General features: G+C 54.8%; 42 protein-coding genes and 1 pseudogene. 12 read left to right on the forward strand and 31 right to left on the reverse strand.

Going from position 1 to position 56,096, the window contains the following annotated elements:
• On the reverse strand, positions 1 to 1,392 hold a 1,392-nt coding region (locus JSS75_14000; protein ID MBS1904815.1), incomplete at its 3' end, for a hypothetical protein.
• Positions 1,393 to 1,990: 598 nt separating this feature from the next.
• Between JSS75_14000 and JSS75_14005 the strand changes: the two are divergent.
• From JSS75_14005 to JSS75_14015, 3 genes and pseudogenes are all read left to right on the forward strand, one after another.
• Positions 1,991 to 2,833: pseudogene (locus tag JSS75_14005) on the forward strand (TerC/Alx family metal homeostasis membrane protein).
• The gene (locus tag JSS75_14010; protein ID MBS1904816.1) at positions 2,830 to 3,300 is read left to right on the forward strand and encodes a hemerythrin domain-containing protein; all 471 of its coding nucleotides are present in this window, start codon (positions 2,830 to 2,832) and stop codon (positions 3,298 to 3,300) included. The pseudogene JSS75_14005 and the gene JSS75_14010 overlap by 4 nt, the downstream one beginning before the upstream one ends.
• Before the next feature lie 94 nt (positions 3,301 to 3,394).
• On the forward strand, positions 3,395 to 3,796 hold the full coding sequence (locus JSS75_14015; GenBank protein ID MBS1904817.1) for an RNA-binding protein: 402 nt from the start codon (positions 3,395 to 3,397) through the stop codon (positions 3,794 to 3,796).
• Positions 3,797 to 3,994: 198 nt separating this feature from the next.
• On the opposite strand, the gene JSS75_14020 is transcribed toward JSS75_14015, so the two are convergent.
• The 10 genes from JSS75_14020 to JSS75_14065 form a co-directional block, all read right to left on the reverse strand.
• Positions 3,995 to 6,928: a choice-of-anchor D domain-containing protein gene (locus tag JSS75_14020; GenBank protein ID MBS1904818.1), complete on the reverse strand. Its 2,934-nt coding sequence runs from the start codon at positions 6,926 to 6,928 to the stop codon at positions 3,995 to 3,997.
• A gap of 443 nt (positions 6,929 to 7,371) precedes the next feature.
• The gene (locus tag JSS75_14025; protein MBS1904819.1) at positions 7,372 to 10,341 is read right to left on the reverse strand and encodes a choice-of-anchor D domain-containing protein; all 2,970 of its coding nucleotides are present in this window, start codon (positions 10,339 to 10,341) and stop codon (positions 7,372 to 7,374) included.
• Positions 10,342 to 10,446: 105 nt separating this feature from the next.
• Complete coding sequence (locus tag JSS75_14030) at positions 10,447 to 12,612, reverse strand: bi-domain-containing oxidoreductase (protein ID MBS1904820.1); 2,166 nt, start codon at positions 12,610 to 12,612, stop codon at positions 10,447 to 10,449.
• Positions 12,609 to 12,962, reverse strand: coding sequence for a type II toxin-antitoxin system PemK/MazF family toxin (locus JSS75_14035; GenBank protein MBS1904821.1), 354 nt, complete (start codon positions 12,960 to 12,962; stop codon positions 12,609 to 12,611). The genes JSS75_14030 and JSS75_14035 overlap by 4 nt, the downstream gene beginning before the upstream one ends.
• Positions 12,962 to 13,204, reverse strand: a complete 243-nt coding sequence (locus JSS75_14040) for an AbrB/MazE/SpoVT family DNA-binding domain-containing protein (protein MBS1904822.1) — start codon at positions 13,202 to 13,204, stop codon at positions 12,962 to 12,964. The genes JSS75_14035 and JSS75_14040 overlap by 1 nt, the downstream gene beginning before the upstream one ends.
• A gap of 78 nt (positions 13,205 to 13,282) precedes the next feature.
• Entirely contained in the window at positions 13,283 to 14,221 is a 939-nt protein-coding gene (locus JSS75_14045) for an SDR family oxidoreductase (GenBank protein ID MBS1904823.1), read from the reverse strand.
• Between the two features lie 7 nt (positions 14,222 to 14,228).
• Entirely contained in the window at positions 14,229 to 15,911 is a 1,683-nt protein-coding gene (locus JSS75_14050; GenBank protein MBS1904824.1) for an ATP-binding protein, read from the reverse strand.
• Positions 15,892 to 16,986 (reverse strand): DNA cytosine methyltransferase, encoded by a 1,095-nt coding sequence (locus tag JSS75_14055; protein ID MBS1904825.1) that lies wholly within the window; start codon positions 16,984 to 16,986, stop codon positions 15,892 to 15,894. The genes JSS75_14050 and JSS75_14055 overlap by 20 nt, the downstream gene beginning before the upstream one ends.
• Positions 16,983 to 17,366 (reverse strand): DNA mismatch endonuclease Vsr, encoded by a 384-nt coding sequence (gene vsr, locus JSS75_14060; GenBank protein MBS1904826.1) that lies wholly within the window; start codon positions 17,364 to 17,366, stop codon positions 16,983 to 16,985. Before vsr ends, JSS75_14055 begins: the two co-directional genes overlap by 4 nt.
• 48 nt (positions 17,367 to 17,414) lie before the next feature.
• Positions 17,415 to 18,722, reverse strand: a complete 1,308-nt coding sequence (locus JSS75_14065; protein ID MBS1904827.1) for a UDP-glucose/GDP-mannose dehydrogenase family protein — start codon at positions 18,720 to 18,722, stop codon at positions 17,415 to 17,417.
• Positions 18,723 to 19,334: 612 nt separating this feature from the next.
• Between JSS75_14065 and JSS75_14070 the strand changes: the two genes are divergently transcribed.
• Positions 19,335 to 19,742, forward strand: a complete 408-nt coding sequence (locus JSS75_14070) for a BrxA/BrxB family bacilliredoxin (GenBank protein MBS1904828.1) — start codon at positions 19,335 to 19,337, stop codon at positions 19,740 to 19,742.
• A gap of 121 nt (positions 19,743 to 19,863) precedes the next feature.
• Positions 19,864 to 21,411 carry an RNA polymerase factor sigma-54 gene (gene rpoN / locus JSS75_14075; GenBank protein MBS1904829.1) on the forward strand — a complete coding sequence of 516 codons (1,548 nt, stop codon included), beginning with the start codon at positions 19,864 to 19,866 and terminating at the stop codon, positions 21,409 to 21,411.
• 111 nt (positions 21,412 to 21,522) lie between these two features.
• On the opposite strand, the gene JSS75_14080 is transcribed toward rpoN, so the two are convergent.
• A complete protein-coding gene (locus tag JSS75_14080) occupies positions 21,523 to 22,194 on the reverse strand; it encodes a peptidase E (GenBank protein ID MBS1904830.1) in 672 nt (223 codons plus the stop codon).
• A gap of 59 nt (positions 22,195 to 22,253) precedes the next feature.
• On the opposite strand from JSS75_14080, the gene JSS75_14085 reads away from it, so the two are divergent.
• From JSS75_14085 to JSS75_14100, 4 genes are all read left to right on the forward strand, one after another.
• On the forward strand, positions 22,254 to 23,516 hold the full coding sequence (locus JSS75_14085; protein ID MBS1904831.1) for a DUF1343 domain-containing protein: 1,263 nt from the start codon (positions 22,254 to 22,256) through the stop codon (positions 23,514 to 23,516).
• Entirely contained in the window at positions 23,513 to 23,899 is a 387-nt protein-coding gene (locus JSS75_14090; GenBank protein MBS1904832.1) for a hypothetical protein, read from the forward strand. Before JSS75_14085 ends, JSS75_14090 begins: the two co-directional genes overlap by 4 nt.
• A gap of 281 nt (positions 23,900 to 24,180) precedes the next feature.
• A complete protein-coding gene (locus JSS75_14095; protein ID MBS1904833.1) occupies positions 24,181 to 25,776 on the forward strand; it encodes a hypothetical protein in 1,596 nt (531 codons plus the stop codon).
• 18 nt (positions 25,777 to 25,794) lie between these two features.
• Positions 25,795 to 26,106, forward strand: a complete 312-nt coding sequence (locus tag JSS75_14100; protein ID MBS1904834.1) for a hypothetical protein — start codon at positions 25,795 to 25,797, stop codon at positions 26,104 to 26,106.
• Between the two features lies 1 nt (position 26,107).
• On the opposite strand, the gene JSS75_14105 is transcribed toward JSS75_14100, so the two are convergent.
• The 13 genes from JSS75_14105 to JSS75_14165 form a co-directional block, all read right to left on the reverse strand.
• Positions 26,108 to 26,320: a hypothetical protein gene (locus tag JSS75_14105; protein MBS1904835.1), complete on the reverse strand. Its 213-nt coding sequence runs from the start codon at positions 26,318 to 26,320 to the stop codon at positions 26,108 to 26,110.
• Between the two features lie 2 nt (positions 26,321 to 26,322).
• Positions 26,323 to 27,765 carry a deoxyribodipyrimidine photo-lyase gene (locus JSS75_14110; GenBank protein MBS1904836.1) on the reverse strand — a complete coding sequence of 481 codons (1,443 nt, stop codon included), beginning with the start codon at positions 27,763 to 27,765 and terminating at the stop codon, positions 26,323 to 26,325.
• A 65-nt stretch (positions 27,766 to 27,830) separates the two neighbouring features.
• The gene (locus JSS75_14115) at positions 27,831 to 28,094 is read right to left on the reverse strand and encodes a T9SS type A sorting domain-containing protein (protein MBS1904837.1); all 264 of its coding nucleotides are present in this window, start codon (positions 28,092 to 28,094) and stop codon (positions 27,831 to 27,833) included.
• A 604-nt stretch (positions 28,095 to 28,698) separates the two neighbouring features.
• A complete protein-coding gene (locus tag JSS75_14120; protein MBS1904838.1) occupies positions 28,699 to 29,202 on the reverse strand; it encodes an HIT domain-containing protein in 504 nt (167 codons plus the stop codon).
• A 7-nt stretch (positions 29,203 to 29,209) separates the two neighbouring features.
• Positions 29,210 to 30,187, reverse strand: a complete 978-nt coding sequence (locus JSS75_14125) for a branched-chain amino acid ABC transporter permease (protein MBS1904839.1) — start codon at positions 30,185 to 30,187, stop codon at positions 29,210 to 29,212.
• Positions 30,188 to 30,191: 4 nt separating this feature from the next.
• Positions 30,192 to 31,097 (reverse strand): branched-chain amino acid ABC transporter permease, encoded by a 906-nt coding sequence (locus JSS75_14130; GenBank protein ID MBS1904840.1) that lies wholly within the window; start codon positions 31,095 to 31,097, stop codon positions 30,192 to 30,194.
• A gap of 95 nt (positions 31,098 to 31,192) precedes the next feature.
• Positions 31,193 to 32,095: a T9SS type A sorting domain-containing protein gene (locus JSS75_14135; GenBank protein ID MBS1904841.1), complete on the reverse strand. Its 903-nt coding sequence runs from the start codon at positions 32,093 to 32,095 to the stop codon at positions 31,193 to 31,195.
• Positions 32,096 to 32,201: 106 nt separating this feature from the next.
• Positions 32,202 to 32,624 carry an IS200/IS605 family transposase gene (gene tnpA, locus JSS75_14140; protein ID MBS1904842.1) on the reverse strand — a complete coding sequence of 141 codons (423 nt, stop codon included), beginning with the start codon at positions 32,622 to 32,624 and terminating at the stop codon, positions 32,202 to 32,204.
• A 344-nt stretch (positions 32,625 to 32,968) separates the two neighbouring features.
• On the reverse strand, positions 32,969 to 34,204 hold the full coding sequence (locus JSS75_14145; protein MBS1904843.1) for an ABC transporter substrate-binding protein: 1,236 nt from the start codon (positions 34,202 to 34,204) through the stop codon (positions 32,969 to 32,971).
• An 88-nt stretch (positions 34,205 to 34,292) separates the two neighbouring features.
• Positions 34,293 to 34,499, reverse strand: coding sequence for a DUF2283 domain-containing protein (locus JSS75_14150; GenBank protein MBS1904844.1), 207 nt, complete (start codon positions 34,497 to 34,499; stop codon positions 34,293 to 34,295).
• A gap of 253 nt (positions 34,500 to 34,752) precedes the next feature.
• A complete protein-coding gene (locus JSS75_14155; protein MBS1904845.1) occupies positions 34,753 to 35,415 on the reverse strand; it encodes a tetratricopeptide repeat protein in 663 nt (220 codons plus the stop codon).
• A gap of 16 nt (positions 35,416 to 35,431) precedes the next feature.
• A complete protein-coding gene (locus JSS75_14160; GenBank protein ID MBS1904846.1) occupies positions 35,432 to 36,238 on the reverse strand; it encodes a hypothetical protein in 807 nt (268 codons plus the stop codon).
• A 21-nt stretch (positions 36,239 to 36,259) separates the two neighbouring features.
• Entirely contained in the window at positions 36,260 to 37,096 is an 837-nt protein-coding gene (locus JSS75_14165) for a tetratricopeptide repeat protein (GenBank protein MBS1904847.1), read from the reverse strand.
• Positions 37,097 to 37,281: 185 nt separating this feature from the next.
• On the opposite strand from JSS75_14165, the gene JSS75_14170 reads away from it, so the two are divergent.
• From JSS75_14170 to lpxA, 3 genes are all read left to right on the forward strand, one after another.
• Positions 37,282 to 38,922 carry a T9SS type A sorting domain-containing protein gene (locus tag JSS75_14170; GenBank protein MBS1904848.1) on the forward strand — a complete coding sequence of 547 codons (1,641 nt, stop codon included), beginning with the start codon at positions 37,282 to 37,284 and terminating at the stop codon, positions 38,920 to 38,922.
• Between the two features lie 71 nt (positions 38,923 to 38,993).
• Entirely contained in the window at positions 38,994 to 40,403 is a 1,410-nt protein-coding gene (locus JSS75_14175; GenBank protein MBS1904849.1) for a bifunctional UDP-3-O-[3-hydroxymyristoyl] N-acetylglucosamine deacetylase/3-hydroxyacyl-ACP dehydratase, read from the forward strand.
• Positions 40,404 to 40,405: 2 nt separating this feature from the next.
• On the forward strand, positions 40,406 to 41,218 hold the full coding sequence (gene lpxA / locus JSS75_14180; protein MBS1904850.1) for an acyl-ACP--UDP-N-acetylglucosamine O-acyltransferase: 813 nt from the start codon (positions 40,406 to 40,408) through the stop codon (positions 41,216 to 41,218).
• A gap of 1 nt (position 41,219) precedes the next feature.
• Here the strand turns inward: lpxA and JSS75_14185 are convergent, their stop codons facing one another.
• The 6 genes from JSS75_14185 to JSS75_14210 form a co-directional block, all read right to left on the reverse strand.
• Positions 41,220 to 42,302 carry a DUF2911 domain-containing protein gene (locus tag JSS75_14185; protein MBS1904851.1) on the reverse strand — a complete coding sequence of 361 codons (1,083 nt, stop codon included), beginning with the start codon at positions 42,300 to 42,302 and terminating at the stop codon, positions 41,220 to 41,222.
• A 137-nt stretch (positions 42,303 to 42,439) separates the two neighbouring features.
• On the reverse strand, positions 42,440 to 46,255 hold the full coding sequence (locus tag JSS75_14190; GenBank protein ID MBS1904852.1) for a T9SS type A sorting domain-containing protein: 3,816 nt from the start codon (positions 46,253 to 46,255) through the stop codon (positions 42,440 to 42,442).
• 354 nt (positions 46,256 to 46,609) lie between these two features.
• Complete coding sequence (locus JSS75_14195) at positions 46,610 to 50,419, reverse strand: T9SS type A sorting domain-containing protein (protein MBS1904853.1); 3,810 nt, start codon at positions 50,417 to 50,419, stop codon at positions 46,610 to 46,612.
• Positions 50,420 to 50,586: 167 nt separating this feature from the next.
• Entirely contained in the window at positions 50,587 to 51,714 is a 1,128-nt protein-coding gene (gene dprA / locus JSS75_14200; GenBank protein ID MBS1904854.1) for a DNA-protecting protein DprA, read from the reverse strand.
• Between the two features lie 384 nt (positions 51,715 to 52,098).
• Entirely contained in the window at positions 52,099 to 53,232 is a 1,134-nt protein-coding gene (locus JSS75_14205) for a T9SS type A sorting domain-containing protein (GenBank protein MBS1904855.1), read from the reverse strand.
• 79 nt (positions 53,233 to 53,311) lie between these two features.
• Positions 53,312 to 56,096 (reverse strand): T9SS type A sorting domain-containing protein (locus JSS75_14210; GenBank protein ID MBS1904856.1); only part of this gene is annotated, 2,785 nt, incomplete at its 5' end.

The following is a 56,096-nucleotide window of genomic DNA, read 5'->3' on the forward strand; positions in this document are numbered from 1 at the left end:
CGTGCCGGTCACGTTGTTCGTTGCGCCGGTGACGGTGTTCGTGCTCGTGCCTGCATTACCGATCGTGTTGACCGAACCGGAGTTCGTGGTACCGACATTGTTGGTCGGAGCCTGAATATTGTTGCTTGCGCCTGTGCCGCTTGCAGTAATGTTGTTGCTATTACCGCTCGCAGTACCGCTTGCAGAGATCGAGTTCGTCGCTGCCGTAGCGCCTGTCGACTGCGCCGTGACATTGTTCGTCAAACCGAGAACAGAGTTCGCCGGCTGCGAAGCGACATTACCGATGGTGTTCGTCGTGTTGGTCGGGCCTGCGCCGATGAAGGTGTTACCCTGGATCGTCGTGGAGCCGGTTGCACGGAAATCACCGTTGAGCTGAAGCTCGTAGGTAGCACCGTTGACAGCGGCTGCCGGTTCCGGCGTGCCGGTGATCACAACCGGACCATTGAACTGGGCCGTCGTGGTGACGATGATACCGATCGGGCTTGCGCTGAAGGTCTGTGTGCCCGTCCAGGTGTTCGGGTTCGCGAGGTTGATACCGATCGCGTGGTTGCCCGGCGGGTTGATGTAGGTCAACGTCGAGTTGATACCGATATTGAGATCACCGAGCGCATCCTGGTAGAGACCGAGCTGCGGGATATTCTGATCGAGGTTACGACCGAGAACCGCACCCGTGCCGATCATACCCGGCGTAATGCCGTTGTTCGCGATCTGGACCGTGTGCTGCGTACCGATCGGGTTGATCACGTCGATACCGGGGCCCGGGTAGATCGTGTCTACGATACCGCCGGTTGTCGCCATACCGATCGTGATCTTGTTCGTAATGGCATCACTGAGAACCGTGATACCGTTAACGCCAAGGATCTGGACATTGCCAAGCGAATCACCGGTAAGACCGTTCACGCTGACAAGCGACGTTGACTGCGGCAATACTGACGTCGGGATCTTTCCGTTCTGGTCGAGCGGAAGGAGCATACCCGGAGCCGGGGTGGTGGAGACGCCGATACCGCCGACCGTCTGTGCATTGAGTGCATACGGCGCAGCAGTGAACGGGGTATGAGGTAGGATTTCCGGGGTGCCGTCAACTTCCACACCGAGGAAGTACTGCTCGTCGAACTTCAAGTTCTCCAGTGCTTTACTCGCGCCGATGTTGACGTTGAATACTCCGTTGTTGACCTGCACCTGGTTGTAGGACTCTGTATAGAGCAACGTGCCAGCTGCATTGTAGATGTTGATCTTCAGGTTAGCCTGCGCATTGACCGGCTGACCATTCTTTATCAACAGTCCCTGGTAGGAGATACTACGCGGGACTTGGGCATTAGCAGTGCCGAGTGCTGCTATGCTCAGGAAAGCCCCAAGCACTACACCCAGCAGATTTGAACGACGTGAAGTCATACCTTCGTCTCCTATTGGTTTTTATTAAATTGAACGAAACGTTTCTATAAAAAACTTTTATCGTTATCACGCCGAACCAGTTATAAAACAATCGGTTCGGACTGTCTTGCCATTGAATGGCGAAGACCCCGCGCGAAGGCAGGGATGTAAATATACGAAGAAAATGTGCAGCATGCAAGAATTCCGAAAAGTGGAAAAAGCACTTATGCACAAATCCTTCTAACGGCTCACTACAAAGATACGCAATTCTTTGTGTGAGTGTGAAATACCTGCTGCTCACAGTCGGTAGCGGAGAGGGGGTCGAAGGTCCGCATTCATTACTTTCACTGTGATCGCGAGTGAGGGCTACTCGGCTAAACAGCTTATATTTCAATAAGCAAATATACGGACATATTTGTCCGCTCCGAATAAACTTCGCGTTTTTTCTTCTGTTACACCCGCAAGTCTATATTTTTTGGGAAATTTCCCCACGCGATTTTGGGCCCGGTCTCTTCTCCCCTGTCAACCCTTGTTATTTTGAAGGCGTCAATTACTACGGTAGGGATTCTTCAATAAACAGGGCTGTTCACAACAGTCTATAATATTCTGAAGAGAAAACTCAATGTCATTTCAGCGGGCGCTCTTGTGGAGCATATTCTGGATCGGGCTTTCGCTCGTGACTGCATTGGTGATCTGGGAGTTCAATACGCAGGACCACGCGCTGGCCTTCCTGGCTGGATACACGATCGAAAAAGCATTGTCGGTCGACAACCTGTTTGTCTTCCTGATGCTCTTTACGCATTTCAAAGTCCCGCCGAAACTGCAGCGGCGAGTCCTCAATTGGGGTATTATCGGCGTCCTCCTGTTGCGCGGGGTGATGATCTTTGCCGGAATCGGCCTCGTCAACCAGTTCGAATGGCTCATGTTCGTCTTCGGAGCGCTCGTTATCTATACGGGCTTCATGATGGCCTTTGGGAAGGAATCCGAGTTCGACCCCTCGAAGAACAAGATCATTCGCATGGCGCGCAAGCTCTTCGTCGTTACCGACGACTTTCATGAGGATAAATTCTTCGTTCGCTCCCGAGGCCGACGCGCCGTGACCCCTTTATTCGTCGTGCTGTTGGTCGTCGAGCTGACCGATGTGCTCTTCGCGTTCGACTCGATCCCCGCGATTTTTGCCGTCAGCCGGGATCCGCTGATCGTCTACTCGTCGAATGTCCTGGCCGTATTCGGGTTGCGCTCGCTGTATTTTCTGCTCGAGCGGATGCAGCAGGCCTTCCGGTTCGTGAAGAAGGGGGTAGGGGTAATCTTATGGTTCGTCGGGTTCAAGATGCTGGCCCCGCTATTTTGGGAGGGCTTCCACCCGAACATCATGGTCTCTTTGCTGATCATCGTCGGCATTCTGCTTGCGAGTGTGTTGCTGTCGCTGGTGTTACCGGAGCGGAAGGAAAGGCTCTCATGAGGCACCCTGCGCTCGTCCCGCTTTCGCATGACCATCACGAAGCCCTGTTAGTGGCGCTTCGGCTGAAGAAAGGCGGCCCCTCCTCACCGCGTGATACATTGTGGCCAATCTCACCATTGGATCAGGCTGCAGCACTGCTCCGCTTTGCCGAACACGAGCTTCTGGTCCATTTCGAGATCGAGGAGACCCTCCTGTTCCCGCTTGTCAGTAGCGATGAGGGGAAGGCCACCGTCAATCGACTTCTTGCGGAGCACGACCACATGCGCAACGCGCTGGGCAGGCTTGATACCATTACGGATGAAGGAGCCGTTATGGCGGCGCTGGCTGATTTCGGGGCGGTGCTCGAGGCGCATGTGCGGACCGAGGAGCGGATCCTCTTCCCGATGATCGAGCAAGCCATCGAGGCAGGGGAGATGTCGGTCGATGCCGATGGCATTTTGGGGCGCCGAAGCAGCTACCGGGGGTAGCTCAGGGGGACGAACTACTTCCCAGCCCAATTCGTTAGCGGTGGTCTAACGATTTAACAACCACCAAAACACCAATCAAAAAAGGATACTATTCATGGCAGAAGCTATCGCCACCAAAGAGTCACGTGTTGCTGTCGGAAAGAAATTGTATGTAGGCTCGTTGCCCTACACCTGGACGGTCGAGCAGTTGGAATCGCTCTTCGCGCCGTTCGGCCGCGTCTCAAGCACCGCGATCGTCAGCGATATGGTCACCAAGAAGTCGAAGGGTTTCGGCTTCGTCGAGATGGATAACGAGGACGCCGCGCAGAAGGCGATGGGCGAACTCAACGGCAAGGAGATCGAGGGGCGTCCGCTCACGGTCCGCGAAGCAAAGCCGAACATGGAGAAGCGCTCGCGCGGTGAGGATTCGATGAACAACCGCCGCTACGAATACAACGACCCGACCGGCACCGATACCTCGGGCCGCAGCTACGGCAACCGCAATGGGTGGTGGTAAGACCTGATCACAACTGATCTGATACAAAAGGGAGCCCACGGCTCCCTTTTTGTTTGCTATGCCTCTATTTCATCCCGCCTGTAGAGACGCGCACATGCGCGTCTCCTCCGTCGGTCATGCCCCTGCTTCGGGAAGATTCGCACCTCCGAAACATGAGACGCGCATGTGCGCGTCTCTACAGCGTGGAGATAGTATTGCCTACCGCTCAATCGCAACGCTGCCGCCAACCGTGTTGCCGCCCGACCTGACGCGGACATAGTACACACCGTTCGCCAGCGACTCGGTCGGGAGTTCGATCTCGTTCGCACCGGCGCGGAGCATCTGCGTGCCCGACTTCACCACAGCGCCAAGGGCATTGACAAGCTCGATCTCAGCCGCGTCGCTCGTCACGGCTTGCACCGAGAGCGTCACCGCACCCGACGACGGATTCGGACGGATGCTCGTGATCCGCACCACTCCCGTTCGCATGTACTGTTGCAATTCGCGGTTGCCACAGCGATAGAGATACTCGAACGCTGTGTCGCGCGTACTTGCACTCGCCACGCACGCTTCGAATTTCGGATCGGCGTTGTTCAAGTGGAAGTTCGTTGCCGTGAGATTCGTGGCGGAGTCTGTCGTCAGATAGACTTGATACTCGAACTGCGCAATACTGCCGTCGCTTGTGATCTGGATGTTTGGGTTACCCGTGATCGTGATGTGGTTTCCAACAACCTTCACCGTGTTCGGCCCCGAGGTGTTCGTCAGTTCAAGCAGGTCGGTGTTGAGAGTGAGATCGTAGTCGATCATCTGCACGCCTGCGAGCTGTGCTTGGTCGCTGACGAGCGCAAAACGGACGAAGTCGCCCGACGTCCCGCTCGGCACACCCGTGCTTATCATGTGGAAGCTGTATCGTTTCGGCAAGGAGTAACTCCGCGACAGATACACCGGAGGGATAGTGTTATCGGCGTTGCTGATGAAAGAGAGGGTATCGTAGTTCGTGAACATTCCTCCGGTTGTATCGAGGAACGTCGTCACCGGTATGTTCACGCTCTGGCCCGGAAGGATACGCACCGAGTCAGGCGCTCCGACACTAAATCCAACACCCTGTACCCGATACCCTACCACCAGCAACGTATCACATCCCGAGTTATACAACGTCACGACGGAGTCTCTCTCGTCGCAGAGTGTCGTCGTTCCGAAGTCGATCAACTGTCTTGAGGACGAGAGAATGCGAGTACCGTCGGTGACGGTCTCGGCAAGTTGTACTGTCGTGTCTCGCCATGTGGTACCATCGAAGAACTCAAGTGCTAATGTCGACAGATGACGCCCCTTGCTCGTCGGGTGGTTTACTAATCGCACCTGCGTTATTCCGCCCGGGCCTACTGTTGTTGTCGGCAAAACGTCTACAAGTTCGAATTCAGTATCTGGTACGGACCCGGTGCGGACACGAACGGAATCACATCCGCTCGGATTCGAAATCAGCAATGCAAGAGTGTCGCTCGTGGCGCCGGTACACAGCGGGACACTTCCAAAATCGACTACGGTGGGTGCAAGCGCCGGAGTGGCAAAGCGCGTATCGGCATAGCCGTCGACCCGAAGATCGAACGTCTGCACAGACGCACTCTTGGTACGCAAACGGAACGTGAGAATCGTATTGATCGGGCCGGTTGCTGACGGCGTGTAACGAATATGAATGTCCACTTTCTCTCCCGGGGCCGTCTGGTACGGCATCGAAGGTGAGAGCACGGTGAAACCGGCACCGGGTGTCGATGCAAGATCGAGGATGGCGGAGTCGCAGTTATTATTGACAAGGCTCAACGTACGCGCGACGCTTTGACACACGGAGATCGTATCGAATGCTAGGTGATACGTCGAAAGTCCGGACGACGCGCTCCGCACTCGTACGGCACCGATCGTCAGAACGGTATCAACTGTGGCGCCGTCCACCGAGTAACGGATATGTAATCTTCCGTAGTACTTCCCAATTGGCGTTGTAATGAATCGAACGCCGATCGAGTCTGTACTGCCGGCGGAAAGCTGCGACGGGAGCAGGGGAGAGCCGATCACTTGAAAAGCCTTGATGGTTGCATTTGTGGCATAGATGCTATCAATCTTGATCGCATCGCAGATCCGAAAATTGGTAAGTCGCACACTGATGACTGGATCGGCACATGCCGAAACGCTGTCGAAGTTAATGATATCTTGAGAAATACGGAGACGTGGGTCGGGGATGGTATCGTAAAGATACCACAGTGAGCCGTCGGAGCCGCCGGCGTATACATGCTTGCCGCGAGAGTAGAGAGCCCGTGTATCGTAAGTATTAGGCGGGCCGCCAATAAACTGCCACGTCTGTCCGGAATCTAAAGACCGATACACTCCATCAACGGTGTGGATATAGAGTCTGCAGTCGTCACCCTGCATGTGACCGATTAGTGAAGACTGCGGCTGTCCACTCGTCAGAGACCAGCTAGCTCCTCCGTCCGACGATCGCGAGAGTCCGTTGCCTCCCCATTCTGCCGGTGCAAAGAATGTCCCGCTCGGAAGCGCAGTATGTGGCTTCCAGCATTCTTGTCTGAATTGGCTGGTACTCCACGTCTCGCCACCATCGGTTGTCCGATAGCCGTAACAGTTAGTTGTACTGGCAGAGCTTGCAAATCCGGTGCTATCGTTAAAGAAGGTTAGCCCGCTTGCACCACTCGCGCTGGGGTTGGGTTCGATGCGATTCCATGTGAGACCGCGATCCCGTGAGGTATAGAGCGTGCCATCCCACGAGCATTGTATCAATAAATTCTTCTTCGCATTGTAGTATATATCCCAACCGGGCGGAGAGCCTTGTCCCATTTGATTCCAGGTGAGGCCACCGTCAGTCGTGACATGGGTACCGTTGACGTCGGGGTACACATACCATCCATTCAACGGATCGACAAACAGGACGCTCAGTGCTGCCAGGCTTCCGGGAATCGTCGACCAAGTGTTGCCACCATCGCTCGTACGTAGTAATGCATCAACATTCTTCTTGATACTGACGTATCCATGGAGAGGGACGCTATCGAACTCGGAAAAATATACACAGAGGACACCCTCACTGAATTGCCCTACCTGCTTCCATTGCCCGTGCGCTTTCGGAATCGGATGCAACAACCCAATCACCACGAGACATGCTGTTGCCCAAGGGTAGTCATGCAAAGGCTTGAGGCACGTAGCAAGAAAACACCTCCAACCCCGGGTGGAATTTGGAGACAGACTGAATGAGTGCTTGCCAATCCTATTTTTCATGCGCAAGTAAGACACACAACAAAACCATAGTGTTACATCGCTCAATGAGCCCACCGAAAATTCATCCATAGGTGCCCATAATATTAATTCTTATGGGCACCTATTGACAATAAGCGCATAATTCCGTGTATTTGTTGAATGCAATTCGAGCATTGGGCCATGAGCCCAGGAATTCGTTCAGAGCCGGTGCAAGCCGGCTCTGTCGTTTCTGCGGGCTCGGTGCGTGCACACAATTATATCATTGAATTATCAGGGAGTTACCTACCCATCTTTTCGAATGTGCAGCGTGCGAATGGGAGCGCGGGCGAGGCCGTCGGAGCCTACTTTCTGACGAAGCCGGAGGTCACCTCGGCGGTGGCGGTGACGACGCGGACGCTATATCGGCTTCTGGCAAGGGCGGTGGTGCCGATCGGGATCTCGTTGGTGCCGGCCGCAAGTTCGAGCGTGCGTGCGAGGACCTGCTTGCCGAGTTCGTCGTGGACCGAGATCGTGGCCGTCTGCTTGATCGGGCTTTCGACGACAATCGTGAGTTCACTGCCCGTCACCGGGTTCGGCCGGATGGCACTCACGCGCAGCGTGCCGGTACTGAGGTAATCGTGGAGCGTGGGTTGCGAGCAGCCTTCGATGCGGTAGCGGAATGACGTCCCGCTCGCGGTGGCCTGCATCGTGCAAGGTCCGGAGCCTGGGATGGTGTCGTTGACTTTGAGCACCGTGAGATCGACCGACGTCGCGGTGTCCTTCGTGAGGAAGACATCGTAATCGAGCACGGCAACGGAGCTGTCGGCTGCATCGGCAGCGAGGAACGGGTTGCCCGTGATACGGAAGGTCCAGGGTCCGGCGATGCCCGTCACGGGGCCGGATGGTGCGATGGTGTTCACGCCATGCGAGCCGCGATGCGAGAGCAGATCGTTATTCCAGTTGAGCGTCACATCGAGTGAACGGTATTGTCCGATCGTTGCGGGGTCGGCTTTGAGATGGACTGCTGTTGGCGAGCCGGAAGTTGCGCTCGCAGAGTCGATGGTGAGCCAAAGCGCAACGTTCGGCGAGGCGCCTTTAAGCGAGAAGGTCAGCGTAACGGGCGCGAGGTTCGAATCCGGCGTCGTGAAGACGTGGATGGTGCCGTTGAAGGTCGTGGCGGTTCCGACCGGCGTAGCATGCACGCCGACAACGATGCGTTCGTTCGGCGCGAGATACGCCGGCAGCGACAGGCCGACAAGCGAGAAGCCCGTACCCGCAAGTGTGAGCGAATCGACTCGAAGCGAGTCGCAGCCGATGTTGCGGATGGTGAACGATGTATCGCGGGTATCGCAGAAGCTCAAGGTACCGAAGTCGAGGGCCGAGACCGACGCCTGTGGTTTTGCGAAGCCGGAGACGACCTGTGCAGAGACCGGAATGCTGAAACGCATCACCGTCGAATCAACGGAGCGGCTATGCGAAACGATCGAGACGGTCGCTGTGCGCTTGCCTTTCAAGCTCGGCACAAAGTGCACCCACATGCGAACAACATCACCCGGCGCGACAGAGCGCCACGGTGCGGGAGCGGACGCAAGTGAGTAGTCGGGGTCGCCACCGATGGATGTGTTGTCTAGGAAGAGCGGGACGCAGCCGGTGTTCGTGATCGAGACTTCGGCAGAATCGCCGCTGCCGCAGAGCGAAAGGGTATCGAGGTCGATCGAAGCGGGCGATGCCGCAAGCTTCGCGATGCCGTCCTCGCCGAACCCATTCAAGGTCATTTGCACCGACGTGTTGTTGCCCTGCATCGTCGCAGCATATATGGGGTTCGCCGTCTTGGCCCCTGCCGTCGTCGGCTTGAAATGGCAACGCAGGCTGACCGTCGAATCCTTCGGTAGCTTGTACGGAAGCGCAAGCGGATCGATAGTGAACTCAGGCGGAAGCACACCAGGGCCGCTTGTGATTGTGAGCGTATCGCAGGATATGTTCGTGATCGTGAACACGGTGTCCGACTGACCGCCGCAGATGCTTGCCGTATCGAGCTCCAGTGTGGACGGAATGACCTGCATTCTTGGTTGCTCACCAGTCACGAAGACCGCAACATCGAGCAAGCTGTCGAACGCAAGGGATGGCAACCCGGTGATGAACGATCCATTGACCTTTACGCGGCACGTATAGTTGCCGGGCTTTTTTGCAGGATCGAATGCGAGCTGAAAGGTATCGGTCGCGCCGCTCTTGATGGTGTCCGGCATCACGGGCGTTGCGAGTGTGTACGCACCGCCGGTGTTTGTGACGAACGAGATCGAGTTCAGCAGATAGTCGTAGCAGTTGTAGTTCGTGATCACGAACTTGCGCGATTCGTTGAGACAAGCAGTGATGTTCGGGAAGCGCGGATGCGTGAAGCCAATCTCGGACTTGACGCCCAGCGTACCATCGCCTCCATCGTTGGTTTTCCACACCCCTCCGAGCTTATCGAACGCGATGACCATTTCGCCGCTGCACCCGCCGACATAGAACGTGCGGGTATCGGCGATATTTGACGGGCCGCCGACATTGATCCATGTATGCCCACTATCTTTGAGTGTGCCACGAATTATGCCGTCTTGCTCGGTCTGTACATACAGATATCCGGCACTGCCGAAAATATGCCCGGTCATGATCCCAGCAGTAACGAGCGGCGGTCCGAACGCAAATCGAGATGACCACGATGCGCCGTTGTTCGTGGAGATCCACATTCTGCGCGAGAGCTCGGTGATCGTGTACCAGATGCGGGTTTTCGGATCGCCCCACGCCGACCAAGCCTCGGCAAGATTCGTTTTGGAATTCGGACCGGGTGTGACGAGAACCGTTAACGGGTCCATGAAGAAGACGCCGTTCTGGTTGTTTCCGGCGTTCAGCGGCGGATTCCAGCTTGCAGTCGTCAGCGGGACACCACTCGATATACCAACACCCGCGCCAAGGTGTGACCCGGTCGAAACGTCGGTCCAGGATCTGCCATAGTCCACGGTCTTCCAAAGATTCACATTCATACTGCCGGTCGAATAGATCGAGGCATACCCGGTGCCATCAGGCAGAATACAGATCTGTGTGACTTGTCCGCTTGCTGTTGGCACGCCTGCATTCATCCACGAGCTGCCGCCATTGGTGGTGTACCAGATCTGGATCGGGACTTGGCTTGCAGAGTTACCGGACCCGGCATAGCCGGTGAGGTCGTCGGTGAAATAGCAACAGCCGACTGGAGTACCAAGATTTGCGATCTTGGTCCATTTGGCGATCGATGCAGAGACGAGAACGCTCGTCAACAGAATTGCGAAGATGATCGTACGAATCCGACTCACAACACTACACACCGATAGATGAAAGTTGATGCCGATAAGACAACACCAAACATCCCGGAATGTTACAATGAGGAAGCCGATCGAGAGGACGGGGCTGCGTCGTCCTCAGAAGCGAATCGTCTCGCCCGTCGAAAGCGATTCGTGCACGGCGAAGGTTGCGACGGTCGTTGCAAGCATCGACTCGAAGGGGATGGGCGACGGCGTGCCGTTCTTGATCGCCGCGACGAACGCTTCGACCTCTTCACGGTGCCCCTTGCCTTGGCCTTTGACGATGTGCGGCTTACCGCTGCCGCGGTGGAATTCGAGTTCGGTGAAGTTCTTCATGATCGCCGTTCGGCCACCCGAGAAGACCTGTATTTCTTCCTTTGGTAGTGTCTTGTCGCCGTTGGCAACGTAGAGGATCGTCGCGACGGAACCGTCTTCGTAGTCGATCACGATTGAGAGGGTATCATGATCTATGGAGTCCGCACGTCCGCTCGAGATCTGTTTCGCAACGACGGATTTCGGTAGCGCGTCGTTCGCAAGATAGGCAGCAGTATCGATGAAGTGGCAGACCTCGCCAATGATACGTCCGCCGCCGGTCTCTTCGTCTTGCGCCCAGTTCGATGCGGGGACGGGGCCTGCGTTGACGCGGTAGAAGATCATCTTCGGCGCATGCGGTTCGCCGAAGAGCTCCTTCATCTTCACAACGAGCGGTGAGAATCGGCGGTTGAAGCCGATGAGGAAGTGCTGAGTGCTCAGTGCTGAGTGCTCAGTGTAAGTACGCGCGACCTTGGCTGCATCCTCGAACTTCAGCGCCATCGGCTTCTCGCAGAAGACATGCTTTCCCGCTTCGAGCGCGTTGCAGATCAACTCGGCATGGTTGTTGTGGCGCGTTGCGATGAAGATCGTGTTGACGTCGTTCGATGCGATCACCGCATCAGGGTCCGTCGTCGAACGAGCAAAACCGAACTTGGTCTTGGCATCTTCGGCGCTCGAACCGGTTTCGTTCGCAACGACGACAAGATCGGCCTGCTCTTTGAGTGTGGGCAGCAGAAAGCCTTGGGCGAAGTTACCAGCACCAATGAAGCCGATGGTTGGTGACTGGTGGTTTGTGATTGGTGATTGGATGTGATGCTGGACATCCCTCATCCTTCCGCCTTCATCCTGCGGGTAGGTCAGGACGATGCCGAGGTACCGCTCCTTGATCTCGCCGGCGATCATGTCGTACGCTCGTTTCGCGTCGGCGACTGCGATCGTATGGGTCGTCAGTCTTGAGGGATTGACCTTTCGTTCTGCGAGCAGCCGAACGAATTCCTGCATGTTGCGGCGCTCGGTCCAGCGGACGTAGCCGATGGGGTAATCGATGCCGCGGTCTTCGTAGTCGTGCTCATAACGTCCCGGACCGTAGGAACGCGAGAGTCGGAAGTCAAGCTCTTTGAGATAGAACGGGTCGCGCGGGATATCCATCTTCGTCACGCCGACCATCACGACGCGGCCACGATCACGGGTGATCGAGGCGGATAGCTCGATCGGATCGTTCGAGCTGGTCGCCGCAGTGATGATTACGGCATCCACACCGAAGCCCGATGTGATCGACTTGATCTTATCAACAAGGTTATCCGCTTTTCGACTAAATGCAAATTGTGCATTGTGCGCTGCAGCGAGCTTCACGTTCTCATCATCGAGATCGATGCCGATCACGACGCAGCCTGCAGCACGGGCGATGGCACAGGTGAGTTGGCCGACAAGTCCGAGGCCGATCACGGCGACGGATTCGCCGAATGTCAGCTCGGCCTGACGAACACCTTGCATTGCGATCGAGCCGAGCGTTGTGTAGCACGCCTCCTCGTACGATACGTCTTCGGGGATCTTGACACAGAGATTACGGAGTACGCTGACGACTTCGGCATGATACGCTCCTTGACCGCCACACGCAACACGGTCGCCGGGACGGAGGTCGTCGACATCGGGACTGACCGCGATGACCTCGCCCGCACACGAGTAGCCCATCGGCTTCGGGGTGTCGAGCTTGTTCATCACACGATTGTACGTCGCCCAGAACCCTTGCTGTTTGATCTCGGCGAGGACCTTCTTGACGTCATCGGGCCGGCTCTTCGCCTTTTCGAGCATCGACGAACGCGCAAGTTCGACCGACATCTTCTCGGTGCCGGCGCTGATGACACTGGCGTAATTGCGCACGATGACGCCCGCACGCTTCGGGTGCTCGGGTGCGTCCACGTCGCGGACGCTGATGGCGCCGGAGCGCATGCTGGTGAGTAATTGCTTCACGATTGCTTCGATGCAGAGATGAGAAGAGTGATCCGCTTTACAACACGAGCGAGCACCTCGTCAGGTGCTGTGCATATATGTTTTTGAATCCGTCCGGGAATGTCGATGCTCTTGATGTGATCGGAGAGTATGACGCCGCTGATCGGAAGTCCCGTCGGGAGTTCGACCTCGAACGGATAGAATTTTTGTTGTGAAGTGATTGGGCAACACACGGCGAGTCCTGTGGAGCGGTTGTACGAATGTTCTGACAACACAAGCGCCGGACGTCGACCGGCCTGCTCACGACCGACTTGCGGATCAAGCTCGACCCACACAATATCACCCCGGTTTGGTATATACGGCTTGGCCATTACCAGATCTCGTTGCCGACCGGGGCTCCCCAATCCGTCACCGAGTGCACATTCTCGGGTGTGATTTTGCTCACCAAGTCTTCGAGCGTCAGGCGGTCCTCGTCGAATTCCAGCACGAGTCGGTTCTTCAGGTCGTGATACCGAATCTCTGAGCCATCGTGGATCTCATGCCGTTCGGCGACGGACTTCGGAAGCCGTACTGCTAACGAATTTCCCCATTTCCGCACTTTCAGCGTCTTCATGGCTGTATATACATTGTAGACACGGGAAATGTTTCAGGGTCGAATGGGTCACCACAGGTACGTTCAATGTGCCAAGGCCTAACCCACCGCCTTGCGGAAATACTCGATAGTTCGCTTGAGTCCTTCGGTGCGTGCGACTGTCGGCTCCCAGCCGAGCAGTGATTTTGCAAGGGTGATATCCGGCTGACGAACTTGCGGGTCGTCCTGCGGCAATGGCTTGAAGACTATCTCGCTCTTGGATTCAGGGATCATCGTCTTAATTTCCTTCGCAAGGTCGAGCATGGTTACCTCGTCGGGATTCCCGATATTTACCGGATTATTATAGTCACTCAGGAGCAGACGATAGATACCTTCGATGAGATCGCTCACATAACACACGCTGCGCGTTTGCATGCCGGTGCCGAACACCGTGATCTGCTCGTTCTTGAGTGCTTGGCGAGTGAACTCCGGGATCGCGCGACCATCGTGAATGCGCATGCGCTCGCCGTATGTATTGAAGATGCGCACGATGCGTGTGTCAAGATCGTGATATCGGTGATACGCCATCGTCATCGCCTCGGCGAAACGCTTGGCTTCGTCATACACGCCGCGGATGCCGATGGGATTCACATTCCCCCAATACGATTCCGGCTGCGGATGAATCGCGGGATCACCGTACGTCTCGCTCGTTGATGCAAGCAGGAAACGCGCACCTTTGGCTTTTGCAAGTCCGAGCGCCTTATGCGTGCCAAGCGAACCAACCTTCAACGTCTGGATCGGAAGCTTCAGGTAATCGATCGGGCTTGCCGGCGACGCGAAGTGCAGCACGTAGTCAAGCGGGCCGCTGACGTGAATGAAGTTCGTCACGTCATAATGCTCGAAGACGAAGTTCGGCTTGCCGAAAAGATGCGAGACGTTTTCCGGATTTCCGGTCACCAGATTGTCCATGCAGATAACCTCGTGTCCTTCAGCGACAAAACGATCGCACAGATGACTTCCGAGAAATCCGGCTCCGCCGGTGATGAGAGTTCTTGGCATTATTATTCTATTCTGACTCTGTGAGAAGTTTAATTATCCTACCTTTTATATTATCGTAAACTGATTGTAGTCTGGTCTTGCTTTCTGGAGTAAGACGTGCCGTATGAGCCATCGCATCTCGAAGTGGTTTGTACTCAGTAGCGTGACGATGCAAGTACGCATCCTTTATTTTATCCTTACCCTTTGCATCAGCTAGAAAGGTGAGTTGATCCATACTTAAGTAACTCAAATCTGAATCATTTTCTCGGATCACAAAACTAATATTTGCTTTTTCCTTATGCTCAACGGATTGTCGTCTATATTCCTTAATTTGTTCTTTCATCGAGTCAGTAGAAATGGCCGAGTCGTCAATATACTTTCTAACCAAGTTTTCAGATACGAAACAATCGGTGTATGCCCCAATATTGAATTGGGCATCCTCACTTAATTCATCAATCCAGTCACGGACTTTCTGCTTTTCCTTCGAACCGGTGGTTAATTCTTTCACATATTCATCACTAACCTCATTTACAAGCTCCTCTAATTTGCGCTGCTTGGTTGTAATGGTTTTGTTTTCTGGATCACCTGTCTCTTTGTGTTTTCTACGTAATGCGTCCCATTGATTGACGATTGGATTGACAATATGTTTTAAGAGGGCATTCAGGAATGCTGAATATATCGGATCGTCTGCTACGATCCCCTCTCTGCCTGTGGCAAACCTATCGGTACCGTCATCAAGACTATCAAAATGAATCTGGCCGTACAAATAATCCTCCGGGATTCGAGCTGTTGGTATGTGCTTTAGGATGTTCTTCTCACGAACTCTTCCATTCACAAATAAATCAACGCCAACACGTTCATCTGTACCTGTCACTTTAAGCAGGCGCGGCTTCTTAACGGATGCAAGAAAGCCTCTTACTTCCACTGGTGCAGGAAGACTTATAACTTCGCTCTTCTCATCAAATTTACTTTGAATATATAGCGCAAATGGATCTTCGGGCGTATTAATATTCCAAATGAACTGGGTACCCAATGCAAGATCCTCTAGATCATCAAAGGTTATTTCTGTATCTTGATAAAATATCTTGAACGTACTATCGATAATTGAAAATCTGAAAGATAGGGCTATTATCTTTCTCAGATACTCGTCGGTATGTTTTACAGCTTCATTAAGACCCTCAAAATGAATAACCGTCCCATGAATTAAGTGTGAGCTATAACTACTTATGTGACCACTGTCATACTTGTCCAATAAGTAATCTTGAGGTGTAAGATCTTCTGTAATAGCTGAATCAAGTCCAGCATTATCGATAACTCCACCTGTCCAACCAGTTTCTTCTGTTTTGGTTACAATCGTTACGCGTTTGGCACAAGACAGCAAGGCCAGTTTTCCAATACCCTTCCGACCTATGAAGGGCCTGCCACTAGGTGAACGCGTGATATTTCCTTTTCTCTTCGAGTAGCCAATTTTCAAGAAATGATCTTGGAACTGGGAAGGTGTCATCCCTATACCATCATCAACGATGGTCAAATTGCTCGTTTCTCTGTCTAAGTATATGCGGACAGATTGCGCATCAGCATCCCAAGAGTTTGAAATTGCCTCACCTAACACTGTTGAAAAACTTCGGTAGAGATGCCTTCCGAGATGATCAAGGACACTGAGCGAAATCTTGAATATGAAGTTATTTGGCTCAGATGGATTCTTGGACATGCTCAACTATGCTCCTTCCTATAACCGATCCCAGTCGTACAGGCACTGCATTGCCGATTTGCCTACAAAGCACCTTTTGACTGAGAGTGTGCTCCTCCGATTCAAACTTGTAATTGGCTGGAAAAGTCTGCAGTAATGCTGCTTCACGCAAGCTGATAGCCCTGTGTTGCTCGGGGTGCCCAAACCGCCCGTTTCCCAGCCCACAGCAGTGTGTCGTCATCGTGGGGCTTGGATCATCCCAAACCATACGACCATAGACGCTTGCATATGTACCACCGGAATCGCGTTTGTGACATTCGAGCTTCAAGTCTTCGGGCCAATCGTGCCAGGTACCACCAGCTTTACTTTTCTTGATTCGTTTGAGGTTCAGTTCACTCAGCTTACGTGCACGGTGAAAGGAATCGGTCTCACAAATCTCACCTGCCGATATTTTTGGAAGATTGCCGATAGCATCCCTTACTGTGCGATAATTGTCTTCTTCGTGTGTCGGCTCAACGAGGGCAATTGGGCCCAACTTTGACGCAAGAAGTACGAGCCGGGTACGAGTTTGGGGTATACCATAGTCAGGGCAATAGACTTGGCGAGCACTGACATGATATCCGATCCCTTTGAGACCTTCGATAAATTCGTCGTAGATAGGGTACTTCTCTAATTGAGGCACGTTTTCCATCGACACTACTTCCGGCTGTAGCTCTTTGATCAATCGTATGAATTCTCGCAGAAGCTTCCACTGATCTGTCTTGGGGGTTGTTTTCCGTCTGTTCTTCTTCCCTGTGTTAGTGTATTGAGAAAACGGCTGACAAGGTGCGCATCCGACAAGCACCTTCACGGAGTCTTCGGGGTAGAGCTTCTCGATCTCTTCCGCCTTCGTTCGTGCAACACTTTTCTTAATGAAGGCAGCTTTGACATTATTAGTGTAAGCGAACTCACACTGTTCATCGATATCGATTCCAGCGACTACCTCGATACCTTCGCTCAGTAGGCCATAACTCAGTCCTCCTACCCCACAGAAAAGATCGACCGCAGTTATCCTCGTGGGATGTGAGATGTCCTTAGAGTGTTGTGTTACCTTCATGAGATGAATCTTTTCAACCGGCTACGAAGTCTTGGTATGTCGTTTAGCTCACATTGCCAAACAACGAGCACCTTGAACCCTAGTTCCCGTAGAGCTTTGAATTGTCGCAGGTCGCGCTGCGCATTTTGCTCGAATTTCTTAAGCCAAAATTGTCGATTACTTTTTGGTATCGTTGCGAGAGGACAGTTGTGCCTATGCCAAAAGCAACCGTGGACAAAAATAGCCCTGTGCTTCGAGTTATTGGCGATATCGGGTGAACCAGGTAGGCCGCGTACATTTACCCTGTAACGAAACCCGAGATCGTAAAGGATACTTCTCACGATCAGCTCTTGTGTAGTATCTTTTCGTCGGACACGACGCATTATCTCACTGCGCGTCATTACCACAAAGATGTCCACGTGAATAACCGGTGATAATCTCTATTCTCATTATCTTCTTCCGATTCCGTAATAGTGCAGTCCGTGTTCGCGAAGTTTTTCCGGGTCGTAGATGTTGCGCCCGTCGAATACAACTTTGTCAGCAAGAGAAACCGAGAGCAAATTGAAATCCGGTGTGCGGAATTCATTCCATTCTGTCACGACAACCAGTGCATGTGCCCCTTCGAGCGCTTTGAGATTGCGGCGCCGATATTTCAGCGATCCAGACTCGGGCAGAACTTTCATCATCGCCGGGATCGCAACAGGGTCCGATGCCTGCACCGATGCTCCTTGCGCGATCAACTCCTTGATAATTTCAATGCTTGGCGCTTCGCGAATGTCGTCGGTCTTGGGCTTGAATGAGAGTCCCCAGACAGCGAACGTTTTTCCTGCAATGTTTCCTTCGTAGTGTGCAAGGATCTTTTCAACGAGTATCTTTTTCTGCGCACGGTTAACTTCTTGTACCGCCTTCAACGTCTTGAAGTCATACTCATGCACCTCTGCTGTCTTGACGATCGCGCTGACATCCTTCGGGAAACAACTGCCCCCAAAGCCGACGCCCGGGAATAAGAACTGCGGACCGATTCGTGCGTCCGACCCGATACCTTTGCGCACCTTATCAACATCGGCACCAACTTTATCACAAATATTCGCAATCTCGTTCATGAAGGAAATACGCAACGCGAGCATCGCGTTCGCTGCGTACTTCGTGAGCTCGGCGCTTTTCTCGTCCATGATGTAGATCGGGTTGCCGGTGCGTACGAACGGCTCGTAGAGCTCCTGCATGATCTCGATTGCCTTCGGGTTCGACGCACCGATAACAATTCTATCCGGCTTTAAGAAATCCTGGACCGCTGCACCTTCCTTCAAGAATTCCGGATTCGAGACGACTTCGACAGAGATGCTCGTATTCGCTTCGAATATCTTCTTGACCTTTTCTGCGGTTCCGACAGGTACCGTTGACTTGTTGACGATTACCTTCGGTTCTTTGATAAGCTTCGCGACCGTCTCGGCACATTGCATCACTCGCGAAAGATCTGCGGCGCCATCGTCACCCTGCGGTGTCGGCAATGCAAAAAAGATCACCTTCGCATTCTCGACCGCTTCCTCGTAACTGGTGGTGAACTTCAGCCGACCTTCTGACGCATTGAACGAAACAATCTCCTCAAGACCGGGTTCATAGATCGGGATATCACCTTTGCGAAGCATCTCGATCTTTTCTGCAACGATATCCATACACGTAACGGTATGTCCGGTTTCTGCAAGTCCGGCTCCGGTCACGAGTCCCACGTATCCTGTCCCGATGATCGAGATATTCATATTGCTCTCTTTTCTTTATTCTTTTCCTTTTTAAATAGAATTCTAACTACTATTTTAAAGGGTGTGGAATTGTGAATATCGCATCTTCCGTGGCCCTAAGCCAATGGAAACAGCCATACTAACAAGTTATAAATGCATATGTTCACAAGTGGATAGGTCAAATTCAATCCACACATCCCGAAATTATCCAGACGTTACCAAGACGTGTGAAATCTTACACACACCGTCGTCCGGCAATACCACACAAGTTGTCAGACCACAAGAGAATTGCCACGAAGTTATCCCGAAGTGCGTTAGTAGGATGAGAACAGGCGACCAATTGCTATATCGCTATGAGGTTACTGACATTTCATAAGATACTCATCGGGACAACCCTGGCGTTTTTCCTTTTCTTCGGGATCCGTGAGATTTCGAGGGACGCAGGCAGCTCTGTGCTTGGGATTGGATCCCTGGCAGTTGCAGCAGGGATTGCCACGTACTTTATATGGGTGCTCCGGGGCGGGTATGATCGATCCGCCGCACCCCGAGACGAGGACTCCAGATAACTCCGGATACCTTTGTGCGTATACATTGTTATCATAATTACCAATATTTGAAAAGGAAACGACACGTATGTACGACCCAATTCTTGTCCAGCCGTTCCGTGATGAGGCTACGGCCATCGGAATGAAAGAGATTCGCTCAGCCGAAGAGATCGAGCGAGAACTTGCTGCCCCTGGTACCACATTCATGTTCGTCAACTCTGTCTGTGGCTGTGCCGCCGGCGGTGCGCGTCCAGCACTGAAACTTGCGCTTTCTCATTCCAAGAAGCCGGACCGCATGGTTACGGCCCTTGCCGGTAATGATAAAGAGGCCGTCGCAAAAGCTCGCGAGTTCTTCGTCGGGTTTGCCCCATCGTCGCCGCAAATGGCCATCCTCAAAGATGGAAAACTTGTTTGGATGATGGAGCGTTGGCAAATAGAGGGCAGGCCGCCCGAAGCGATCGCGCAAGATATTGTGAGAGCGTTCGACTCGCTTTGAGATGTGTTGAGTATTCCGCGGCCACGGTGTCGCGGAATTTTTTTACCCTATGAGCCACTTCTATGTGGTACGATTATTGCTTGAAAAGCACAGAAGTAACGATTTCGGAGTAGTATAGAAAATGCTCCAACTGAAGCAACGACTCGGACTCCATCAGCGACTGACGCCTGTACAGGTGCAGTATCTGAAGTTGCTTCAACTTCCCGCAGCCCAGCTCGAAGAACGTATCAAAGACGAGCTCGAAGAGAACCCATTACTTGAGGAGATCTCGCAAGAAGAACTTCCGGAAGATACGCTCGGTACCTCGATCGAGACGAGCATCATCGCCAGCACCCCGAACGAAAGCTCGAGCGCACCGACCGACCAGCAGCGCGATACCGAGCCCGCCCCAGAGCGCGAGAACGACTATACGCTCGAAGACTTCATGAACGATGAGCTCGAAGGATACAAAGTCCCGCGAGCGAAGAATCATGACGACGAAGAAGACCGCGAGGACCGCGGACAGGTTGCGGAAGAGACGCTCACCGAACTACTGAGCAAGCAGCTCTCGCTTCTGGATCTCTCGCCGCGTATGCGTGTGCTTGCCGAGGAAATCATCGGTTCGCTCGACGAAGATGGCTACCTGCGTGTGCCGCTCGATCAGATCGTCCAGGACACCTCGATCTATTACGGCGAAGAATATGCGATGGGCGAGCCGGAGCGGTTATTGCGCCGCATCCAACGTCTGGACCCCGTCGGTATTGCATCGCGCAGTTTGCAAGAGTGCCTGACTGTGCAGCTTGAGGCATACGCCGAGCACAATCCGGCACGCACGATGGCGATGGAGATCCTGCAGGATCATTTCGATCTCTTCATCAAGAAGAATTATCAGATCCTCGCCAAGAAGCTGCACATGAAGATGCCGGACCTGAAGCCGGCCCTCGATCTCATTCAGCACCTGAACCCAAAACCCGGCGCACCGAGCGCACCGCTTTCGGAAACGCAGCGATACATCACCCCCGACTTTTACATCGAGAAGACGCCGGACGGCAAGGAGTTCAATATCACGCTCAACGAGCGCGGCGTGCCGTCGATCAAGATCAACTCGGCCTATAAGGAGCTTACGAAGAAGGGCAAAGGCGCGGTCCCGAACCAGCGTGCGCTGCCTGACGAAGCGCGAGAGTTCATCAATAAGAAGTTCGAAGCAGCGAAGGCGTTCGTGCTTGCATACTATCAGCGCCGCAAGACGCTGCTCAATGTGATGCAGGCAATCGTGGCGCGTCAGCGCGAGTTCTTCCTCCACGGCGAGAAGTATCTGAAGCCGATGATCTACAAGAACATCGCCGACGATATCTCGATGGACATCTCGACGATCTGCCGCGTGGTCAACGGCAAGTATTGTCAGTGCGATTACGGAGTGTTCGAGCTCAAATACTTCTTCAGCGAAGCGATACCGCTCGGCGGCAGCGATGAGGACGGCGAAGCGACGAACGAACTGGTCTCGAACAAAGTGGTGAAGGCCCGCATCAAAGAGCTCATCGGCGAAGAACACCCGATGAAGCCCCTCACCGACGACGACCTGGCAGAAATGCTCCGTGCGGACGGCTATGACCTCGCCCGTCGCACCGTAGCAAAATACCGCGAGCAGATGAACATCCCGGTCGCAAGAATGCGCAAGCGGATCGTTTGATCACACTCTTTCTTCACCTGTCATTCTGAGCGAAGCGAAGAATCCCTTCAGGATAGCACCGACGTTCGTGGCACACCGAAAGGGATTCTTCGCTTTGCTCAGAATGACATTTTAGAGAAGGGTCACTTTGCTCTTTGTCACATACCTCGCCTTGCGCCGCTCGTCCGCTTTGAAGACTTTGTAGAGCTTCTCGTTCTTGAAGTGCAGTAGCACATGATCGTCGACGGCGTAGCCTTCGTCGATGGCGCCGGATTTGATCGCCGCTCTGCAGATGCCGAGACGAGTCTTCTCGCTGGATACATGCGGAGTGAACGATCCCTTCAGGAATCCGAGACCGCCGCGCATCGGCTTGAGCTCCGGTCCATAGGAATCGGTTGTGCCGCTTTGATACCAACAGATCGCCCCGGCGCTCGTACCCGCAAGCACGATGCCCTTCTGCCACGCCCGTGCTAGCGCGATGTCCACTTCATGCTCGTGCCAGACGGCGAGCATGTTCACAGTGTTGCCACCGCCGACGAAGATGAGGTCCTGTTTGAGCAAAAACCGCTCGATATCTTTCACCTCGCGCCGAAAGAGGCCCAAATGTGATGGGGTGCAGATATCTTTTGTGTACGCCGCATAGAACTGATGGATATACGAAAGCGCATCGCCGCTCGCGGTCGGGATGAAGCACACGTTCGGTTTCTTCTTCCTCGTGGCGGCAAGCGCATACCGGTCGAGCTTCGTCAGCTCGCCCATATTCGTAAACGCCCCGCCGCCGAGGGTGATGATGTGTCGGGTCATGAAATATGCTTGAATTGTATGTGCGAGCTAGAACGCTCCTTCGCTTGCATTGTTACACGATGCTCGTGAAGCAAATCTACGCCATACTCGTTGCGCTCTTCGTCAGTGCCACTTGTGTCGATGCCTCTACCCGCACCGGCCTCGATGTATTTTCCTCCAACAAGTTCGCGCAGTTGAAGGGGAAGAAGGTTGCGCTCGTGGTGAACCAGACCTCGCTGTCGGATTCGGGGGCGTTCTCGGGGGATCTGTTGCTCGATGAAGCGGCACGGACGAGGCGTGCCTCGCCCCTCCGGTTGGTGGCGATTTTTACGCCGGAGCATGGATTGAACGGCGCACGCAAGGCAGGGGCAACGAGCGATAGCGCCGAGACCTATCGCGGTGTGCCGGTGTATTCGCTTTATGGTTCGACGCGCAAGCCAACTCTGAAGATGCTGCGCGGGATCGACGTGCTTGTCTTCGACATGCAGGACATCGGCGTGCGGCCGTACACATTCCTTTCGACGATGATCCTCGCGATGGAAGCGGCGGCCGAGAACAATATCGAATTCGTCGTGCTCGACCGCCCGAATCCTTTGGGCGGCGAGAGAGTGGAGGGCAATGTGCTCGATACCTCGCTTCGCTCGTTCGTCGGGCAGATCCCGATCCCCTACATCCATGGCATGACGCTCGGCGAACTGGCGAAGATGGCGGTAGGTGAAGGTTGGTTCAAATCTGCTGCGAAGCTCAAGCTCACGGTCGTGCCGATGCAAGGGTGGTCGCGGCGCATGACGTGGCCCGAGACCAAATTGAAATGGGTTGCGCCAAGCCCCAATATCCCTACGTGGCGATCCGCGGTCGGCTGCGCGATCTTCGGGGCAATCGGCGAGCTCGGGACGCTCTCGGTCGGCATCGGCACCGATGCGCCGTTCCTGCGGCTCGGCTCGCACTTGGTAAAAGGCGACGCGCTGCTCAGCGCCGCGAAGGCTACGCTTCCAAAGGAGCTCACACTTACCCGCAAGGATTTTACCCTCCCGTTCGGTGACTCCGAGAAATCCTATAACGGGGTTGCTGTCGTACTACCGGATGACATCGCACGCATCGGCCGCCTCTACGGGCCTGCGCTCTCGCTCTTTGCGACGCTGCTCTCCGATACAGCATTCGCGAAAGCATACAGCGCAGTGGTGTTCTCGTCGAAGCGAATGTTCGAGAAGGTGACGGGGACGCACGACGTCTTGAAGTGCTACAACTCGGACACTGCAGCGCTTGCGAAGGTCATGGCCTCGTGGAAACGCGACGAGGCCGCATTCCGTACACGACGACAGAAATACTTGATCTACAAATGAGCGACGCGACGAAGTTTGTCTATACGCCGGGTGTCTGCAATATCGACGAGAAAGGTGTGCGTTTCCGCCGGAGGTTGTTCTATGTGACGCTTGGCGCCGGTATTCTGTCGCTCGTGGCGATGTATTGGGTGGGGTTGCCGGTGATCTTTCGGGTGATCGCTGCCGCCGGGTTCGGCTTCGGGGCGTCGCTCAATTATGTGCAGGCTGCAGAGCAGTTCTGCATCTCGAACGCGACGTTCAGAACAACGGAAGTGGGACTCAAACGATCGAAGATCGTCGACGACCTCTACAAGGAATTGGACCTCAAGAAACGCAATGCCATGCTCAGGAAAACACTGGTCATCACCGTGCTTTCGGCACTACTCGGCCTATTGCCGATCTGATCAAGGCGATCATTTCGCCATTTTCTTCTTTTCCGCCCACACGTCCTTATACGCGACGTAGACGATCCCGGCCATTCCGGCAAGCATGAACATGAAGAATATTACCATGGTCGTTAGGTTCTGATTGAGTGGGCTAATAACGGCAGGAAGGGCAGAGAAGGTTTCGGGTGGCTCTGTAGTTTGGTTTTTGGTCGTCTGCCTCGTATATTCGCTAATTGCTCGTCCGGTGCCCCAGAACCGGAGTCTTATCGTGTGCCTGTCATCGCCTGTATTGCCAACGTATGAATCGTCTTGCTGCTGTATGTGCTATCGTGCTTGCCTGTCTTGTCGGCGCGACGTCGGCCGATGCGTTCTGGTATGGAGAACATAAGGAGATCGGGGAAACGGCATTCGCTCGTGTACTCGAAGCTCGTCGTTCGTCGCCGTTCTTCGCGCTGCTGCGCGAACTCGTACCTGTGCAGACACGGCCTGACAGCAACATGGCTGTCTTCGCCGCAACCCAAACGAACACCTACCTGACCTACGGCGACCTGACCGCACTGCTCGCCGATCATGACACCGATGCCTACGACTTCGCCCGCGAGATGGCCGACGCCAATTCGATCGTGTATCGCGCATACCAGATGCAGGAGGTAGCATTGCGTGCCGGACTCAAGAGCGCGAGCAATGTCGATCTGACACTCGGATCGCGCTTTCAATATCTCGGACTTGCATCGCTCGACAAGGCACATTTCTATCATCTCGGACTGACGACGTTTCGCGATCAGCTCTCGGACATCGACGAACTTGCCGAGACGCTCATCACACTTGCGCTCTCGAACGATGCGAACATCAACCAGCGGGCGTTCGAGTTCTTCAATCGCTCGACACAGACGAATGGCATCTCGAAGTACTCGCTGCTTCATCTCGATGCGCTGCAGCTTGCGGGAATGGCGGGTTCGTTCATGAAGGCGAAGCCGAAGGTCGCGATGCAACTGCTCTATTGGGCAATTCTCTTCAATGCATTCGCCGATCACTATCTCGAAGACGCCTTCGCGGCAGGACATCTGACAGTCGATCACTGGACCACAGAGCCCGCCGAGGCGAATGGCCGCCACGACTATTATTGTCGTGTTGGGCTCATCGTGCAGAACGAGCGTGGCGACGGTCCGTGGCAGAGTTACGGCGATAATTATCTCGACGCCAGTCCGCGCAACAAACAATTGGTGATTGAAGCGGTGATGCAGAGTGTGAACGAGATCGTCAGCGAGTTCGAAGCACGCTATAGCGATCCCTCTCGTGCGGCAATCTTCGCCCGGTGGAACATGACGAAGGCGAATACGGTCATACCAGTTCGCGACTCTATTCTTTCAAACGCGAACGGTTGGTTTCAAGCGTTGAAGATCGTCCCAATCCCGAAGCGGCCGGATGAGCTCATGTTCGGCCGTTCGCTCAACGGCACACAGGGCATCTTCTCTGCGGGCGCGATCAGCTTTGATAACAAAGTGCTTGGGCAGGCGAGCGCTGCGATCGGCTTTGGGCTTATTAACTTTGGTGAGGTCTCGAGTTCGCTCGACACCAACAGCGAGTCGTACTTTGCTATCTCGTTTAACGCCGAGGCAACCGCTGCGTATGCCGATGTGCACCACGGCTTTCTTGCCCTCGGGTTCGTACCGCGCATACTCTTCTGGGACCGGGTGCTGGTCGCACCGAACGTGGGGTTCGATATGACGCTTGACCATCGATCGGTCATCGGCTGGAATATAGCGCTCGGGTATCAGTGGAAGGATGCGTACGATCCGCCGTTCTCATTCACGCCCGGGATTCAACTCGAAGCCAGACGTCATGCCTACTACGGCTGGGGGTTCGGTGCACGAGTGCAACTTGCTTTTTACTGAGCTGTATTCCTTCTATCTATGGTACGCATCATCAACACACTTACGCCCGACGGCATCGACCAGATCGTTCAGGGCAACGACGGAATCTATAACTTCACGCTGCAGGCCGGGATCAGTGCAGGCATGAACGTGAATACCGACCAGGAAATCGGAGAGCTGTATTTTCAGGGGATCTCGCTCGAAACGGTGTATTCGCCGTGTCATGGTATCCTGCAAACAGTCGCGCCGGGAGCGGTAAACGATGGCACGGTGATCGCTACGTACACGGCGGCTCCTGCTGTTCCCGTTGCAAGCAGTGCCGCTACTGCTGCCGGTGCGCGTCGCGCATAGGTTATCGGCGAAAGAACGAGCCGAGCACAAATGCAGCGGCGAAGAGGAATGCCACTGCAAATAAACGATACGCCCACATCCAGAAGCTGACGTCCGATCCCTTTGGTCCGAGCGATGCGGCGTGATCACGCATGTACGTGCTTTCGATATACGTGAAGATCATCCCGGCAACAAAGACCAGGATGAGTGCGATGCGTGGGATGAGCGTATTCACAGTTATGTACGTGTGCGTACGTGTTCAAACATCGCTCGTGCCTTCTCGCGTTGCACGGAATGATCGACGATAGGAAGTGGATAGTCTTCGCCGAGCATACAGCCATACTGCGATTGCTCCAGCGGAGTCATCAGATGTGGTTCGTGAATATACTTCGTCGGCAGCGACCGAAGCTCCGGCACATAGCGCTTGATGTATTCGCCTTCCGGATCGAACTTCTTCGATTGCAGGTACGGATTGAAGATGCGGTAGTATGGCTGTGCATCCGTCCCAGTCGATGCTGACCATTGCCATCCGCCGTTATTCTGCGCCTGATCGCCGTCGGTAAGCCACCACATGAAATGGAGTTCACCTTCCTGCCAATTGATGAGCAGGTCCTTCGTCAGGAAGCTTGCAACGATCATTCGTGCACGGTTGTGCATCCATCCTGTGTCGAGGAGTTGACGCATTGCCGCATCGACGACAGGCACGCCAGTGCGTCCGAGCTTCCATGCTTCGAGATGCGCCTCGTTCTGCTCCCACCGCAAGCCATCGTATATCGGCTGGAAGTTCGATCCTTCGACGTGCGGGAAGCTCGCAAGGATATTGTAGTAAAACTCTCGCCACAGTAGTTCGCTGATGAAGGTCGTTGCACCCTCGTTGAAGTCGGGCTGCTGTGCAAGCTCCAATGCTTCGCGTGCAAGCGTGCGGATGCTTATTGTTCCGAACTTGATATGCGGCGAGAGCTGTGACGTACCGAAGTCATCGGAGAGGATGTCTCGGCGTTGTTTGTACCGCGAAAGGCCAGCATTCTTGAAGGCTTCCCATCTGGTATGGGCAGCCACAGAGCCGCCGTGTTGGATACGGTTGGATGAGAATTTAGACTGGTCGAGCATACCCAAGTCGGGTGGAGTGTGCGACTCATAGGATTTGGTAGATCTATAGGATGTGTACGTCCCTCTCTTCGGGCCGATTACCTCCTCGGCTTCCGAGGTTACTCGTTCCCATACCGCTTTCTTGAATGGAGTGAACACCGTGTACGGCTTCCCCTCCTTGGTCCGGACCTCCACCGATTCGAAGAGTACATTCTCTTTGACAAGCGTCAGCGTTGCACCGACGTCGCTCAATGCTTGCGCGGTCTTCTCGTCACGCTCGATCTCGTATGGTTCGTAGTTTCGATCTGCGATGACCGTTGTTGCGTTCACTTCGTTCGCAAGTCGGGCGATTTCTTTGTGAACATGTCCCCGACGCATCACGAGTGGCAAGCCAAGCTCCTCGAAGTCCTTGCCAAGCGCTTCGACCGATTCGACGATGAACGACAAACGATTAGGGCAGCGATTGAGCGGCCGGTATGTATCCCAAACGTACACGGGGATCACGATGTCAGAGTGCTGCATTGCGTACGCAAGCACGCGATTATCGGTCGTTCGAAGATTGCGTCTGAGCCAAGCGATCGAGATCGTCATAGAAAAGAAAAATCGCAAGCCCGCATGGTGCGAACTTGCGATTTGAAAATGAACAGCGTCTATTACTACTCGGAAACGACCTTGATCGGATTGCCGACCGGCCGACCATCGACAAATAGGCGCAGGAAGTACATTCCGTGTTCGTGAAGTTCGAACGATGCACGTTGTGTCCCTTCACCGATATACCCGATATCGGTTCGTGCGATTTCGGTGCCCTGCATGTTCACTGCGACGAGCGTTGCTTGGCCGCTTGTAGGCATCGTGAACGAAACCGTCGTGAGATTCGAGAATGGATTGGGATAGTTGCGCATCAGACCGATCGAGTTCATAGGGTTGTCATTACGAACACCACTATTTGACTGCGAGGTGTCTTCAATAACTGCGATAGCATCAATCCAATACGCTAATGAACCTGTGCCAGCTATTTCAAAGTCGAGATATTCAAAAGAAGTATCGGGTACTTCAATAATATTAATGCCATCACCAATCCGAAATGCCTGACTTTGGATCGGCCCGGCGCTCTCAGATGAAAAATATAATAACGCATAAGATGAATCAACATCGGGGTCTTTCTTTCCCCAAACGATAAGCGTAGATTTTGGCTTGATAGGGAGTATTTCGTTCGTGATCACTGAACCATTTCGTCTGTGAAACGAAGCGTAGAAATATGATCCCCCCGCAGATGCCTGAAGCTTCGCATACTGACTGTCCGGTTTCCCGAACGCGTTTGAAGAGGTTACAACATGCGGATTACTTCCAAAATACTCAGCGTCCGCGTACACTGTATCGAGTACAACAGCGTTTGCTCTCATCGTCAGTACGCATGCAAGTACCACGCCAAATGCAATTTGATAGAAAGTTTTCATATCCATTTAGAAAAGTAATCCAAAAAAGACTAACCCCTCGATAGAGCCAAAAGTTACACGGGGACTGCTACGCGAGCAGACGGGCGAACAGTTGAGCCAGTGTGGCGCGCTGGCGGTGCATGTCTTCCGACACCAGTTTGACGTCGGCGATCGTGGGCATGAAGTTGGTATCGCCGTTCCAGCGCGGAACGATGTGCCAGTGCAGATGGTCATCGATCCCCGCTCCGCCGGCGCGGCCGAGGTTCATGCCGAGGTTGTATCCGTGTGGCGCGGACATCTCATGCAGCGCTTTTTGGGCGGTCTGCAGGAGCAAGGAGCATTCTGCCGTTTCGCCGGGAGTCAGCGAAGCGAAGTCGGCGGTGTGGCGGTTGGGGACGATCATCAGGTGGCCGCTATTATACGGATAGAGGTTCATGATGACGAACGCCTCTTTCCCACGGTAAATCATCAATCGCTTCTCGTCGTCCGTTCCGTTCAATGCATTGCAGAAGATACACCCTTCTTCCTTCTCGGCCTTGCCTTTGAAGGTGTCGATGTAGGCGCTGCGCCAGGGTGAATAGAGTCGCTCCATCTGAACGTTACGCTCCCTTCGCTGCGGCCTTCCGCTTTGCGAAGACACGATTGATCGTTTCGGTCCCGAAGAGCCCCTGCGGACGCAGGATCATCAGAACGATGAGCATCAGGGAGTAGATGATCATTCGATATTCCGAAAACTCTCGCAGTGCTTCGGGCAAGATCGTCAGGATAATTGCTGCCAGCAGGACGCCATACGTCGAGCCCATGCCGCCAAGGATCACCATCACCACGATCTCGATCGACTTCAGAAATGTGAAGTTATCGGGGGTGATGTATTGGATGAAGTGTGCGAAGAGTCCGCCACCGATGCCCGCGAAGAACGAGCCGATGACAAATGCGCGCACTTTGAAACCCGTCGTGTTCACGCCCATCGCCTCGGCGGCGACTTCATCGTCGCGCACCGCGAGGAAGCCGCGGCCGTAGGTCGAGTTAATCAGGTTCTCGACAAAGTAGATCGCGACAAGTGCAATACCAAACACCCACAAGAACGAAGCAAGCTGCGGCACAGCAAAGCCGCGCGCACCGCCGACATACGAAGTGCCGCCGATCTTAAAGTCGATGTTCTGTATCAGCACGCGGATGATCTCGTTAAAGCCGAGGGTGACAATAGCGAGGTAGTCGCCTTTCAATCGCAGACTCGGGATACCCACGGCAAGCCCTGTCAGCGCCGCCACAAGCCCACCCATCAACAGTGAAATCAGCATCACGATATCGCCGCTCATACCCGATGCGGCCATGCCGTGAGTCGTAAGGAACGTCGAGCAGATCGCGGAGATATACGCACCGACGCCCATGAAGCCTGCATGACCGAGCGAGAACTGGCCCGTGAACCCGTTGATGAGGTTCAGGCTCGTCGCCATCGTCATGTTAATGCCGATGAAGATCAGCACCGTGTAGAAGTACGGGTCGAGCTGTCCGGTGACGAACGAGAGTCCGACCAGCACGGCGAAGGCGATGACGAAGATGAGTTGCGGTCGCATGGCGTCAGACTTTCTCCACTTCGTTACGTCCTAAGATGCCGCTTGGCTTGAAGATCAGGATGCCGATCAGGATCGCGAATACGATCGCATCGCGATAGGTCGACAGAAACGTGCCACCGATGAAGCTCTCGACGATGCCGATGATGAACGCTCCGAGCGCCGCGCCCGGGATGTTCCCGATGCCGCCAAGCACGGCGGCGACGAACGCCTTCAGGCCGGGCAGGATGCCCATGAGCGGATCGATGCTCGGGTACGATGCGCCATAGAGCACACCGCCTGCCGCAGCGAGTGCGCTGCCCGTCATGAACGTGAAGGTAATGACCTTCGAGATATTAATGCCCATCAGGCTTGCGGCCTGCTGGTTGTAGCTGACGGCACGCATGGCAGTACCGATCTTGGTCTTCATGACGATCACGCGCAGCGCGTACATCAACACGAGTGACGTGACGATCACCACAGCGCCCACAATATCGAGCGATACGAGCTTCGTTTTGATGAACGGCTCGTTCGAGATGATCTCAGGAAATCCACGCGGGGTTGCACCAAAGAGGAGCTGGGACAAATACTCCAGGAACAGCGAGACGCCAATGGCCGTGATAAGCACCGTCAGCTTGGGCCGCGAACGTAGCGGGCGATAGGCGAGGTATTCGATCGTCGCTCCGAGCAGCGCGCAGATCGTCATGGCCGCAAGGAACACGACGACGGCCGCCAGCGGTGAGCCGACCGGCAGAACGTGTGAGATCGCGTTCGCGACGAAATAGCCGCTAAAGGCGCCCACCATGAACACGTCGCCATGCGCAAAATTGATAAAGCGCAGCACGCCGTAGATCATCGTATAGCCCAGCGCAATCAGCGCGTAAATCGCGCCGAGCGATATGCCATTAACTAACTGCTGGAGTAATTCCCCCATCCGGTACGAAGTATGAACCTACAAAGATACCAATAAAAAAAGCCCCCTCTGACCAGACCAGAAGGGGCTTGCAATAACTATCTACAGTTTGCAGATCACTCCCCAACAATGATCTTCCGCGTCAGGACGGTATTTCCGTACGAGAGCCGAACATAATACGACCCTGGTGCCAGCCCCACGCGGTCAAGAGGGATCGAATATTTTCCATTATCCCTGAGCCCTGAAATCAGAGCCTTCCGTTCATTCCCAAGCAGATCGTAGACGGAAATGGAAACAGTCCCGGTCGTTGGGATCTCATAGTGGATGGTTGTTGCGTCGGTTACCGGGTTCGGGTAAACGGAGAAGGATACTGCGGCTTCGGATTCTGCGATGCCGTCCGAAGTCCCGCCCGGCATCGGTTGCAACGGGAAAGAGAGTCGATGGAAGGGAGTTGTATCTTGTGGAATCCATGCCTGGAAGTTTCGAATAGAACGGATTTGGCGCCAGAAGGTCGACACGTCGCCGGTATCGGGAAACATGAAGGTCATGTTCCACCAGAGATTTGCCGCCTCGTTCAGATCTAACTCGCTTAGGTTGTTTGCAAGTGCTTGGTAGATATGATACTGGTATGCAGGCTCCAAATTTAACGGTTGTACTTTCAGGAGCCAATTATAACTATCGATCCAGTCAGCTCTTGAAAAACGTGGTAATGAGCTTACAAAACCCATTGCATTGCCTATGGCACCGAGCACTTCACCAGGCAGTTTCGTCGCAAAGGGATGACGTTCGACATAAAGCCTACAGGTATCCATCGCTTTTCTGTTATCGACGCCTTTCCAGCAGTACATGGCCCTGACGTAGAGATATAAACTGTCATCAGGTGAAATATCGCAGATAGAGTTCGCACTTTGATTCGGTGAACCCAGCACAGTCATCGTTATGCGCGAGTGCTGAGTTTGAGCTCCGGCAGACGTTGCAACAACGATCAGAGATAAGAAGATAAGGAGTCGTTTCGACATGCCAAATTAAAGCTTCCCACTAACCCATAGTTCCGCTTCGCTGCACTTTGGGCTGCGGGTATGTGGGGGCTGGGGGTTGGGATGGCGAGCATCGTCTTCGGTCGGGTTACGGATGTTCAGCTTGTGCGTGCATCCAGCGGGCTTCCTGTTGGTAATCTTGGTGTGTGTGGTGTTCTTCTTGGCGTTCGATGTATCGTGCGACCCGACGAAGACTGCTCGGACTGACACTGAACGCCCCGTAACCGATCTGCCACGAGAATTGGGTGCCCGTTCGTTTCGATAACCACACCGCCGAGCGAGCTTTGATCTCGCGCAGCAATGCGGCGACCGACGTTTCGCGCCCGAGGTCGACGAGCAAATGGACGTGGTCCGGCATTCCTCCGTCCGAGATGAGGCGGCCGCCGTGGCCGTGGATGATCGGCGTGATGAGCCTCGTGAATTCGGTATGGAGCTCCGGCGTCAGGACGTCCGCACGGTGTTTGGTGCCGAAAATGATATGGACGTATATCGCCCCGAGCGAATGTGACATGTTGATCTCGCCCTCCACGATCTATTGTTATCGTTCGTTGAACCGACCCATAGTTCCGTCCGCGTTGCGGACTCCACTATGGGCTGCGGGTATTCATCATAAGATGGTGCCTATCAACCCGCTACACACCCATATTCCAGAACGCACATCACCGAAATAGATTTTTCCACAAGACTACTTCGTATTCATCCATTACCCGCAGCCCATAGTGCAGCGAAGCGGAACTATGGGTACGCAGCGGCATGGCGTCACGGTTGGGTCAGCGCCGGCCAAACGTTTCCACCAACCCCACAAAAAAAGGGCGGCCAAACAGCCGCCCTTGCGAAAACAATTTGCGCTTGCCTTTACTTCTTCTTCACCGGCTCTGCGGGGGCTGCTGCAGGTGCGGCCGCGGCGGGGGCCGGGGTATCGGCTTTGAACTCGGTCTGGGTTTCGCCGCCCGGGCCGATGCGCTGAGCGAAGTGGTACTTGCCATCGACGATCTTCAGGATCGTGATCGGCTTCTCGGCGTTGCGCTCGGCGTTGATCGTGATCTTTCCTGTGACACCGGCGAAGTCCTTCGTCGAGGCGATGGCATCGCGAAGCTTTGCGGGGTCGGTCGAGCCTGCACGCTTGAATGCATCGACCAAGATGCGGGCTGCATCGTAACCGAGGGCGCCCATTGCATCGGGATCGGTGTGGTACTTCTCGTGATACTTCTTGACGAAGTTCTGCACTGCCGGATCCGGATCTTCGGTCGAGAAGTGATTCGAGAAGTATGTGTTCATGAACTCCTTCTCTGCGCCCTTCGTCAGCTCCGGCGAATCCCAGCCGTCGCCGCCGAGCAGCGGAACGTTGATGCCAAGCTCGCGGGCCTGACGGACGATCAGCGAAACTTCGCTATAGTAACCCGGGATGAAGATTACATCGGGGTTCGTTGCGCGAATCGAAGTGAGCGCTGCGCGGAAATCTTTATCGCCGGACGAGTAGCTCTGCTCGCTGACGATGTCGCCGCCGTTCTTGCGGAACGTCTCGCGGAACGAGGTAGCAAGACCCATCGAGTAGTCCTGCTTCACGTCGGTGAGCACTGCTGCACGCTTCGCACCGAGCGACTTCATCGAGAAGTTCGCCAGCGCGTTACCCTGGAACGGGTCGATGAAGCAAACGCGGAAGATGTAGTCGCCGATCTTCGTGACGTCTTCGTTCGTCGAAGCGGGCGAGATCATCGGGATCTTCGCCGCCTGCGCGATCGGTCCGCCTGCCTTCGAGCGGCTGGATGCGACCTCGCCGAGCAGGGCCATCACCTTGTTGCGGTTGATGAGCTTCTGTACGGCTGCCGTTGCGTCCTCGGTCTTGGACTGATCGTCCTCGCTCTGGAGTTCGATCTGTTTGCCGAGCACGCCACCGCTTTGGTTAAGCTCGTCAATGGCGAGCACTGCGCCGTTATGAACGGACTGGCCGAACGTTGCGGTCTGGCCCGTCATGGACGCATATTCTCCGATGATGATCTTATCACCACCGGCGCCGCCTTCTTTCTTACAAGATGACAGCAGGGCTGCGCCTGAGAGAAGAGCGACAGCAAGGAACGAGAGTCTTTTCATGATGTATCGTTAACGACAATGAATGCAAGGGAATGAATAACTTTCACAGGGGGCGGAACATTCCGCCCGTTTGCCCGGTGCGCATCGCTTACGCAGCGATAGCAGTACCACTTGAATAGCTGAACGAGCTCAGATCGACACGCTTTGATGCATGCTCAATGATCATCGAGACAAGCTTGCCGTTTGCATCATACTCCGCAATCGTATCCTCGTCAAGGTCTTTGGTATCATCAACGATACCGTCCGTGAACTCAACGTTCAGTGTATCGGTATCCGGGAAGTAGGTGATCTTCATAAGTTGCTCCTATAACTTCGATCGAAGAATGCGTTATGTACCGTTTCGCCATCTTCGAGCACCACGATACGCAGATAGCGCCCATCCGCTTCGCCGATTGCAGCCCATCGACGGGTTCTTCCGTCAGCTTGGACATACTCAGACTCCGGGTGGTTGAATACATACTCGATCCACTCCTGCTTGATCCACGTCCGATCAGGCTTCTGGTGTCTATAGGTGAAATAGCTCGAGTACTTCAACCCCCTCTCCTTACTTATTGCACGCCCAACTTCTTTAACGTCTTCGCGTATTTTGTCGACGGATACTCGGCACGTAAGCGGTCGAACCACATCGACGCGGCTTGCGTGTTGCCGATGGCGTAGTTGCAGCGAGCAAGCTTGTAGAGCGCCATCTCGCGCTTGTACGTCGGTCCGACCTGCGTCGTGTACTCGAAGTATTGCATCGCATCGGCAAAGCGCCCTTGACTGTAGAACGACTCCCCGAGCCAGTAGTATGCGTTCGGCACCAGCTCGGGCGGGTTGCCACCAACAATGATCTGCGAAAGTTGTGCGATGGCGTTGTCGAAATCACCGGCGTTGTATGCGCCGAGCGCAGCCTGATAGTTGGAGTATGCCGTGAGGTCAGGGCGCGGCACATAGCCTGCTTGCGCGCTCGGCGACTGCGGATAGTCCTCGGGCTGCGGCGTCGCGGCATCGAGCTCCGGCGCGCTCATCGCATTGACCTTTGCGAGCACGCTATCGGCGCGGCTCATGACCTGTGCGGCAGATGGTCCGCCAGGTGTGGTGGCGACTGGCGCAGGCTTTGTGGTCTGCTTCTTCGACACACGACTTTTCGACGCACGCGGCCGGCACGACTCTGTCGAGAGCAGCGCCACCGCAAGCAGGAGCACAACGGAGAATGTGGTACGGTTGGTCATGGTTGCTCCCGGTCGGTTAGTACAGATTGATGCGAATACCAAGGTTGAACGCAAGGTTCGACGCCGAACGCGCCTCGCCACCGAGCTTAACGACGGTTGATGTCCCGTTCGATGCGTTGTTGGTGTACTCGTAGATGTAGTTCGTCGCTTCGGTCAGGCGGAGCTGTCCGAAAAGATCGAGCATCGAGTTGCCGTCATCGGCGGAATACATCAGCGGGATCTCGAGACCCATGACGCCATAAAGCTCGAAGGGAAGCGGCGGATCGTATGTACGCACGCTCGTCAGTGTGCCGTTGGTGACGTTGTCTTCGTAGATCGCCTTCAGGTGAATGCCGCCCCCGGCTCCGATATAGACGCTGGGAAGGCCCGGTCCGAAGCTTGCGCGGGCGTTCAACCCGAGTGTGATCGGAATATATGTGTACGACCGCTTCACTGTTCCGTTCGCATCGCTGGTCGTGCCACCGTTGGCGATATGATAGCCCGAAGCAAGCTCTGCTTCCAACCCAACATACGGTACCTTCTCCGGTCCGTACTCTTCGCCGTCGGAGTTGATGACCGAGATCGGCAGCAGCGGCAGGTCGAGCGCAAGGTCCATCTTGACGCCTTGTCCGGCACTGTAGTACACAGCATCGCCGCCGCTAAATCCGACGATCTGCCGCGAGCGGCCAAGGCCGTATCCGCCGGAGAGTTTGAAAGAAAACAGCGTGTATTGCGGTTCGCTCTCGTCGGAGCCGTCACCAGCATCGCCTTGGTCCTGCGCATGCGCAGTGATGCTCATCACTGCGACGAGCAATGCAGCAAGCATGAATTTCGGTGAACGCATCGTCATGGCTTCTGAATGTGATTATTTCAACTTCTGCAAACGGATCTCTGCCCGGTTGCGGTACTCGCTATCGGGAAACGAGAGGATGAGGCGTTGGTACGCGGTGCGGGCGTTAGTCACGTCGCCGAGCTTTTCGTACGCCGCGCCGATCTTGAATTCGGCATCGTCCGCCTTTGACGAATGCCCATACTGCTCGAGCAAGGAATGGAAGGCTCTGATCGCCTCTTTGTACTCGCCCATCGCATAGAGCGACTCGCCTTTCCAATACACATAGTTCGGCGCGAGCGGCGACGATGCATCGCGGCGGGAGAGTTCGTCGAACGCAGCAAGCGCATCGAGATACTTGCCGTCGTTGAACAAGCGAAGCGCATTGGTGTAATCGGTATTCTGCGGCGTCGGCTCCGGCGCGCTCTGCGGCTGTGGCTCCGGCTGAGAAGGAATGGGAGCGCCCGTCAGATCCCGTTGTTGCTGCGCCGGAGGGGTGACGAGCGGAACGGGCTGAGACTGCTGCGGTACTGGGGGCGGTTGGGCCTGGGTCGAAGCACGCGGGCTCGTATATGCGCGGGTCTCCATCATGCTCCGTAGCCGTGCGACCTCGCGCTCGAGTTCGGCGATTCGCTTGCGGTCCTGAGTAATAACCCCGGCCATCGTATCGATGACTGTCACAAGTTTGTTCTGCACGAGCAGGAGCGAGTCGTAGGCCCTCATTTGGGCCGCTGACGCACTCGCTGCGTTCTTCGAATTGGCAGAATTTGCGGAGCTGCGGCGGGACTGCTGCGATGTTCGGCACCCGGCGGCAAGCAGAACTGCCGCTGCGACGATCACAATGCCGCTCGCACGTTGTATTCCTCGGTTCATGTAGGCCAAACGGCGGTAACTAGACAAACCGCCAGATAGATAAGCAAATCTACGAACGAATCGGTTCTGTTCGACAGGGCCCAGTTTGAGCCGCCATGGGGCGATCCTGAGAAATTCCTGCGGATCAGGTGTGACTATCGGTCGGCTTGCGTGTTTCTTTCTGTGACCGTATGCGTTTGAATAGAATGGCGTTGTACCCCACCCGTACCCAAGTTGCCCGCTTGCTTCGAGCAGCGGCGATCTTTCTTGCCTTCCTCATTGGGTCGGTGACGACGGTTCGGTCGCAACATTGGCAGAATGTCGTACAGATTAGTACGACCGAAGATGATGCCTCAACCCGTCTGGCTCTCGATTCCAATTCTGACGTTGTAACCGTTGGCACGTTCGAGGGAGATCTCACGATCGATAGTATCACGCTCAGCTCGCTCGGCATGAGCTCGCTCTATTGTGCAAAGTTCGACCACATCGGCCGCGTTACCTGGGCAACAGTGGTCGGGACCTGCATCGGCGACTCATCCTCGATTGAGGGGCGAGACATTGCGGTTGGACCTGACGGCTCGGTGTATATCGCCGGGAAGCTCAAGGGATCAGGACTCTTCGGCGACGTGACGCGCACGAGCGTCGGCTATTCGGACATGCTCGCCATCAAGCTATGGCCCGACGGCTCGCTTGCATGGGTCAGAACCGCTGGTGGCATGGGTACAGGTACATTCTGGCAGACTACAGCAAATGGGATTGCTATTGACAATAAGCAGTTCACCTATCTCATTGGTAGTTATAACCAAAATCTCGATATCGATAACATTCACCTGCAGTCGAGCAACACGAACGAGTTGGCAGTGTTGTGTCTCGATTCCGCCGGCAACGCACGATGGGGTCGCAGTGCGAGTGGCGCAGGAATACATTTCGGGAATGCACTTGCGCTCGGACCAGACGGGCGGCTCTTTTGCGTCGGCTCGTTCTTCGGGAGTTTGTATCTGCAGGAAACCACCGTCGATGCAGGTGATCCCGAGTCGAAGATCTTTCTGCTAAGTCTCGATACCACCGGCCGTGTGCTATACGCGAATCGCGTCGGTTCGGGAGGGTATTATGGGTTTGCGAATGATATCTCAGTGACTTCAAGCGGCGAGTTGCTGTTATGTGGCGGCTATCGGGCAGACCTCGACATTGGGAGCGATCACTATTCATACAACAACTCGTACCGCTATGCGTCGCTCGTCGTTAAATACGACCACTTCGGCCGAGTCATGTGGTCTGCAACGAGTGGCGGCGACGACCAATCTTCGAGCGCGAATGCAATCGTGCCCGGTCCGGACGGACATGTCCTCGTTGCAGGTGCCTGTAGCTATACAACCATTTTCGGTTCGGATACACTCAAGCGAGAATCGGGGTCTTCAAGCTATCTGGCAGTGCTTGACCGTGATGGCCACTATCTGCATGCTCGCAGGGCCGACGGGGGTTCGTCGGCGGCACATGATGTTGTGTGCGACCGAGACGGAAATATCGCGCTCCTCGGTGATTTTCGTGGCTCGGTGTCGTTCGGCGGTACAGTCCTTTCAAGTGCCGGTGGGAGCGATGTATACATTGTTCGTAGTACGGACATGGATTTGGGTGTGACTCTCGGCGGACCGCAGATCGGACAAGCAAACTTCTACCCAAATCCGGCCGATCGCAATGTGCATATCCAGAGCTCGGGCTTTTTCATACTCACCGATCTACTGGGTCGTGTGCGTCTGCGCATCGATGCGCCGACGAATGTCGATCTTTCGGGCCTGCCTTCAGGACGGTATCTGCTTAACGGTCAATCGCTTGTCATACGGCATTAGTCGCTCTTCATCCGTAGGATCCATGAGAATCCGATGGATACCTTCCGCCCGTATCTTTGTTATTCGAACTTATGCGTGCAAATCAGCGAACCATAGGGAAGGTGGTCCGCCTTGAAGGCGTCGGACTTCACACGGGCAACCCTTCCACGATCGAGTTTCACCCTGCCCCGGCCGACTACGGGATCCGTTTTGTTCGTCGCGACGTCGAAGGCGCTCCGGAGATCCCCGCCATTGCCGATCTCGTGACCGACATCTCGCGCGGGACGACGATCAGCCATAGCGGCGCGAGCGTTCACACCGTCGAGCATGTCCTCGCAGCCGTTGTTGGTCTGGAGATCGACAACGTCCGCATCGAGCTGACCGCGAACGAACCGCCGATCGGTGACGGCAGCTCAATGCCGTACGTCGAACCGCTGATGGATGCTGGCTTCGTCGATCAGGATGTCCCGCGTGGCTACCTCGTCATTGACAGCACGATCTCCTACTCCAACGAAGCCAAAGGCGTCGAGATCGTTGCACTGCCGCTGAAAGATGATTACCGCATGACGGTAATGATCGACTACAATAATCCTGCGCTCGGCAGTCAGCATACCGGTCTGTTTTCTCTCGAAAAGGAATTCGTCAACGACTTCGCGCCGGCACGCACGTTCTGCTTCCTGCACGAGGTGGAGATGCTGCGCAAGCAAGGACTCATCAAAGGCGGCAATCTCGACAATGCGATCGTCATCGTTGACGGTAACCCGACGCAGTCGGACCTTAACTCGCTGATCAACCGTCTCGGTCTCGAAGAGTCAGTAATCCTCGGCGATCACGGAACGCTCAACAACAAGCCGCTGCGTTTCAAGAACGAGCCGGCACGTCATAAGCTGCTCGATCTGCTTGGTGATCTTGCCCTCGTCGGCGCACCGATGCAGGCACAGATCCTCGCTGCAAGACCCGGCCATGCATCGAACGTCGAGTTTGCGAAGAAACTTCGGGCGACGCTTCTCAAATCGAAGCATTTGAAAAAATATGTGCCCGGCCTTCCCGTCTATGACATCACCGCGATCGAGCGCATCATGCCGCATCGCTACCCGTTCTTGCTTGTCGACCGCATCCTCGAGCTCGATCTGGAGCCTGGCAACGAACGCATCGTCGGCATTAAGAACGTGACCTATAACGAGCCGTTCTTCATGGGGCATTTTCCGAACCGGCCGATCATGCCGGGTGTGCTCATCCTCGAAGCGATGGCACAAACCGGCGGCATGCTCATGCTCGATTCGATCAAAGGGACCGAAGGTGAAAAATTAGTGCTCTTCATGGCGATCGACAAAGCGAAGTTCCGCAGACCTGTCACTCCGGGTGATCAACTGGTCTTCGAGGTCAAACTGTTGCGCAACAGAGGGAAGTCCTTTCAGCTCGCGGGCAAGGCCTTCGTGGACAACCAGCTTGTCGCCGAAGCCGAGTTCATGGCTGCCATCGTCGATAAGGAGGCAGCATAACCATGGCAGTCACGATTCACCCAACCGCGATCGTCGATCAGAAGGCAGAGCTGGCAGACGGCGTTCAGATCGGACCCTACTGCATCGTTGAAGCCGATGTCAAGATCGGCGAAGGCACATCCGTCGCACACCACGCCTTTATCGCCAATGGCGCTCGCATCGGCAAGCAATGTGTCATTCACCATTCTGCAGTGGTCGGCAACGTTCCGCAGGACCTGAAGTTCAACGGGTCGGAGAAGACCTACGCTGAGGTCGGCGATGAAACAACGATCCGCGAATTCGCCACCATCCATCGCGCGACTGTCCATCAGTACAAAGGCAATGCCGGTACGCACGACGGCGTGACGCGCATTGGTAGCCGCTGTCTTATCATGGCATACGCCCATGTTGCCCACGATTGTTCCATCGGCGACAATGTCATTCTCTCGAATGCAGTCCAAGTCGCGGGTCACTGCACGGTGGAGTCGTTCGTCACGGTAGGCGGACTGACCGGGCTGCATCAGTTCTCGATGGTCGGTGCGTATTCGATGGTCGGCGCCACACTGCTCGTCAGCAAGGACGTGCCACCGTATGCGCTCATCGGATCGGAGCCGACGCGGTTCATCGGGATCAATCGCATCGGTCTCGAACGTCGCGGCTTCAGCGTCGAGATGATCCGCAAGATTCGCGACGCGTATAAGCTCATCTATTTCTCCGGCCTAAACTTCAGTGATGCGATGTCCCGCATTGAACAGGACGCAAGCCTCTATGTAGACGAGACGAAGCGCATCGTCGAGTTTATCCGCCGCAGCGACCGCGGCATCGTTTCAAACTGATCTACTTCTTCTTGAGCATCCCTTCCCATTGCGAGATCGTCCCCCCAATGCTAGCTTTGTTCGCATCGGGAGCTTTCGACTGAGCGATCTTCATTTGTTCGATCGCATGCTCGAGGTCGCCAAGACCTTCGTATCCACGCGCAAGACCGGCGTAGACGATCCACTCGTCCGGGTGTTTCTTCGCATTGTCCTGAAAGACCGCCATCGCTTCCTTCGGTTTGCCTTCCGCGATTAGTCCGCGACCGTATGCATTGACCTGCATCACCGATGCTTTCGAGAGCGCCTTCTGAAGCGTCTCATCGGCCTCGCTCTGCTTGCCAAGCAGTCGCAGCAAACGTGATTTTGTCTCCAGATTTTCGAAACGCGCCTCGATCTGTACCGAATTCTCGGCCCATTCGAGTCCCTGTTGGAGTTCGATGTTATTCTTCGCACAGAACGAAGCAGCGGAGTTATACCCTTGCCAGGTGAAGCCCGGCGTATTGCGTAGTTCGTTGTTGATGCTTGCGAGTACCGTCTTCCCAAGATCGATGCTGATCGGGATGTCCACTGCCAGCTTTTCCCAGTGCAGTCTTGCCAGTACGCTCGTCGGCTTTGGCTCGGCAAAGAGATACGTCAGATATTCTTCGAAAGGCGCCTCGTGCGGTTTGACACTCACGCGCAGCGCGTCCTCCGCCGGATCGTACGAGAAGCTGCCCCACGAGGTGTAGTTCTTGGAGAAGATCACGGTCCAGTCAGATGCCGATGGAATGAAATGCAGCCCGTAGGTACCAGCCGCGAGCGGCTTGCCGTCGATCATGACATCGGTCGAGAACGAGATGGTCGTGTTCTCGTTCGCGCCGCCGCGCCACGGGAAAGGTTTGCCGCCGTTGTAGGGGACGAGTCCGCCCCAGATTGGCCGGCCTTTGACGGCGGGGCGATGGTAGGTGATATCGATATCGGTCAGCCCGATGCGTTGCCCGACTCTTGCACCCTGGCTTTCGAACGGCAGGTGTACCGCTCCGGTGCCGTACTGTGCGTTTGTCGTGCGGATGAAGCAGAGGGAAGAGATCGTGAGTGCGATGGCAAAAAGATAGCGTCCGTTCATGAAGTTGTGTATGACTAAGTGATGGTTACCAACATAGAACACGCACGAAAAGAATTCGACGCACGGCAGCCTGCAAAAAGAACAGCCCCGCTCTTTCGAGCGGGGCTGTTCGCAATACGATTCAGATATCGTAGTTCTTACTTCTGCAATGTCATCTTGTGCATTGCGCTGTACGAACCGCTGGTGATCTTGTAGAGGTACGCACCGCTTGCGAGGTCGTTACCGGCATCGTCACGGCCGTCGAACTTGACGGATGTGACACCTGCCTTGACGTACTCATTGACAAGCGTACGGACAGCCTGACCGAGCGAGTTGTAAATCACAACCTGCGTCGGAGCGGCCTCCGGAAGCGTAAACGAGATCTCCGTGCTGTTGCTGAACGGATTCGGCATGTTCTGCTCGAGCGAGAAGTTCGTCGGAGCACCGATCTCGACGTTCGTCGAGTTCGACACATGCTGGCTGCCGTCCATATCCATTTGGATCAGGCGGTACGTGTAGGTGCCCGGTGCAACGTTACGATCGACGAACGAGTAGCCCGTCTGCGTATTCACGTTGCCCTTGCCATTGACGAAGCCGATCTTCTCGAAGAATTCATCGGATTCGCCTGCATGGCGACGCTCCACGAAGAAGCCCTGGTTGTTCTTTTCCCATGCGGTAGCCCAGGTGAGCACTGCCTTACCATTATCGTCCTTACCGTTGAGGTAGACGAGATTGATCGGCAGGATTGAGCTCTGGCTGACCATGGTACGGATCATCGGCATATACATACCGGCGTAGTTCCAGTACGACGGGCCGAAGAAGCCGGCGGTACACGGATTACAGATGTATGTACCCCAGACGAGGTAGTTGCCGAACGCTGCGGGATACATTGCAGGCCAGAAGCCGGCGCCCGGCGTCCAACCATTCCAGTTACCGCTATTGGCAACGTTCTCCATCGCGAATGCGCAGGAGATATCGCCGATATTGACATCCTGACCGATATTCGTACCCATCGGGTCGCTATAGATCGGCGGAATGACCGGAACCTGCGGATCGGTGACAACGATACGACCGCCGCCGCGCGAAATATCGGCGCCGAGGAAGTAGTTGTTCAAGCCGAGCTGGCTGACCGAAGCCCAGTAGATGCCCGGAGGCAACACGATCGGTTTCGGGAAGTAGTACGGCCAGTATTGGTCGAAGAGCTGACCCTTACGCGTATCCTGCATCAGAGCAGAGAATACGGTATCGCCGCTCGGTACGCAGCTTCCAGCCTTACCCTTGAAGATGGTCAGGCGGATCGGGTCATCGGACTGATTGCCCGATGCGAAGTATGCACGAATACCGTACAAGGTATCCTTCGTGACCGTCTGGAACTTCATTGCCAAGCTACCGGAGAGATCGTGGTAACCGACACCACGACCCGGCTGTACCTGCACGATGCTGGCGTTACCGCTGCCAGAAGCCGTGAGGTCGACAAGCGGGGTACCCGGTGCATCGCTTCCACCGTCGTCATAACCGAATTCAGCAGGTGCGCCCGGCTGACCGGCATCAAGGAAGAAGTCGAAGTGCGTGCCGTTGTCGGCAGTGTAGGTATCATACCCGCTCGAAGCAAGGAATGCGTGGACGCGGAACTGACCGCCCGTGCCTGCGAAGAGAGCATTCCATGCCGGCATGGTGATGGTCGTATCAGTACCTGCACGAAGCGAGGTGACCGTCTGCGTCTGCCAGTACACCGTGTTCTGGTTCGGATCGAGGATCTGAACACGAACCGGGAAGGCGATCGCAACGTCCGACGAGTTGTTGGCCAGGTGAACATACACCGGCAACGACACCATCTGCGACATCGGCATGTGCGTGTACGGCGTGACGACGCGTACCCACATTACTTCGATTTCCGGCTTGCGCGGAACCTGCAGAGCGATGTTATCGACGAACCAATCGTCGGCATCGTCATCCGGCGGATATGCGCCGTTGTCGTTGGCCTTCAGGCGCAGACGGAAACGGAAGTTATTCACCAGATACGTGAATGACGGCGGACGGTTGAACTGCTGAAGATTGATCGCAAAATGTCTGAACTCGAGGTCGTTACCGCCGTCGATGGCTGCAACCTGTGTCCAGCCGCCCGTCGACGGATTACATGCCGGCTCGTTCGGATTCTTAAGTTCGACGATCATCGAATCGCCGGGCTGTGCAACAGCGCCGCTCGAATAGGTGATGGTCTTTTCCGGTCCGAGAAGCACGTTACCATCCCAGTACAACGGGAAGTTGATCTTACCCGTACGCTGATAGTCGAAGGCGATCTGAGCCTTTGTTTGTGCGTTCAAGTTGAACGGGAAGCTCACTAGTGTATCGCCGGTGCGCTGACCGCTATAGATATTTCCGTTCAGATCGAGGCGGTCGAAGTGGATGACGGGGTCAAGCCACTGGTTCGCACCAACACCGTTACCGGACTCATAGCGCGGCGGCGGCGGATCGAAGGTGAAGATATCGCCTTCCTGTGCATCGGCACCGATCGAAACCCAACGGGTTTGGTCCGGCAACGAATACGCAACGGTCGAGCTATAGTTATCCGACGGATCGTTGAACGGCAATGCCGTCGTACGAATACCGAATACGCGGATACAGACCGTATCGTCGAACGGCCAGCGGTCGCCGATATAGTTGTCACCACCATCGTAGCTCGTCGCAACAGCGCATGCGTTGAACGTACCGAGCTGGTTGAGGATGTTCGGGTTCGTGGAGTATGCCGGGAAATCGCCCTGCTTCGTCGCGCGCTTTTCACCCGGAAGCATGTTATTCAAGGTGATAACGCGGCCGTAGACGGCGATACCGGTAATAGCATTACGAATCTGGAACTTGACCTTGAAGGATTGGTTGCCGAGATCGACGTTCTGATAGGTTGCTTGCGGGAAAAGCGAGGTACCTAAGCAGATTTCGTAGTTACGCGGCGGGAAGTCCACCGAGATTGCGCGGACGACGTTTCTCCAACGCACGAGCTTGATCGCGTACTGACCACCTTGGCGGAGATCCTTGTTACAGGTCGGGCAGGTGATGTTTGCGACAGCATCCCAACGACCCTTACCACTGTGAGTGCCGGCATTGACCGATGTCCACTGCTGACGGTTCTCGTTCATGGTACCGATGGTCGAGTTACGCTGGAACACGCGAGCGGCCTGAACGACCGGAAGCGTGAAGATCTGACCGGCGAACGGCCCATAGTTGATCTGAATGCTCGAGTCAAAGCGCGTGAAGACAATCTGCAACTTCGTGATGAAGAGCTTATCGTTACCACGGCCTGGTTCGACAGCGTTCGGCGAACTCGGACGAATGCGGAGATTATAATAGTTCACGAAGAACGAGTCGAGTGATGGCGACGTACGGACGTACACCTTCGTCGAGTCGTTGCCCGGGATCATATCTTCGTCTGCGAACAGAGCGGCAATAATCGCGCTCGGAGCATACGAAGGATACGACGACCCGAAGATCGCCGCATCGTTACGCTCGGCGTACATCGGAACGTTCGAACCGCTCGGCTTTGCCCACCCTTCCGAACTCGGACGGAAACCGATATATCCGTTCGACGAGATCGTCACAGAATCGTAGTTCTGATTATAGAAGTTGAACGTGAACCCGATCGGGATCGGACCGGCCAAACAGTCGTTGGTCGTATCCATCGTGTTGTAGTTCGATGTCTGATCCGGGCGGAAGAAGAAGTAGTTACCCGGGTTGAGCATGAACTGACGCGGACCGTTTTTCACGCGAATCCACGTGAACGACTGGTACGTTGTGTCCAGGAAGAAGTAGTTCGGGCGCCAGGGTACCGGGGCGTTGTCATCCGAGTCTACGGCATAATAGCCGGTCGACAGGAAGTTCGGTTCGCCGCGGCGATTCCCCTGTGCGTACGAATTCTGATGACCGAAGAGCATCGTGCCCGTCAGCGCCAGAAGTACAAGAAGAAGTAGCCGTTGTTTCATCGTATTCTGTGGTTTTGTTACAGAAGTTAGTAAATAGAAAACTCCCTACAGACACATGGATCCAGCGAACGCTCCGTAGAATCTATCCACTGGTACCAACGTCAGTTTTCCGTGGTATTTTTCACACCGAGGTGTAGGCCTCCGAATTCAGGGTTACTAAAATAAGAAAAAAATCGGCACCCCACCAGTAAAATGACCCCCGACCCTCCGAAAGGTTACAAACTATTTTCAAAATTTCGTGGAAAAATAGCATAGGCATGGGCAAATCGTGAAGATATTCACAGGTTGAAATTTTGTAAGACATTTGATTATAACGACTTAACAGACGTTAACCACAGAATATGATGACAGTGGTCAACGGATTACTATCAGTTTTTTCGTCAGGGAAATACCACCAGTGGTAAGGCGAACGAGATATGTGCCGGACGGCAGTAGGTTTCCTTGATCATCACGGCCATCGAATCGAATGGTTGTAACCCCGGCTTGCATCTGAGCCGTGAACAGCGTCCGGTCAACCCTGCCTGTTACATCATATAATAGTAGCTGAGCGAGCATTCCCTCCTCGCAGCGTATTCTGATCGACGGCTGCACGGTTGTAGAAATGGGTTGCAAGATCTCAAGCGATAGGCCGGGTTGTGACGTGATGGTTACTTCCGTAGTCGAAGACACGTGCTCGCCACCATCGAGATCGATCTGACGCAATCTATATATGTATGTTCCCTCATGGACATTGCCATCGGTGAAGGTGTAACCGCTTGCGTTCGACGTCGATCCGCTTCCACTGACAAAGCCGATGTTCTCGAAACGCCCATCGAGATCATCGTTACGACGGCGTTCGACGATGAAGCCACGGTTATCGTGCTCCTCCGCCGTCGCCCATGTAAGTAGTGCCTTGCCGTTGTCTTCGCGCGCATGGAAGTAGAGCATCTCCACCGGCAACCTTGATGGTGTATGAAAGACCGCGCGGATCATCGGGTAGTATGTGCCGGCGTAATTCCAATATGAGGGTCCGGACCAACCGGAAGTGCAAGGGTTGCAGATGTAGGTGCCCCATTGCAGGAAATTCGAGAATGCCGCAGGGTACGCAGAGGCATTGAATCCGGTGTCGAGCAGGAGCGGTGTCCAAAAGGTGTTCGCACCTGCTACATCTTCCATTGCGAATCGACACGCGAGTGAGCCGGTATTCTCGCCAGGCTGGAGGCTCGTTCCATATGCACTGGAATTCGCAAGCTGCATCACCGGTACCTGCGGATCGGTCAGCGTGATGCGTGCACCACCCCTCTTGCGTGTTCCGCCAAGAAAGTAGTTGTTCAACCCACGTTGAGATGCCACGACCCAATACGTGCCGGGCGGCAACACAACCGGTCGCGGGAAGTAATATGGCCAGTACTGATCGAAGAGCTGCCCTTTGCGAACGTCCAGCATCGCAGCGTGAGCAACCGTGTCGGGTAACGGGATGCAGCTATCGGGTGAGCCTCGCAGAATGCACAAACCGATCGGATCGTCGCTTTGATTGCCGTTCGCAAAGAAGAGACGGATGCCCTCGATCGTGTCAGTCGTGTTTGTCTCGAACTTCATCGCAAAACTTCCCGAGAGTTGATTGAAGCCGATCCCTCGTCCGGGTTGATAGAATACGATGCTGGCACCCCCAGCCGCAGATGCCGAAAGATCCACCATTGGCGTCGTCGGCATGTCGTTCACGCCATCGTCGTACGCGAACTCCTCGGGTTCGCCGGGGCCGGCGAGCGGGAGGTAGAAGTCGGAGTAGGTCGTGTTGTTCTCGGGATGCTCGTCGTAGTTCGATGCGATGAATGCTCGAACGCGGTACAAACCGGCTGTCGTCATCTTCGAGGCGTCCCACGGCGGCATGGCGAGCGTTGTGTCGGCGTTCGCTGCGATCGTGCCAAGCGTCGTGTATCTCGAGTAGACTTGTTTGCCGGTCGGATCGCTGATCTGCACCGTGACTGGAAAACCAATTCCAACTGGTGCGCCAATGTTCTTCAGGTGCACATACACCGGCAACTGCGTCATCTGCGTTTGCGGCATCTTGGTGTATGGCGTGACGACTCGCGCCCACATCACCTCGATCTCCGGCAGTCGCGGCACAGCGAGGTAGAGATTATCTATATAGAAGGGATCGCCGTCGTCGTCGGGCAGACCAGCACCATTGTCGTTCGCTTTGAGTCGAATGCGGAAGCGGAAGTTATTCGTGAAGTATGATTGGCTGCCGACCTTCAGCTTGTCGAGCGAAATGCTGACATGTTTGAACTCCAAGTCGTTGCCGCCGTCGATGGCATAGACGCGCCGCCATGAGCTTGCGCTCGGGTTGCAGGCGGGTTGTGTGGGGTCCTTGAGTTCGACGATGAGTGAATCGCCCACGCGAGCGACATGTGGCACCGTTGGGTACGCAGACGAATACACGATCGTATTCTCCGGTCCGTAGAGCACATCGCCATCCCAGTACAGTGGGAAGTCCATCTTGCCGGTACGCTGGTAATCGAAGGAAAGCGTTGCCTTGGTCTGATTCGCCAGGTTGATCGGCATGCTCGTGAGTGTATCTCCGACATTCGCGCCGATGTATGCGAGTCCGTTCGCATCGAAGCGGTCGAGCTTCACGACGGGATCGAGCATGCTGTCAACTCCGACCCCGTGGCCTTCTTCATACCTCGGTGGCGGCGGATCGAACGTTGCATCGTTGCCTTCGACGACGCTTGCTCCGAGCGAGACCCACTTCGTCGCGTCAGCAACGGCGCCGTGTGCAGTGATGGCGTAGTTGTCGCTTCCATCGGTGAACGGCGTCGCGGTCGTACGAATACCGAAGAACGTGGTGCGTACCGTATCGTCGAACGGCCATGTGTCGCCGAGGTCGCGGCCGTACGCATCGGTGCCGGTGGCGAACACGGCCACTTGCATTGTCCCGAGCTGGGCAAGCGTGTTCGGGCTTGTCGAGTAGAGGGGGAAGTTCGCTGCCGTTGTGGTTCTCGTTTCCTGGCGAATGAGACCGAGCATCGTGTCCGTTTGACCGTACAACGTTGCACCCGTAGTGGCATTGGTAAATCGCGCGGCAAAGGAGAAGCTGTGCTGGTTCAGGTCAACGTTCTGAAATGTTGCCTGTGGCTGCAGGTTATTTCCCAAACACAGTTCAAAGTTGCGTGTTGGCATATCGACCGACTTTGCGCGCACGATATTGCGCCAGCGTTTGAAGCGGATCGCATAACCGCCAGAGTCAGGCAACCAACCGTTACACGATCCGCATGTTGTGTTCGCTGTCGCATCATAGCGGCCATTGGTCAGATGCGTGCCCGCGAGAAACGATGTGTATTGTGTCGCCGACTCGTTGAGCACGCCAATCGTAGCGTTTCGCTGGAACATGCGAGCCGATGATGCGATCGGAAGCGAGCGCAGCGCACCAATAAATGATCCGTAGTTAATGGCAATACTTTGGTCAGCGCGAGTCAGGACGATCTGCAACCGCTGCAGATAGAGTTTGTCGTTACCCCAACCGGCGAGGATATAGTTCGGCGCCGATGGGCGAATCCTCACGTTATAGAAACTCACATAGAATGTATCATGCGCAGGGCTTTGCCGGACAAATACTTTCGTCGAATCGTGACCCGTGATCATATCCAGATCCGCGAACGCCGCAGCGATGATCGCTTTCGGTCCGTAGGAAGGATACGCGGTGAAGTCTGCGGCGTCGTTACGCTCGGCATACATCGGCAGCTTTCCGGCGGGGGTTGACTGGAGCCCATAGCCAAGGGCCGAGCCGAGAAAGCCGATGTAGCCGTTCGAGGAGATCGTGATGCTGTCGTAGTTCTTGCCGAAGAAGTTGAACGCAAAGCCGATCGGGATGGGCCCGGCGAGGCAATTGTTCGTCGTGTCCATGTTGGGGTTGCCGACTTGATCGGGTCGCCAAAAGTAGTAGTTACCCGCTCGCGTGCGTCGTTGGTTCGGACCCGATTGGATGCGTATCCAACTCGACGGCTGGTAGGTCGTGTCGACGAACGAGTATCGGACCTTCCACGGCTCGGGCGCATCGTCCTCGGAGTCAACGGCATAGTAGCCGTTTGCCAGCACGTTTGGCTCGCCGCGGCGCGCGAATGCGTGTGACGCGAAAGCAAGCGCGCAGAGAACGAGAAGGATGTGTTTCGTACCTGTACCCATCACCGCATTGTCAACAGTGTCTGCATGCCTCTTTGCTCGGCATGGATCCTGCTGCTGTTATGAAGGATCGCGTAGTCCGAACGGGGACGGACTGAGAGTCCGTCCTACTCTGGTTGGAGCTACTACCCTAACTGACACCTCAGGTCACAAAACGGTGACCTATATTTTCAGAAGATCGCTGTGAAGTGTTTGCCGGGGAGTTGGCGGATGAGGTCTTTGAACTCCAGCTCTAGCAAACGGACCAGTACGGTCTGCACGTCAACGCCGGAGCGTTCGATGATCGTATCTATATACAGTGGCTCTCCGGCAGTCGTGAGGATGTCATAGAGCTTCTTCTGATCTCCGCTGAGATGTTCGGCATGCTTCTTGATCTCGGCTTTGCTGCGTTCGTTCGAACCGTCGGAGATCCAGCCGAGACTCTTGAGGATATCCTGCGCATTGCGAAATGGCTTTGCGCGGCCTTCGGCGAGGAGGAGGTTCGGTCCGCGACTCATCGGGCGGTCAACATCGCCGGGAAGCGCGAAGACGTCGCGGTCTTGGTCCAGTGCGATCGACGCCGTGATCATCGAGCCGCCTTTCTCATCGCTTTCGATGACAACGGTCGAAGCCGAAAGGCCGCTAACAATGCGGTTGCGCCACGGGAAATTCTTCGCATCGGGTTTCGTGCCGAGCGGAAGCTCGGAGATGACAAGCCCACGGCCGGAGCGCACAAGCTCTGCAGCGAACGACTTGTTCGACGGCGGATAGATCACGTCGATACCCGAGCCAAGCACAGCGATCGTCGAACCGCCTGCATCGAAGACCGCACGATGGCCCGCGCTGTCAACGCCAAGCGCGAGGCCGCTCACGACGGTCACGCCCGCTCCGGCAAGATCGGTGCAGATATCTTTCGTCACACGCTTGCCATAGTCGGTGATGCGGCGCGAGCCGATGACGGCAACCATCCGCTCTGCCTGCAACAACGCGCGTTCGCCGTTGAGCCACAGCAGAGCGGGCGGGTTGAAAATGCTGCGCAGCGAGTCGGGATAATCGGCATCGAAGAATGTCATGATGCCGGCAGTCTGGGGCAATGCAGCAAGATCGCGTGTTGCGCGCTCGAGATTCTCGTCGCGCGATGAGAACCACTCTTCAGCCGTCGCCTTCCCGACACCGGGCACAGCGGCAAGCTTGCGCGCGCTTGCTTCGAACGCCTTGCGGCTATCGCCGAAGTATGTGCGGATCGCCACAAGCCTCCCGGCTCCGATCCCGCTCGAAAGCGACAATGCGTAATAGTATAGTAGTTCTTCGGATTCCAATGGTGCCCATCAATTGATCCGGCCTGTAATTCTCAACACTATACACGGGATGTCGTGTTGCAGGAAATAGTCGATAGTCCTATGCAGACACAGCTACCCACGACCCCCGCCCACGATTGAAATCGTGGGCTATGCGTCATTCGGTCCTTCGGACGTAATGCATAGGCAGTAGGACGGACTCTCAGTCCGTCCTTCTTTCGCACACCTGTCATTCTGAGGCGCCAGCCGAAGAATCCCTTCCGCAGAGCCGCAGCATCCCCACGCCACCACCCACCCGTAGGGGCGAGGCACGCCTCGCCCGCTCTCTCAAAGCCACCACCAAACAAAACGGGGCAGCCTCTCCCGAAGCCGCCCCGCCCGTTACTCGTTACTTTCAACTCGTTACTACTCCTGATGTACGAGCTTCACCGTCTTGACCTCACCGAAGCCGGTCGAGATGCGGGCGTAGAGTGTGCCGCTCGGCAAGCCGGTGCCATCGATGCGGATGGTATGTAGCCCTGCATCAAGTGAGCGCCCCTTGCCGTCACCCCATACCATACGTCCCAATGGGTCGTAGATCGAGACCGTCACGTAGGTCATGCGATTGAGCGTGAATGAGAGTTCGGTTTCGTTCAAGAACGGATTCGGACTCCCGGAGCAATCGACGAGCCCGATGCCCGAGAGGTTCTGACCCGATTCGATTGCTCGCCGTGTCAGCAGGAAGCCAAGACCCAGCGTGTCGAGGCTGGGTAGTACAGTATCGAGCTGGCCGGGGATGGCACCGCCACGGAGCCAAGCGTCGAAGCGAGCGACACTATCGAATTCGTACTGCTGTCGAAGGCCAGGTGACGCGCAATTCGAATCAGAGAGCAAATATTTTTCAATTGCCATTCCTGCGTTCGCAATGCGGTACGGTTCAACGCCGTATGTCGCAGCCATCGCGCCTACACAAGCACAGAAGTAGTATGGATTTGTCTTGTTAAGAAAAACGACAGAAATCAACCATTCCCTGTATTTATTCCATCTGGTCGAGTCATCCGTGTCGAATTTCGCTAATGCGTGCCCGAGGTACGTGAACGCATCGTACGATTGGTCGTCTGTAGCCGCACAGGATTCTATGTACCGTTTAAGGCTATCAAAACGCATTCGGTTTTCTGTCTCCCCAACTGCATCACCGGCCTCGAATAAGCGCCAACGCTGACACGAATCTTCATTGAGTGGCTGTTCGATGCGCTGCGGCTCCGGCGCTCCTCCTGAACCAATCCGTGAGAATCCGCCGCCGCAGTCAACACTAAATGAGTGGGCTTGCCAGGTGGTCAAGTTCGAGCCGCCACTACAGTCGAAATAGATGCCGTTGCTATTAGTGTGCGCACCGTCCCAAGACATCGAACCAGGCTGCGTACCAGTGGCAGTGCACGGATTGGCCCCACCCCAGTAGTTGTTCGAGACATCCCCAATGCTGGAGTTGCCGGTCCCGTTAACTGAGAGCGGCCGCAGGATGAAGCAAAGCAATGCGGCAAGTGTCAGTGTAATGTGCATGATCATACTAATATAGGATGCAATGGGACGACTCCTCTCGAAGCCGCCCCGCTCGTTACTCGTTACGTTCGACTCGTTACTACTCCTGATGCACGAGCTTCACCGTCTTCACCTCACCAAAGCCGGTCGAGATGCGGGCGTAGAGTGTGCCGCTCGGCAAGCCGGTGCCATCGATGCGGATGGTATGCACCCCTGCATCGAGTGAGCGGCCCTTGCCGTCACCCCATACCATGCGTCCCAATGGGTCGTAGATCGAGACGGTCACGTACGTCATGCGGTTGAGCATGAAGTTCACCGCAAGCTCCTGCGTGAACGGATTTGGCGAACTACTGCACGCACCCAATCCGAGTCCTGCTACAGATGGCAATGGGTCGTTCACCGAACGTGTCAGTAGGAAGCCAAGACCAAGCGTGTCAAGGCTCGGATCGATCGTATCTAACTGACCCGGAACCGCTCCGTTGCGAAGCCAAGTATTGTATCGTGCATCAATATCAAATTGAAGCTGATCGCGCAACCCCTGATCGTCGCAGTTTGAATCGGCTATCAAGAATTTCTCAATGGCTATTCCGGCGTTTGCGATCCGGTACGGTTCAACGCCGTATGTCCCGATCATTGTAGTGAGGCATGCGCAGAAATAGTGCGGATTCGTAGTATTCAGGTATAGAACCGAGATGAGCCATTCTCTAAAGGAATTCCACCTGGTCGAATCATCCGTATGAATATTACTGACAGACCCATAGAGAAACCCGAACGCTTGATAAGACATCGAATCAGTTGAGGCGCATGATTCAACATATCGTTTGAGAGAGTCATATCGCATTTGGTATTCCTCCTCGGTTTGTGGCTGACCGGCTTCCCACTGTTTCAAGCGTTGACAAGAGTCAAGGTCCACTACCTTCTGCACTTTCGTGGGCTGGTCGTCACCTATTCCATGGCTAGAAGTAAACGCACCACCACAATCCACACTGAACGGGCGCCCTTGAAGTGAAAAAAGCGTTCCTCCAGAGTCGGCGGTAAAGGAGATGCCGTTACTGTTTGTGTTCGTACCATCCCAAGACATTGCGCCAGGTTGCGTACCTGTTGCTGTTGATGGATCATCTCCTCCCCAGTAATTATTATCGATAAGTCCAAGCGCAGCAGTCCCACTTACAGTTGAGATCAGGAGCGGATCGCCGGACGAAGCAATCGTGTTGTTGCGTCCCCATTGCGTCCACCAACTTACGACAGGATTATCATTGCTGTACTTCACATAGCCGCCGTTCACCAACGACACCTGGCCTACACCCGATGATGATAGACCACTTGCATTTGACTGAATAGTATCGAAGGCGGCGGCGTCATCACTACCAGAGATCGAACCGTGTAATCCGGATAGATCAATAAACGAGGTATTAGATGCTGATTCCAGACCTGTGTTCGTGTTTGAAAGAAGACTAGAGAATATGATTTTTGGATTGTCAGTCACACCACTGCTATAACCTTCATCGCAGCCTGATATCCTGCACAGCTTTATGTACCCCTCATAAAAACTTGATACGATACCATCATGATTAGCATTTTGAATGATATTGTTACACAAGTATGCTTTGGTCTTGGGCACGGGTGTGATTGTTGTAGATCCAATGTTCTGAATACCAAATCTCCATCCCGATGCCGTAATCACATTGCTAACAACGTTTCCAGTTGTATTCTCGAGGAAAATCGCGGATTGTAAGTTCGTGTTAGACGTGGCGAACACATTATTATCAATCCAAAGTGATTTATACGACGTTGGTGTGTTGCAGTTGATCACCGAAATACCACAAATCAAGAATCCCGGCGGCACTGTGATACCTGAATAATGCTCAAACGTATTTCCAGATATGGTTACCCCACCGTAGTCGGAAGAGAGCGATGCGCTTCTGTTTACGATGATCGGTAGGAAGAAGTTATCGAACGTCATGTTCGATATTGAGCTACCGTTGATGGGTTCGTTTATACTGAAATCCGTCCTGGATGACGTTCCGCCGTAGAATGCGGCAAAACTCGGTGCGGTGGTATATCCAGGCACATTGTACTGGATAGTCGCTGCGCCCGTCCCCGAATTAGTGTAGTCTGTATAATAGCTACTTAGAGATGTGGTTGGGTAGGAAGCTGTGCTGATTCCCAGAATCTTCATCACAACTTGATCAAGAATTAAACTACTCACTGGAGGTACATAGGCATTTACCTTGCAGTAGTCAAGTGAATTCCCATCATTAAGAATCTCAAACAGTCCGGTCTTGTTGCTATTGGCGGTCGTCGTCGTATTCATGGGCGAGATATTCTGTTCGTAGAATATTTCGACGTCAGCGTACGAGCCGGTGATCGACTGCCCGGGGTAGATCGCGCCTCCGTGAACAGTGAGCCCTGCATATGTAGGCCCGCTTGACGATCCGGTGAGCGTGGTTACGCCCGGAACGAGCTTGCTCGGCGAAGCCGCCCCAAAGAAGTCCCAGAGACCGCCTGGGCCAACGTTTACCTTTCCCCCATCGGTTACACCCGAAGCAACATCGAACCTGGAAACCGGGAACGTGTAGAGATGGGTATGGCCGTAGATGGAAGACGGCGTAACGTCCAGTTCCAGCCCATTTGCATTGAAGATAATACTTCCCTCGTTAAGGAGACCGTAATATCCGGCCGCACTGGTGGTGTAAGGATCATGTAGATACAAACCGGCAGTGGTACTTGAATTGACTGCTCCATAGTTCGGATCGGTCCAGACGGTCATCTCGATACCATCGCGTGCGATGAGCGCACCGGTCGAGAGGCCGCCGTGGCCGCTGCCATCGGCGATGTAGCAATCGTTCGTGGCCAGCGTGTTCTCCTCGATCTCTTCGTCGAAG

This window comes from Bacteroidota bacterium (genome assembly GCA_018266755.1).
Taxonomy (GTDB): Bacteria; Bacteroidota; Ignavibacteria; order Palsa-1295; family Palsa-1295; genus JAFDZW01.

Bases quoted from the DNA above. Each gene is read 5' to 3' on its own strand.
- lpxA (MBS1904850.1), top strand. From the start codon at position 40,406: ATGGCAGTCACGATTCACCCAACCGCGATCGTCGATCAGAAGGCAGAG.
- JSS75_14135 (MBS1904841.1), bottom strand. From the start codon at position 32,095: ATGTCGAAACGACTCCTTATCTTCTTATCTCTGATCGTTGTTGCAACG.
- JSS75_14085 (MBS1904831.1), top strand. From the start codon at position 22,254: ATGCTCGTGAAGCAAATCTACGCCATACTCGTTGCGCTCTTCGTCAGT.
- JSS75_14165 (MBS1904847.1), bottom strand. From the start codon at position 37,096: ATGAACCGAGGAATACAACGTGCGAGCGGCATTGTGATCGTCGCAGCG.
- JSS75_14100 (MBS1904834.1), top strand. From the start codon at position 25,795: ATGGTACGCATCATCAACACACTTACGCCCGACGGCATCGACCAGATC.
- JSS75_14080 (MBS1904830.1), bottom strand. From the start codon at position 22,194: ATGACCCGACACATCATCACCCTCGGCGGCGGGGCGTTTACGAATATG.
- JSS75_14090 (MBS1904832.1), top strand. From the start codon at position 23,513: ATGAGCGACGCGACGAAGTTTGTCTATACGCCGGGTGTCTGCAATATC.
- JSS75_14035 (MBS1904821.1), bottom strand. From the start codon at position 12,962: ATGGCCAAGCCGTATATACCAAACCGGGGTGATATTGTGTGGGTCGAG.
- JSS75_14040 (MBS1904822.1), bottom strand. From the start codon at position 13,204: ATGAAGACGCTGAAAGTGCGGAAATGGGGAAATTCGTTAGCAGTACGG.
- JSS75_14010 (MBS1904816.1), top strand. From the start codon at position 2,830: ATGAGGCACCCTGCGCTCGTCCCGCTTTCGCATGACCATCACGAAGCC.
- JSS75_14120 (MBS1904838.1), bottom strand. From the start codon at position 29,202: ATGGAGCGACTCTATTCACCCTGGCGCAGCGCCTACATCGACACCTTC.
- JSS75_14185 (MBS1904851.1), bottom strand. From the start codon at position 42,302: ATGAACGGACGCTATCTTTTTGCCATCGCACTCACGATCTCTTCCCTC.
- JSS75_14155 (MBS1904845.1), bottom strand. From the start codon at position 35,415: ATGACCAACCGTACCACATTCTCCGTTGTGCTCCTGCTTGCGGTGGCG.
- JSS75_14045 (MBS1904823.1), bottom strand. From the start codon at position 14,221: ATGCCAAGAACTCTCATCACCGGCGGAGCCGGATTTCTCGGAAGTCAT.
- JSS75_14205 (MBS1904855.1), bottom strand. From the start codon at position 53,232: ATGCACATTACACTGACACTTGCCGCATTGCTTTGCTTCATCCTGCGG.
- JSS75_14095 (MBS1904833.1), top strand. From the start codon at position 24,181: ATGAATCGTCTTGCTGCTGTATGTGCTATCGTGCTTGCCTGTCTTGTC.
- JSS75_14175 (MBS1904849.1), top strand. From the start codon at position 38,994: ATGCGTGCAAATCAGCGAACCATAGGGAAGGTGGTCCGCCTTGAAGGC.
- JSS75_14150 (MBS1904844.1), bottom strand. From the start codon at position 34,499: ATGAAGATCACCTACTTCCCGGATACCGATACACTGAACGTTGAGTTC.
- vsr (MBS1904826.1), bottom strand. From the start codon at position 17,366: ATGACGCGCAGTGAGATAATGCGTCGTGTCCGACGAAAAGATACTACA.
- JSS75_14070 (MBS1904828.1), top strand. From the start codon at position 19,335: ATGTACGACCCAATTCTTGTCCAGCCGTTCCGTGATGAGGCTACGGCC.
- JSS75_14125 (MBS1904839.1), bottom strand. From the start codon at position 30,187: ATGCGACCGCAACTCATCTTCGTCATCGCCTTCGCCGTGCTGGTCGGA.
- JSS75_14170 (MBS1904848.1), top strand. From the start codon at position 37,282: ATGGCGTTGTACCCCACCCGTACCCAAGTTGCCCGCTTGCTTCGAGCA.
- JSS75_14160 (MBS1904846.1), bottom strand. From the start codon at position 36,238: ATGCGTTCACCGAAATTCATGCTTGCTGCATTGCTCGTCGCAGTGATG.
- JSS75_14050 (MBS1904824.1), bottom strand. From the start codon at position 15,911: ATGTCCAAGAATCCATCTGAGCCAAATAACTTCATATTCAAGATTTCG.
- tnpA (MBS1904842.1), bottom strand. From the start codon at position 32,624: ATGTCACATTCGCTCGGGGCGATATACGTCCATATCATTTTCGGCACC.
- JSS75_14195 (MBS1904853.1), bottom strand. From the start codon at position 50,419: ATGGGTACAGGTACGAAACACATCCTTCTCGTTCTCTGCGCGCTTGCT.
- rpoN (MBS1904829.1), top strand. From the start codon at position 19,864: ATGCTCCAACTGAAGCAACGACTCGGACTCCATCAGCGACTGACGCCT.
- JSS75_14130 (MBS1904840.1), bottom strand. From the start codon at position 31,097: ATGGGGGAATTACTCCAGCAGTTAGTTAATGGCATATCGCTCGGCGCG.
- JSS75_14055 (MBS1904825.1), bottom strand. From the start codon at position 16,986: ATGAAGGTAACACAACACTCTAAGGACATCTCACATCCCACGAGGATA.
- JSS75_14015 (MBS1904817.1), top strand. From the start codon at position 3,395: ATGGCAGAAGCTATCGCCACCAAAGAGTCACGTGTTGCTGTCGGAAAG.
- JSS75_14145 (MBS1904843.1), bottom strand. From the start codon at position 34,204: ATGAAAAGACTCTCGTTCCTTGCTGTCGCTCTTCTCTCAGGCGCAGCC.
- JSS75_14190 (MBS1904852.1), bottom strand. From the start codon at position 46,255: ATGAAACAACGGCTACTTCTTCTTGTACTTCTGGCGCTGACGGGCACG.
- JSS75_14115 (MBS1904837.1), bottom strand. From the start codon at position 28,094: ATGAACTCGATCGGTCTGATGCGCAACTATCCCAATCCATTCTCGAAT.
- JSS75_14065 (MBS1904827.1), bottom strand. From the start codon at position 18,722: ATGAATATCTCGATCATCGGGACAGGATACGTGGGACTCGTGACCGGA.
- JSS75_14110 (MBS1904836.1), bottom strand. From the start codon at position 27,765: ATGACGATCTCGATCGCTTGGCTCAGACGCAATCTTCGAACGACCGAT.